Genomic DNA, 56,692 nt, shown 5'->3' on the forward strand with positions numbered 1-56,692 from the left:
CATTGTCAGCGGGCGTCAGCGCCCAGTGGGCGAAGAAATCTCCCTCGCGGTCGTTGACGACGGTGATCATACCAGCTGCGGCCAGAACATCGCGGCCTTGCTCAGCGGTCGTCACCCAGCGCGCCGACTCCTTGTCGGCCAAGGCTCGCTTCTCGTGAGCGATCTTCGCCGTGCGCTTGCGCGTCCACACCTTGCCGCCAGTGAGCCCGAGACAGACCCCGCTGTCGGCATCGACTGCCATCATGGCATGCAGCAGCACGCCACGCGCGTTGCCTTTGCCGACCTTGCCCAAGCCGCGCCGATGTCCCGGACGGGTGTGGAACTTGATCTCGCTGGTATCTTGGATTGCCAGCACATGTCGCCCGCTGACCGCGGCTGACGTCTGCAGGCTCCAGCCTTCAACCAGCTTGTCGGTCGTGACCCGTGGATTGTTCACAAACCGCCAGAACGCCATGTTCGCAGCCCAGTCGCCCTGCGCCATCTGGCGCAAACAGACGTTGCGCGTGCAAAGCACAGCCCGGAGAAGCGCCGCCCCCTTTTATCAAGGCGAACGTCTCCAAACTTGCCAAGGGACAAATCCGGTTCCTGCTGCATCTCTGGCGCTCCTTCGAATCAAAACGCCAGACAGAGAATCATACAAGTCGCTGCGGCGACCGCACATCATGCCGTCCCGAGTCAATCTGTCGCGCCCCAAAGATGTGTAGATGCCCTAGTGCGAAAGCAGGGACCCATAACCACCGCTTCTCGTGATCAAACGCTCCATCGGCCCCAGCGTCGCACAACGATCGCGATTTGGGGTTATGGGTCCCGGCTCGCGCTTCACTTGGCCGGGACGACAGCAATTATTAGGCCCTACGCCTTCTGCTCGGCCAGCACCTTCCGCACCGCCGGGCGCTGCTCCATCCGCTCCTTGTGCGCCTTCACCTTGGGCAAGGTCGCAACGTCGACGCCATCGCCGTCGAGCCAAAGCGTCAGCGTGTAGAGATAGCAATCGCCGACCGTGTAGCTGTCGCCCATCACCCAAGGGCCCTTCAGCATGTCGCGCTCGATCAGATTGAAACAGGCGCCCATGGTCTTCGGCACCATCCCCTTCATGTCGGCGAACGAGCTTTCAGCCGTCGCCCAGCGGGCGCCGCGCATCTTATGGGCGTGGTTCACATGCACGGTGGAGCACAGATAGGAATTGAAGGCCTGGAGCTTAGCAAACTCGAAGGCATCATCGAGCGGCGCGAGCTTGGCCTGCGGGAAGCTCTGCGCGACATAAGCAAGGATCGCCGGCGTCTCGGTCAGCACGCCGCGATCCGTCACCAGCGTCGGCACGCGGCCCTTCGGATTGAGCTTGAGATACTCCGGGCTGTTCTGCTGGTTCGCCCTGAAGTCGAGCTTCTCGGTCGTGTAGGGCGCGCCGGCTTCCGCCAGCGCGATATGGGAGGCGAGCGCGCAGGTCCCGGGGGCGAAATAGAGCTTGAGCATGGTGCTGTCCTCTTCGGGCCTTGTCGGTTCGACAGAACCCGGCCCTCGCTTCTTGTTTTGACGCGGCGGACGTTAACGGCACTGCCGTTTGCCGTCCATCCCCACCCAACGCCACAGCGCTTTCGCGGTTGCCCACAATGCCGCCGCCATGCCATGACCGGCGGGATCAAGAGGGCTCTCATGACTGTACTTATCGCAGGCGGTGGAATTGGCGGACTGACGCTGGCGCTCAGCCTGCACCAGATCGGCGTCCCCTGCCGGGTGTTCGAAAGCGTGCCCGAATTGAGACCGCTTGGGGTCGGCATCAACGTGCTACCGCATGCGGTGCGGGAACTGATCGAGCTCGGCCTGCATGACCGGCTCGATGCGGCGGCGGTGCGGACACGGGAGCTCGCCTATTTCTCCAAGCACGGCAAGCCGATCTGGAGCGAGCCGCGCGGGCTCGAGGCCGGCTACAAGTGGCCGCAATTCTCGATCCACCGCGGCCGACTGCAGCAGCTCCTGCTCGATGCCGCCACCGAGCGGCTGGGGCCGGCGAACATCCTGACCAGCCATCATCTCACTGGCTGGACCGAGACCGCGGATGGCGTCCGCGCCGAGTTCATCGACCGGGCGACCGGCAGGCCGGCCGGCAGCTATGACGGCGCGCTGCTGATCGCCGCCGACGGCATCCATTCCGCGGTGCGTGAAAGACTCTATCCGAACGAGGGAGCGCCGATCTGGAACGGCCGCATCCTGTGGCGTGGCATCACGCGTGCGAAAGCTTTCCTCAGCGGCCGCACCATGATCATGGCCGGCCACGAGATCCTGAAATTCGTCTGCTACCCGATCTCCAAGGAGGCCGGTCCTGACGGCCAATACGACATCAACTGGGTTGCCGAACGGCATATGCCGCCGAGCTATCAGTGGCGCCGCGAGGACTATAACCGCACCGCCAGGCTCGACGAGTTCCTGCCATGGTTCGAGAGCTGGAAGTTCGATTGGCTCGACGTGCCAAGCCTGATCCGGAACTGCCCGCACGCCTATGAATATCCGCTGGTCGATCGCGATCCGATCCCGCAATGGACCTTCGGCCGCGTCACCCTGATGGGCGATGCCGCCCATCCGATGTACCCGATAGGCTCCAACGGCGCCTCGCAAGCGATCCTCGACGCGCGGGTGCTGACCCGCGAGATCCTGGCGCACGGCCCGACTCATGAGGCGCTGATCGCCTACGAGGCCGAGCGACGCCCGGCCACCACCGATCTCGTGATGCTGAATCGCCGCAACGGGCCGGAACAGGTGATGCAGCTCGTCGAGGAGCGCGCGCCTGATGGCTTCGGCGTTGTCACCGAGGTGCTGTCACAGCAGGAGCTCGAAGACATCGCCGCCAACTACAAGCGCGTCGCCGGCTTCCAGGTCGAGGGGCTGAATGCCAAGCCGCCGATCGTGCAGCGGGCGGGCGCAGTCTAGCGAGGCGCACCATCCCCGTCATGCTGAAGAGCGCGGCGTCTCGAAACATGAGCCGCCCGGTCGGTGGCCGTGCATGCTTCGAGGCTCGCTACGCAAGCCCGTCAGCATGACGGATTTAGCTGAAGTGCGGATTTCGGCTACCGAAGCGCCCGCGCCGATTCCACCAGGCGAATACTGTTGGTCGCGGTGGCGAGCAGCGTGCCACCCTTGGCCGTCAGCCGGCCCTCGACGAAGGCGATGGACTTGCCGAGCTGGGTCACGGTCGCCTCGCCCGTGATCGGCCCGGGCCTCGCCGGCGCCAGGAAGTTCACGTTCATTGTGATGGTCGTGGTGTAAAGCCTGCCCTCGGTCATCACGAACACCGCCGGCCCCATGGTGTCGTCGAGCATGGCCGAGAGGATACCGCCCTGAACGAAGCCGGCGGGATTGCAGAAGGACTCCTTGCCGTCGAACAGGATCCGGATCCAGCCGTCCTCCGGACGGGCATCGATCAGGCGCCAGCCGAGCAGCCTGGCGCATGGCGGCGTGGGGATGTGGTCGAGCGCGGTTGCGATCATGGCGGCCTCCGTCTGCCTGATGTCGTAACCGAGTCCTGCTGCCAGCATGGTGTCAGCAGGACGCGCCTCTTATTGGAGCATGATCTTCTCGGAAAACCGCTTCACACTTTTCCGGATCATGCTCTAGAGATCGAGCCCGTGGGCGACGACCTTGCGCATGACGTTCGGAAGCGCCTCCTCAGCAAGCGTCGCGACCGGCACCCAGCGCATGCCGTCGGGCGCGCGCGTTCGCTGCGGAACGCTGGCGGTGTAGACGACCAGCTCCAGCGGGAAATGGGTGAACACATGGGTGACGACGCCGGCCTTGCGGTGCCAGCGGGTAACGCCTTTGAGGTGGGGCGCCTGCGCCAGCGCCGCCTTGTCCTCCTGGCCGGCAAGCCAGTCTGATCCCGGCACTTCGGTCATGCCGCCGAGCAGGCCCTTTGCCGGGCGCGAGCGCACCAGCAAGTCGTCGCCCCGCGTCACCACGAAGGCCGCGCCACGGCGCAAGCTGCCATTCTTCTTCGGCGCCTTGCGCGGGAACGTCTCCTGATCGCCCCGCCTGCGCGCCGCGCAGTCGTCGTTCAGCGGACACAGCGAACAAGCCGGCTTCTTCGGGGTGCAGATCGTGGCACCGAGATCCATCAGCGCCTGTGCGCTGTCGCCGGCGCGAGATTTCTCATCGCCGGCGCGAGTTGGGCCGAGCAATGTCGCTGCCAATTGCTGGATCAGCGGCTTGGCCTGCGGCAGCGGCTCCTCCACTGCGTAGAGCCTGGTCACGACACGCTCGATATTGCCGTCCACCGGCATGGTGCGGCGGTCGTACGCGATCGCGGCGATCGCCGCCGCGGTGTAGGGCCCGATTCCCGGCAGCTTGCGCAGGCCCGCTTCGGTGTCGGGAAATATCCCGCCATGGTCGTTGAGCACTGCGACCGCACAGGCATGCAGATTGCGCGCGCGCGAGTAATAGCCGAGCCCGGCCCACATCCGCAGCACGTCATCGAGCGACGCACGGCCGAGCGCCGTGACATCGGGCCAGCGTGACACGAACTTCTGGAAATACGGCCCGACCGCCTTCACGGTGGTCTGCTGCAGCATGATCTCCGACAGCCACACAAGGTACGGATCCGCGAGTTCCCCCGCCGCCGCCCGCCACGGCAGCCGCCGGCGGTGCCGGTCGTACCAGGCCAATAGCCGCGCCGGGCGGTCGGCTCGATCTTCGATCAGGTTCATTTTGGCAGCGACACGAGAGCTCATTGACGTACTTTAGGACCCGGACGCAAATCTCTCCACGTCATGCCCGGCCCTGTCCCGCGCATCCACGTCTTTCTTTTCAGTCGCCTTCGCCACGCTGCTATAACCCTCCCATGTCCAAGCCCGTCCCGGCCAGCGCCAAGCCCCTGTCGATCCTGCTCAGCGACGTCTTCACCGACGCTTATGCCAAGCAGGGCTTTGCCGCGCGAGAATTGGTGACGCGCTGGGGCGAGATCGCCGGCGAGCGCATCGCCGCCTATTGCGAGCCGCTCAAGATGCAATGGCCGCGGCCGGTGGCGGGCCAGCCGCAGGAGCCGGCGACGCTGGTGCTGCGAGTCGAGGGGCCGATGGCGCTGGAGATCCAGCATTCCTCGGACGTCATCCTGGAACGCGTGAACCGCTTCTTTGGTTGGCACGCGGTTGGCCGGCTGACCATCCGCCAGGCGCCGTTGTCGCGACGCGATCGCCCGGCACGACCCCGCCCGCCGGATGCGAAGGCGGTCGCCGGGGTGGCGGAAGACCTCACGGCCGTGGAGGACGAGGACCTGCGCGCGGCGCTGGCGCGGCTGGGCGCCTCGATCAAGCGAAATTGACGCTTTTCCGCCATTCGGCCGATGGAACCCGCCATTGCCACGATAGTCGTTTCAAGCTAGCGAAAGCTTCTTTCCGGGACTCTTCATTCATTCGGCGTGAATGCGCCAATCCAGGAGCAGACCTTGATCATCACACGCCGTGCCTTCACCGCCGCTCTCTCGCTCACCGGGCTCGCCGCCCTCGCCGGCCTCTCGCCGCTGCGCTTGATCAGCGAGGCCTTTGCGCAAACCGCAGCCGAAGTTGCCAAGCCGCAGTCGCTGCCCGACATGGCACTCGGCCCGCAGGACGCCAAGGTCACCATCACCGAATACGCCTCGATGACCTGCCCACACTGCGCCAACTTCAATGAGACCGTGTTCCCGAAGTTGAAGTCGGCCTACATCGACACCGGCAAGGTGCGCTATGTGTTCCGCGAATTCCCACTCGACATCAAGGCCGCCGCCGGCTCGATGCTGGCGCGCTGCGTCGCCAAGGACGACGCGCCGAAATACTTCGCGGTGATCGACCTGCTGTTCCGCCAGCAGAATGACTGGGTGATGAAGAACACCACCGAGACGCTGACGCGGATCGGCAAGCAGGCCGGCCTCAGCCAGCAGCAGGTCGAGGAGTGTCTGAAAGACCAGAAGCTGCTCGACAAGATCGCCGCCGACCAGAAATACGCCAACGACGTGCTGAAGGTGAATTCGACGCCGACCTTCTTCGTCAACGGCGAGATGCTGAAGGGCGAGACCTCGTTCGAGGAATTCAGCAAGCACATCGATCCGCTCCTGAAGAGCTGATCAGCATCGACCGGATCGGCGTCGCAGAGATCGAGGGGTTCCACGCTGTTTCATCGACGACATGCGTATCGTCGATGAAATCGCGTTCGCGAATTAAGCCAGCGCATCGATTCGCTGTTGAAAACTTAAGTCGCGGAAATCGGATTGTTGCGGCCCGTCGAAGCCGCAAGACTGCTGTAAAACCCCTGCAAATCCCTTGGGAAAAGCCGGGTCAAGCGGTTGCTCTCCAGCGCGGGCCTCGCCATTGTCCCGCTCCATGAGAGCTGCACGCAGCTATTCACCCCACACACCGACATTGCCTTCTATGGTATTGTCACGGCAGGGAGATTCGCGCCCGGCCAAGCGAGATTTGTGTACATGAAGCTCACGCGCCTCCGCCTCCACGGTTTCAAGTCGTTCGTTGATCCCACCGACTTCATGATCGAGCCGGGCCTGACCGGCGTCGTCGGACCGAACGGCTGCGGCAAATCCAATCTGGTCGAAGCGCTGCGCTGGGCGATGGGCGAAACTTCGCACAAGTCGCTGCGCGCCGCCGACATGGACGCGGTGATCTTCGCCGGTTCCGGCAATCGTCCGGCGCGCAACCACGCCGAAGTGGTGATGACGATCGACAATGCCGATCGCACGGCGCCGGCCGCGGTCAACGACAGCCAGATTCTGGAAATCTCCCGCCGCATCGAGCGCGAGGCCGGCTCGGTCTACCGCATCAACGGCCGCGACGTGCGTGCGCGCGACGTGCAGATTCTGTTCGCCGACGCCGCCACCGGCGCGCGTTCGCCGGCTCTCGTCCACCAGGGCAAGATCGGTGAAATCATCCAGGCCAAGCCCGAGCAGCGCCGCCGCGTGCTGGAAGATGCCGCCGGCGTCGCCGGCCTGCATGCCCGCCGCCATGAAGCGGAACTGCGGCTCAAGGCGGCCGAGACCAACCTGACCCGCGTCGAGGACGTGATCGGCCAGCTCACCGGCCAGATGGACGGTTTGAAGAAGCAGGCCCGCCAGGCGATTCGCTACCGCGAGGTGGCGGCGAAGGTGCGCAAATCCGAGGCCACGCTCTTCCACCTGCGCTGGATCCAGGCCAATGCCGACGTCAACGACGCCGCGCACACCCATGATCTCACCGTGCGCGAGATGGCCGAGCGCACCCAGCATCAGGCGGAGGCCGCCCGCATCCAGGCGATCCGCGCCGCCGAGCTACCGGCGCTGCGTGATGCCGAGGCGCGGGCCGCCGCCGGCTTGCAGCGCCTGACCAATGCGCGCGAGATGCTCGACCGCGAGGAACAGCGCGCCAAGGAGCGCGTCGGCGAGCTCGATCGCCGCTTGACGCAGTTCGCCGCAGACATTGCCCGCGAGCAGCAGCAGACCTCGGACGCCGACATCGCGCTGCAACGGCTCGACACCGAAGACGCCGAGCTGAAGGAAGAGATCAAGTCGCGCGTCGAGAAGCGCTCCGGCGTCGACGAGCGCGTCGCGGACGCCGAGGCCATTCTGGCCGCGACCGAGCGCCAGTTCACCGAGCTCACCACCCAGCTCGCCGATCTCACCGCCAAGCGCAACCAGCTCGAGGCGGGCGTGCGCACCCATCGCGACCGGCTGGCGCGTCTCGATCAGGAGATCGCCAACGTTCAGGCCGAGGAAGAAAAGCTCGCGCAGGAAACCGGCAATCTCGGCGACATCGATGCGCTCGCTGCCGCCATGGAGATGGCGCAGCAGACGCTCGCCGAATCAGAGGCCGCCGTGCAGGCCAGCGAGGCCCATCACGCCGCGGCGCGGCAGACGTTGGAGTCCTCGCGCAACCCGCTTGTCGAGGCCGAGAAGCGCGTGCAGCGCCTTGAGACCGAGGCCCGCACCATCTCGAAGCTGGTCACCAGCGAGACCAAGAACTTGTGGCCGCCGATCATCGACGGCATCACGGTCGCCAAGGGTTATGAGAAGGCGATCGGCGCCGTGCTCGGCGACGACCTCGACGCACCGGTCGATCCGTCGGCGCCGATGCGCTGGACCAATGCCGGCGCGACCGGCGACGATCCGGCGCTGCCCGATGGCGTCGAGCGGCTGGCGGACCATGTGCAGGCCCCGCCGGAGCTGGCGCGGCGTCTAGCGCAGATCGGCGTCATCGCCAAGGAACGTGGTGCTGCGCTGGTGTCGCAGCTCAAGACCGGCCAGCGGCTGGTGTCGCTGGAGGGCGACGTCTGGCGCTGGGACGGCTTTGTCGCCGACGCGCATGCGCCGACTGGTGCCGCACGCCGCCTGGCCGAACGCGCTCGGCTCGTCGATATCGAGCAGGAGCTGGAACAGGCTCGCATCGATGCCGCCGCCAAGCGCCAGGCGCTGGAGACGGCCGAAGCCGAACTGCGCTCCGCATCGGCCGCCGAAGCCGCTTCCCGCGAAGCGGTGCGCGCCGCCCGCCGCGAGACCGACGCCGCGCGCGAGCGTCATGCCGCGACCGAACGCGAGATCAACCGCCATGCCGCGCGCAAGTCGGCGCTCACCGAGGCTCATAGCCGCGTCGCCGCCGATCGCGCCGAGGCCGAGGCCGCGCATGAGAGCGCGGTCGCGGCGCTGTCCGAGCTGCCGCCCAGCGTCGAGACCGAAACCCAGCTCGCCGCGGTGCGCGCCGAGATCGACAACCAGCGTCGTGCCGCCGCCCAGGTCCGCGCCGAGGCGCAGGCGCTCGCCCGCGAGGCCGAGCTCGCCGATCGCCGCGTGCAGGCGATCCTCGCCGAGCGCAACGAGTGGCAGAGCCGCAAGACCAGCGCAGCCTCGCAGGTCGAGACCATCGAGGCGCGTATCGCCGAAGTCTCGATCGAGCGCGAAGAACTCGCCAACGCGCCGGAGGTGTTCGCCGAGAAACGCAGCGCGCTGATCTCGGAGATCGAGCATGCCGAGAGCGATCGTCGGATCGCCGCCGACGCGCTTGCGACCGCCGAAGCCGCGATGGCGGAAACCGACCGCGTCGCCAAGGCCACGCTCGAAGCCCTCTCCTCGTCCCGCGAGGCCACCGCCCGCGCGGAGGAGCGCATGGAAGGCACCCGCCGCCGCCTCGCCGATATCGAGCGCGAGATCCACGACATGCTCGAGGTCGAGCCGAATGCGGTGGCCGCCATGGCCGAGATCGAGCCCGGCGCGGAGCTGCCGCCGGTTACCCAGGTCGAGGAAGAGCTCGAAAAGCTGCGTCGCGACCGCGAGCGCCTCGGCGCCGTCAACCTGCGCGCCGAGGAGGAGCTCAAGGAGGTCGAAACCCAGCACACCGCGCTGACCACCGAACGCGACGATCTCGTCGAGGCGATCAAGCGGCTGCGCCAGGGCATCCAGAGCCTCAACCGCGAGGCCCGCGAGCGTCTCTTGACCTCGTTCGAGACCGTCAACAACCACTTCAAGCGGCTGTTCGTCGAGCTGTTCGGCGGCGGCGAAGCGGCGCTGCACCTGATCGAGAGCGACGATCCGCTTGAGGCCGGCCTCGAGATCATCGCCAAGCCCCCGGGCAAGAAGCCGCAGACGCTGTCGCTGCTCTCGGGCGGCGAGCAGGCGCTGACGGCACTGGCGCTGATCTTCGCGGTGTTCCTCACCAACCCGTCGCCGATCTGCGTGCTGGACGAGGTCGACGCGCCGCTCGACGACCACAACGTCGAACGGTTCTGCAACCTGCTGCACGAGATGACCGGCTCGACCGAGACCCGCTTCATCATCATCACGCACAATCCGATCACGATGGCGCGGATGAACCGGCTGTTCGGCGTCACCATGGCCGAACGCGGCGTGTCTCAGTTGGTCTCGGTCGACCTGCAGGGCGCGGTGGATATCCTCGACCAGAACGTGGCGTAGGGTTAGGCCTGCGCATCGACGTCATTTTCGTGATACCTCAGCACCGTCATTGCGAGGAGCTCGCGACAAAATTGCAAAGCAATTTTGCGCTGAAGCGACGAAGCAATCCATGCCTCAGCAAGTAGCGCCATGGATTGCTTCGCGGAGCCTGTCATCGGGCGCGCATTCGCGCGACCCGTTGGCTCGCAATGACGTGTGGATGGCACGTCAGGATATGACGAAGACATGACCTCACCCGATCTCCCCGCCGAACTAAAGGCCGCCCTCAACGCCAGGCTCGAAGGCCTGTCGCGCAGCGATGCGGCGAGCCGGGCGGCGGTAATCTCGCAAACCTATCGCGAAGGCGGTGGCTCCGGGACGATCAGGACCGAGACCGATGCGCTCGCCTACGCGCTGGCGCGGATGCCGGCGACCTACGCCGCGGTGGTCGCAAGCCTCAACGCGCTCGCCGAGGTCAGGCCGGACTTCGCTCCGGCAACCCTGCTCGACGTCGGTGCCGGCCCGGGAACGGCGAGCTGGGCCGCAACGGAAGCCTTTGCGTCGCTGCAACACTGCACCCTGTTCGATGCCAACGCCGCCTTGCGGACGTTGGCGCAGCACCTCGCTCGTGACAGCACGCGCCTGCACGCCGTCACCTATGAGCTCGGACCGGCTCGGACCCTGCTCGCGCAGGCCGAGCCCGCCGACCTCGTGATTGCGAGCTATATGGTCGGCGAGATCGGAGACGTCGAGCGAACGGCATTGGCCGACGCGCTGTGGTCCAAGACCAGGGATACGCTGCTGGTGGTCGAGCCCGGCACGCCCGCCGGCTATGCACGGATCATAACGTTGCGTGCGCAATTGATCGCGGCCGGCGCCCACGTCGCCTCGCCCTGCCCGCATGACCGCGCCTGCCCGCTCATCGCGCCCGACTGGTGCCATTTCTCCCAGCGCCTACAGCGCTCGCGCGCGCACAAGCAGGTGAAAGGCGCCGAGGTGCCGTTCGAGGATGAACGCTTCGCCTACGTCGCGCTGACACGCCTCCCCGCGACCTCGCATCCATCTCGCGTGTTGGCGCAGCCTGACGCCGGCAAGGTCGAGATTGCGGCCAAGCTGTGCACGCCCGACGGCGTCACCGTCACCAGGATTCCCCGTCGCGCCAAGGCCGATTATGCGCGCGCCCGCCGCTGGCGCTGGGGCGACGCGGTTTAGGCAAGCCGGCCTGATAGGGGCCGAGGAACGGCACCGCATCGTTGAACCAATCCTCGGGCTGATCCGACCAAGACAGCGCCCACCTTTTCGCGGCGGGCTGCCGCGTGCCCTGATTTGGGTTACGCTGCCGCCGTGTCGTGCCATCAGGAGCTGCCTCGTCATGTCGACCAGTTGGATCGTTATCGGCGTCATCGTCCTTCTCGTGCTGTTTGCATTCGGCGCCTACAACCGCCTCGTGGCGCTCAGCCAGCGGGTCAACCAGGCCTTTGCCGACATCGACGTGCAGCTCAAGCAGCGCCACGACTTGATCCCGAACCTGGTCGAGACCGTGAAAGGCTATGCGGCGCACGAGCGCGGCACGCTGGACGACGTGATCAAGGCACGCAATTCTGCGATGTCGGCGCAGGGGCCGGCTCAGGTCTCGGCCGCCGAGAACCAGCTCTCCGGCGCACTCGGCCGCCTGATCGCGCTGTCGGAGGCCTATCCCGACCTCAAGGCCAATGCCAACTTCCAACAACTTGCCGCCGAGCTCTCCGATCTCGAGAACAAGATCGCCGCCAGCCGCCGCTTCTTCAACAATGCTGTCCAGGAGTACAACACCGGCATTCAGCAGATGCCGGCCGCGCTATTCGCCGGCATGTTCGGCTTCACCCGCAAGGATTTCTTCGACCTCGGTGCCAGCCGCGCCGACGTCGAGACGGCGCCGAGCGTGAAGTTCTGAGCCGCATGACTCAGCGCATGCTCGGTCATTCCGGGGCGTCGCAAAGCGACGAACCCGGAATCTCGACGTTCACCTCGAGATTCCGGGTTCGCGTCTGTGACGCGCCCCGGAATGACGAGAATTGATGATGGCCGCCTACGGTCTCTACACGCATATTGCATCGAACAAGCTTCGTTCGATGCTGCTGCTTGGCGGCCTGTTCCTGCTGATCTACGTGCTGGTCTATGCCGGTGCACTGGTCGGCGAGGTGGTGATCGATAGCGGCCGCTCGGTCGACGAATACCTGAGACAGGCCGCGCACGACCTGGTGTCCGCATTCCCCTGGGCCACGATTGCGGCCGCTGCCTGGATCGTCATCGCCTACTTCTTCCACCAGGACATGATCGATGCCGTCACCGGCGGCGAAAGCGTGACGCGGCAGCAGCAGCCGCGCCTCTACAATCTGTTGGAGAACCTCTGCATCTCACGCGGCATCCCGATGCCGAAGTTGAAGGTGATGGACAGCCCGGCGCTGAACGCGTTCGCGACCGGATTGAACCCGCGGCAATACGCCATCACGGTCACCACCGGCCTGTTGAAGGCGCTCAACGATCAGGAGATCGAGGCCGTGCTCGGCCACGAGCTCACCCACATCAGGAACGGCGACGTGCAACTGATGGTGGTCGCCGTCATCATCGCCGGCGTGGTCGGCTTCTTCGGCGAGCTGTTCTTCCGCATCTTTACAAATCTGTCGTGGAACTCGACCGGCGGCGGGTGGTCGTCCTCGTCATCCTCCTCGTCTTCGTCGTCTTCGTCCTCAGACCGCGACAGCAAGGGATCGGGCGGTGGCGCGATCGTCGTGATCATCATCGCGATCGCGCTGATCCTGCTGGCCTGGCTGCTTTCGCAGGTCGTGAAGCTGGCGCTGTCGCGGTCGCGCGAATTCCTGGCGGATGCCGGCTCGGTCGAGCTGACGAAGGACCCCGATGCGATGATCTCGGCCCTGCGCAAGATCGAGAACCGCGGCGAACTGCCGGGCGCGACGTCGGCGGTGATGGAACTCTGTGTCGACAATCCGCGCGAGGGCTTCGCCGACCTGTTCGCGACCCACCCGTCGATCCAATCCCGGGTCGATGCGCTGGTGAAATATGCAGGCGGCCGCGATCCCGGGCCGCTGGCTCTGCCCCAGGATAGCGCCGACGATACCGGCGCAGCGGCCGAGCAGGATCGGCCGCCGCACCGCGGTCCCTGGGGCGAGGCCACAACGCTTGATGGTACGCCGCCGCCGCTGCCAGCCCCCGGTCCGGCGGAAGATCCGCCTCGGGGACCTTGGGGACGGCGCGTCTAAAAAGTCCGGCCCAGCCCTCTCATTCCATTAAGGAAATCCCCACCAAACCAAAGGTGGACTCGTTGAGGAATTGAATTCTCCCTCGTTTCTGCCATGTTCGCGCCCAAAGCAGGCGTGGGGACTTGCCGATCGCCCTCGCGATCGGGAGCGCGCTTTTAAGGGACTTCCATGGCAAAGCCGGTTGTGATCGTGGTGGGCGCTGACAAGGGCGGGGTCGGCAAGACCACCGTCTCGCGGACGCTCTTGGACTATTTCAGCGCCAACAATGTGCAGACCCGGGCGTTCGACACCGAATCGCCGCGGGGAACGCTGAAGCGCTTCCATCCTGACATCACCGAGATCGTCGACATGACGACGACCGCGGACCAGATGAAGATCTTCGATACGCTGAGCTCGGGCCCGTCGGTGACCGTGATCGACGTCCGCGCCGGACTGCTCTCGCCCGCTTTGGCCTCGCTGCGCGACATCGGCTTCCTCGATGCGGCGCGGTCCGGCCAGATCACCTTCGCCGTGTTCCATATCCTCGGCCCCTCGATCGCCTCGCTGGACGAGATCGCCGAGACCGCCAACTTCATGACCGGCGCGAAGTACTTCCTGGTGAAGAACTTCATCAACGACACTCAGTTCTTCCAGTGGGACCAGTCGACCTACAATTCCTACTTCCACCGCATCAAGGATGCGACCGACCTCACGATCCCGAAGCTAAACGAAATGGCCTATGAGCAGGTCGAGGTCTCGTCCGTCCCGTTCCTGAAGTTCGTCGCCAACAAGCTCATGAACGACGACGCCGCAAACTATTCCTTCGTGCTGCGCGGCTATGTCAGGCACTGGCTGGCCAATGTCTGGAGCGAGTACGACCGGATCAAGCTGACCGACCTGGTCGGCGCCAAGTCGGCCACGCGCGGCGAAAAATAGTCGCGCCTTCGACTTTGATGGGGCTGGATTAGGCGAAAATTTGGTCTGATATAGCGGGCGATGTCCTCCACGCCCGTCTACATCATCTGCTCGCCCCGCCCGCAGGTCGGCAAGACGCTGATCGCGCGGCTGCTGAGCGAATTTCTGCTGCTGAAGAACGGCGACGTGATCTCCTTCGACATCAACCTGAAGGAACCGTCGCTGGTCGACTATCTGCCGCGGATCACGGAAACCGCCGACGTGATCGACACCTACGGCAAGATGCAGCTTATGGACCGCGTCATCATCAATGACGGCGTCGCCAAGGTGATCGACCTCGGCTACCACGCCTTCGACGAATTCTTCAAAATGTGCGACGAGATCGGGCTGATGAAGGAGGCGCTGCGCCGCCGCGTCGCGCCGGTGATCCTGTTCGTCGCCGACACCGACCGCGTCTCGGCGCGGGGCTACGACATGCTGTCCCGGCTGATCCCGCCCAATGCGCTCGTCGTGATCGACAACGAGTTCGTGGTGCGCGGCGAGTTGCCGCCGGCAATGTCCCGCAGCCGCGTGCTGCGCTGCCGTGCGCTGCCGGTGTTCCTCAAGACCTATATCGACCGGCTGAACTTCTCCTTCACGGGCTATCTGCGCCACGAGAAGGATTCATCGACCGAGCTGCATCAATGGATCCGCCGGAACTACACCACGTTCCGCGATCTCGAATTGAGCATGCTATTGCAACGATCCTAGTGTCCTGAACCGGAAGTTCATGGCATTTTAGGCTTTGGCTGGCGCATTGTAAGCGCAGAAGCGTTCGATGGAGCTGAGAATGTCGTCGGCTGATCTGGTCCATCGGAATGGTGTTGGGTCGGCGTTGTGATGTTCGATGAAGGCCGTGATCTCGGCACGTAGCGCCGCCACACTGCGATAGATGCCGCGCCTGATTTTGCGCTCGGTGATGAGGGCAAAGAAACGTTCGACCTGATTGAGCCAGGATGAACTGGTGGGCGTCAGATGGACGTGCCAGCGCGGCCTCTTGGCCAGCCAGTTGCGGATCAGCGGCGTCTTGTGGGTTGCGTAATTGTCCATGACGAGATGAACGTCCAGATCGTCTGGAACGGCGGCCTCGATCTCATCGAGAAACTTGCGGAACTCTGTGGCGCGATGGCGCCCGTAACACTTGCCGATGACCCGGCCGGTTGCGATGTCGAGGGCGGCAAATAGCGATGTCGTGCCATGGCGCTTGTAATCGTGACTGCGGCGTTCCGCCTGACCAGGTCGCATCGGGAACGTGGGTTGGCTGCGATCCAGTGCCTGGATCTGTGACTTCTCGTCGACACACAGCACGATGGCCCGCTCGGGCGGGGCCACGTAGAGACCGACGACGTCGCGAACCTTGGCGACGAAGTCGGGATCGGTTGAAAGCTTGAAGGTCTCCAACCGATGCGGCTGTAAGCCGAAGGCGCGCCATATCCGCTGGACCGTCGAGACTGACAGTCCACTGGCCCGCGCCATGCTGCGCGAGCTCCAGTGGGTGGCGTTGGGCGGCTTCGTCTCAAGGGTGCGGACGATCACCGCCTCGATCCGGGCATCTTCGATCGTGCGCGGCGTCCCTGATCGCGGCCCATCCCGAAGACCTTCAAGCCGATGCTCGGCGAAGCGCCGGCGCCACTTGCCGACCGTATCGGGATCAATACCCAGGCGAGCCGCCACGATCTTGCTCTGCTCGCCGTCGGCACTGGCCAGGATGATCCGGGCTCGCTGCGCCAAGCCCTGCGCCGTGCTTCGGCGTGAGGCCAGCGACGTCAACTCAGCGCATTCAACCTCAGTCAATTCCAGCGGAGCAAAGCGTCGACCCATAACCATCCTCCTCAAACCATGAGGACAGTCTGCTATCTTCGAGTCGATTTGGAGTCCGCTGAACTTCAGATTCGGGACACTAGAGCATTTTCGGTTCTGATTGAATCAGAACCGAAGCTCTAGATTCTTGTTTTGACGCGTTTTCTTCACGCGAACCGGTATCCACTTCGCTCGAAAACGCTCTCGCCGTCGTCGCGGCGAAAGCCCATAGGCGCTAAGGTAGTTGGATTGCTTGATAGCGACGCTTGTGTCTGGGCGGCTCGCGGAGGTGCCGTCGGAGCGTGGAGCGGAGTCTGCGGAGGCAAGCGATTGCGGGCTGGGGAATGATGGCTTGCCGGAGCGAAGCGACGAGCTGGTGCAGGAGTCGCCACGCCCCTGGGCGGGTCAGGCGGCGTCGGCCAAGCGGGGAGAGTCCTCGAGTTCGTCGACGAGCGGCTCGAGCAGAAGAATGATCAGCAGATGGGCAAGGATATGGGGTCTGGCGGATCGCTCGTCAGTTCCGGGCGGCCCCTTCAGGCCAATCAAGCTTTTCAGCCGCTTGAAGCCGAGCTCGATGCGCCATCGCAGCCGATAGAGGGCGAGAATGTCGGCCGTCGTGAAGTCCTTTGGTTTGAGTGAGGTCACCAGGATCACCCAATCTGCGGCGTCCAGTGTTTGGCTGGAGAGCTGATGGCCTCCTTTTGTGCGGTCCGGCGTGCCTTGCGTCGCGCAGCCGCGGCAGCTTGCGCCGGCTTCCTGATCGCAACCAGACGCACGGCGAGCGGCGCGCCAGACTTGCGTTTTATCCAGATCGGCCGATCGATCATGCCGCCTGCCGTGGCTTTGCGCAGTTCGGCCGTGAGATCAACCAGACCACCTTCGGCATCAAGCCAACGCGCGCTCTTCCAGCCGGACCGGATCACGAAGTCCGCACCGGCATCGCGCAGACGTGCCATCCGCTCGGGCTGCAGATAGGCGCGATCGGCAAGACGGATTTCGCCGGCAACCGCCGGTATCCGATCCAGCGTCTCGCCCCCGCGCTCATCAGTCAATTCGAAGTGACCAAAACGCTCCCGCGGAAGATCGAACGCACTGTGGACGCGCCACACCGCGTTCTTGTTCCTGCCGCTCGTCCCAGCCTTGGGGACCGTCGTGGCGTCAACAATGCGGATCAGGCGACCGCGGCTCGCCTTCGGTGCGCCGCTCACAAGCGCTTGGCCTACCAGGCGCGCCAGCCAATCCCCGCATTGACGCAAGCGATACAACAGAGCCACGTTGGAGATATCGACAAGGCCCACCGAGGTTGCCCAGGCCGTTGTCAACCGCAGACCCCTCTCGCCGAGACAGTACGCAAGGATCAGACGCAGCAAATCGACTGCATTGCTAATCTCTCGCGGCCGGACAAACGCCTTCGTCTCGCGGGCGCTGACCTCCAGAGCATCGGCTCCGCCAAGCCGCGCAACAACACGCGCCCAGTCTTCGTTCACAAGCGATTCGTGTCTCATCCCATCTTGGAATCACAAGCAAACCCAACCCGCAAATCCTATTTTAGCGCCCATGGGCGAAAGCCGGGACCCATAACCACCGCTTTGCGTTTGGCGGCGGCTGGGGCCACAGCGTCTTTCCACAACTGACATTTGTGGTTATGGGTCTCGGCCTTCGCCGGGACGACGTGTGGAGTGTTGGTCGCTAAGCCCTCAATGCCCCTCAAACGCCATCAGCGTGCGCACGGGAACCTCCATCGCCCGCAGCTTGGCGGCGCCGCCGAGATCGGGCAGATCGATGATGAAACAGGCGGCGACCACATCGGCGCCGATCTGGCGCAGCAGCTTCACCGCGCCCTCGGCGGTGCCGCCGGTCGCAATCAGATCGTCGACCAGGATCACGCGCTCACCGGGCTGCACGGCGTCGGCGTGCATCTCCATCTCGTCGAGGCCATATTCCAGGGAGTAAGCGATCCGCACCGTGGTGTGCGGCAGCTTGCCCTTCTTGCGGATCGGCACGAAGCCGGCCGAGAGCTGGTGCGCCACCGCGCCGCCGAGAATGAAGCCGCGCGCCTCGATGCCCGCGACCTTGTCGACCTTCGAGCCGGCCCAGGGATGCACCAGTTGGTCGACCGCCCGCCGGAACGCGCGGGCATCCGCCAGCAACGTCGTGATATCGCGGAACAGGATGCCCTTCTTCGGGTAATCCGGGATGGTGCGAACGGTCGACTTGATGTCCTCGTCAAAGGTCATTGGTGTTTCAACCTCTCCTCTGTCGCTCCGTCATTGCGAGGAGCGAAGCGACGAAGCAATCCACTTTTGTCATCGTGCGGCGAAATGGATTGCTTCGCTTCGCTCGCAATGACGGTTGCCGTCAGTCCGCATCCAGCCGGAATGCATTCTCGACGATGCGGAGCCCCACCTCGCCGCCGAGCGACATCAGCGATTCCGGGTGGAACTGGACGCCGGCGACCGGCAGGGTCTTGTGCTCGATCACCATCGCGACGCCGTCCTCGGTGGTGGCAGTCACCGTCAGCACGTCCGGCACGCTGTCGCGCTCGACGAAGAGCGAGTGATAGCGGCCGATCACGATCTCATTGGGCAGGTTCCGCATCAACCGCCCGCCGCGCACCTGGACGCGCGAGGGACGGCCATGCGCCGGCTGGCCGAGCTGGCCGAGCTGGCCGCCGAAATATTCGCCGATCGCCTGCACGCCGAGGCAGACGCCGAAGATCGGCAGCTTCTTCTCCAGCGCGGTGCCGATGGTCTTCGTGATGCCGAAATCCTCCGGCCGCCCGGGTCCGGGCGACAGCACCAGGAGATCCCATCCCGCCCGCTTCAGCATCTCCTGGGCATGGACATGCCTGACCACGGTGACGTTGGCGCCGACCTGACGGAAGTAATCCGCCAGCATGTGCACGAAGCTGTCGTCGTGGTCGATCAAGAGCACGTTCTTGCCCGAGCCGGTGGCGTCGGGCGCGAAGTCCGACAGCGGCTTCGGCGGATCGCCGCGCAGCGCCTGGAACAGCGCGGCGGCCTTGACCTGGCATTCGCGATCCTCCGCCGCCGGGTCGGAATCGAACAGGCAGGTCGCGCCGACGCGCACCTCGGCGAGACCGTCCTTCATGCGGATGGTGCGGATGGTGAGGCCGGTGTTGATGCTGCCGTCGAAATTCACGCAGCCGATCGCGCCGGCATACCAGCGCCGCGGCGAGCGCTCATGGTCCTCGACGAACTGCATCGCCCACAACTTCGGCGCGCCGGTCACCGTCACCGCCCAGGCGTGGGTCAAGAAGGCATCGAGCGAATCGAAGCCCGGGCGCAGCATGCCCTCGACGTGATCGACGGTATGGAACAGCTTGGAGTAGGTCTCGATCTGTCGCCGCGCCAGCACCTTGATGGTGCCGGGCACGCAGACGCGCGCTTTGTCGTTGCGATCGACGTCGGTGCACATGTTGAGCTCGAACTCGTCTTTTTCCGAGTTCAAGAGCTTGCGGATCTGCTCGGCATCGCCGATCGAGTCCGAGCCGCGCGCGATGGTGCCCGAGATCGGGCAGGTCTCCACCCGCCGCCCGTCGGAGCGCACAAACATCTCCGGCGATGCGGAGACCAGGAATTCGCCGTCACCGAGATTCATCAGCGCGCCATAGGGCGACGGGTTGATGCGGCAGAGCCGCTGGAACACCTCAGCCGGCGAGCGCTCGCAGGGCTCGGCAAACAGTTGCCCCGGCACCGCCTCGAACAGATCGCCACGCGCGAACGACGCGCGTGCGACCTCGACGGTTGCCTGGTATTCGCCCGGGGCGTGATCGGCAAAGCCCTGGCGCGGCGTCCGGGCGTACAGGCTTGCCCCTGTCTCATGCGACCGGCCTGCGGTGGACTTGCCCTTCCAGGCGAAGTCGTAGGTTAGCACCACGCCGCGGCCGGTGGCACGGTCATAGGCGAGCAGACGGTCCGGCACATAGAGCACGATGTCGCGCTGGTCGGCCTCGCGCGGGCGCTTCTGGACGATATCCTCGATCTGGAACACGAGGTCGTAGGCGAAGGCGCCGAACAGGCCGAGCAGCGGATCGGCATTGGAGGCAAACGCCGCCACCATGTCGCGCACCAGCGACATCACGCTGGCGCGGCGGGTGCGCTGATCCTCCTCGACCGGCGCGGCGCCGCGGATGATGTGGCCAGACAGTTTGGTCGCGCTGCGCTCCGAGATCACGACGCAGGGCTCGCGCAACACGTCGGCGAGGAAGGCGATCAGCACTTCGCCACGCGGATTGAGCGCAGACAGCGCGAAGTCGGTGCCCGAGGTCTCCAGCGCCAGCGGCGGATCGGCAAAGCCGAGGTCGAAGCTCTCGTAGCGGCCCGGCACCGTGGTGCCCGAGGACAGCACCACGCCGCGGCAGCGGTCCAAAAGGGCGATCAGATCATCGAGGCGGCTGGCGCCGCCGGTGAACTGCTCGACCACTCGCGCGACCGCGAGGCCGCCATTGGTGAGGTACTCGCTCTTGGCCGGCAGGGAGAAGACTGTCCTGTTCATGTGATCCTCTTACGAGACTTGCCGAGAGAGCGCCACACAGGACAAACGAAGGGCAAACAAACGAACCTCGGTCGCACTGCGATGGCGACCTTCGACGTTTCTGAGAAATGAAATCGCACCGGCCACCTATGAGAAGGTGGGCCACCAATGACGGGATGGGCTGGCAACGGTGCTCATGGACCGCTACTCACCATCCGGCGCGAGCCGTGTCAAGGGATGGTCGACGGCCCCTGCCCCGGCCCAGGGATGCCTTTTCGGGGTTTGAAAGGGCGGAAATCCGCGTAGGATTTGCCGAATGGCGGCCGATCGCCCGCCCAAAAACAGACATTGGCGGAGACGCGCAGATGGCGATTTTGGGTCTCGGATATGCCGGCTTCGGCTCTGACGCACTCGACGACTGGCGGCAGTTCGGCACCGGCCTGGTCGGGCTGCAGGCGATCGAGCGCGGCAATTCGCTGCTCGCTTTCCGGATGGACGATCGCAAACAACGCATCGTGATCGACCGCGCGCTAGCCGAAGGCACAAGGTTCTTCGGCTGGGAAGTGGCGGACGCCATAGCGCTCGATGCGCTGGCGGCCCGGCTGGAGCGGGCGGGCGTTGCGGTGACCGCCGAACCGCAATCGCTGGCCGATGCGCGGCGCGTCCGCGGCCTGATCTCGTTCCGCGACCCCACGGGCAACCGCCTCGAGGCGTTCCATGGTGCCGAGATCGACGACACGCCTTTCAAGCCGGGACGATCGATCTCCGGCTTCCGCACCGGGCCGCTGGGACTCGGCCACGCCGTGCTCACGGTCGAGCACATCGCTCCCGTGACGGCCTTCTATGTCGACGCGCTCGGCTTCGGCCTCAGCGACTACATCGAGAAGCCGTTTCGCGCCTATTTCTTCCACGTCAATCCACGCCACCACTCTCTGGCGCTGATCGAGACCGGCACCAACGGCATGCATCATCTGATGATGGAGCTGTTCTCGCTCGACGATGTCGGCCAAGCCTACGACATCGCGTTGCAGGAAGACCGGGTCAACGTCACGCTCGGCCGTCACACCAACGACCTGATGACGTCGTTCTACGCCAGGTCGCCATCATCCTTCATGGTGGAGTGCGGCTGGGGCGGCCGCGAGATCGATCCGGCGAACTGGACGCCGGTCGAGATGCATGATGGCCCGAGCCTGTGGGGCCACGAGCGCGTCTGGCTGTCGCCGGAGGATCGCGCGGTGGCGCGCGAGATGCGCATGCGCGCCGCCGCCGAGGGCCGCCGTGCGCCGGTTCAGGTGATGGAAGGCAATTTCAAGCTGATGTCGGGGACATGCCCGTGGTGGGATGGGATGAAGGCAGGAAGCTGAATCGTCCCTCGTCCCTGCGAAGGCAGGGACCCATACGCCGTGGCCGCCGAAATGGGCAACCTGGCAGCCATCCCGCCAGATCAACTGCATCCGGTGGTTATGGGTCCCTGCTTTCGCAGGGACGACATCGCGTTTGCGGCTTGCGCGCCTACCCCAGATGCTTCTTGAAGAAATCCGTGGCGCGACCCCAGGCGAGTTCGGCGGCGTGGCGATCGTGCACGGATTGGCGCTGCTCGTTGACGAAGGCGTGCTCGGCGTCATAGCGGAACAGTTCGAGCGACTTGCCTGCAGCCTTCATCGCCTTCTCGAAATTGTTGACGGCCTCCGGCGTGCACCAATCGTCCTTATTGGCGAAATGGGCCTGCAGCGGGATCCTGATATCGGCGGGCTTGGCGGCCTGCTCCGGCGGAATGCCGTAGAACACGACGCCCGCGGTCAGTTCCGGCACATGCACCGCGCCGATGATGGTCACCGCGCCGCCGAGGCAGAAGCCGGTCAGCCCGACCTTGGCGCCGTTCTTGGCGAGATACTGCGCGGCGCCGCGCACCGTCTGCGTGGTGGCATCCATGAAGTCGAGTGAATTCATCTCTTTGCCGGCCGCGTCGGTGTCGTGATAGGGCACCACCTTGCCCTTGTAGAGATCGGGCGCCAGCGCATCGAAGCCGGCCGCCGCGAAGCGGTCGCACAGGCCCTTGATCTGATCCGACAGGCCCCACCATTCCTGGATCACGACCACGCCCGGCGCGTTGCCGCCCGCGGCGTTGGCGAGATAGCCTGACGCGTCCTTGCCGTCCGGGCGCTTGAAGCTGATGCTGGTACCCATGAGTTCCTCCGCAATGGTTGCCGGCCGATTGGCCGGCATTTTGTCCGCAGTCGGTGGCGGACGCAATCGGGTCATGCCGTCATTCCGGGGCACTCGCCAGAGCGAACTATGGTGCGCAATTGCGTACCTGAGAATCGCGAGATTCCGGGTCTGTGCTCACGCACCATCCCGGAATGACAACCAGATTCAGCAAATAAAAAAGCCCCCGCAGGGGCTTTTTCAATTTCATGGCGCAGACCTCGCATCAGTGCGCGTTGGCCCAGACCCGCTTCTTGGTGAAGTACATCAGGAAGGCGAAGATGATCAGGAACACGAACACCTGCATGCCGATCCGCTTGCGCTCCTCCATGTGCGGCTCAGCCGCCCACATCAGGAAGGTCGTGACGTCGTGGGCGTACTGCGCAACGGTCGCCGGCGAGCCATCGTCGAAAGTCACCTGGCCGTCCGAGAGCGGCTTCGGCATCTTGATCGCGTGGCCGGGGAAGTACTTGTTGTAGTACGAGCCCTCCGGGATCGTGACACCCGCCGGCACCTTGTCCTCGAAGCCCTGCAGGATGGCCGAGACATAGTCGGGTCCCTGCTCCTGGTACTGGGTGAAGAAGTCGATCACGAATTGCGGGAAGCCGCGCTCATAGGAGCGTGCCTTCGCAATCAGCGACAGATCCGGGGGAGCCGCGCCGCCATTGGCCGCACGCGCCGCCTGCTCGTTCGGGAACGGCGACGGGAAGTAGTCCGCCGCACGGCCCGGACGCTCGAACATCTCGCCCTGATCGTTCGGACCATCCTTGATCTTGTACTCGGACGCGAGCGCCGCCACCTGCGCCGTCGAGTAGCCGGGGCCACCGGGATCGGCGAGGTTGCGGAACGCGACATAGGACAGCGCGTGACAGGCCGAGCAAACTTCCTTGTAGACCTTCAGGCCGCGCTGCAGCGAACCGCGGTCATACTTGCCGAAGGGGCCGGAGAACGACCACTTCTGGGCCGGAGGCGCCTCGTTGCCCTCGGCCTTGGCGCTGTGCACGCCGCCGACCAGGAGCCCGCCCGCGACCATGAGTGCGATCGCGGTCGAGACCATCGGCTGAGCCTTGCCCCGGCTCCGCGACAGCACGTCGTCGGCGATCGAGTTCGGCACCGGACGCGGCGTCTCGATCCGCGAGAGCAGCGGCAGCACGATCAGGAAGTAGGCGAAATAGCAGACCGTCAGAATGCGGCCGGCGATCACGTAGATGCCTTCGGGCGGCTGCGAGCCGAGATAGCCGAGCCCGATGCACACCACCACGAAGATCCAGAAGAACTGCTTGGCCAGCGGGCGGTACTTCGACGAACGGGTCCGCGCGCTGTCGAGCCAGGGCAGGAAGCACAGGATGATGATCGCCGAGAACATCGCCACGACGCCGGCGAGCTTGTTCGGGATAGACCGCAGGATCGCGTAGAACGGCAGATAATACCATTCAGGCACGATGTGCGCCGGCGTCACGCCCGGATTTGCCGGGATGTAGTTGTCGGCGTCGCCGAGATAGTTCGGCATGTAGAAGATGAACCAGGCGTAGAAGATCAGGAAGCAGGACACGCCGAACAGGTCCTTGATCGTCGCATACGGCGTGAACGGCACGGTGTCCTTCTCGGTCTTCGGCTCGACGCCCGCCGGATTGTTCTGGCCCGCGACATGCAGCGCCCAGACGTGCAGCACGACCACGCCGGCGATCACGAACGGCAACAGGTAATGCAGCGAGAAGAAGCGGTTCAGCGTGGGGTTGCCGACCGAATAGCCGCCCCACAGCAGCGTCACGATGCTCTCGCCGAAATAGGGGATCGCGGAGAACAGGTTGGTGATGACGGTGGCGCCCCAGAAGCTCATCTGGCCCCACGGCAGCACGTAGCCCATGAAGCCGGTCGCCATCATCAAGAGGTAGATGATGACGCCGAGGATCCACAGCACCTCGCGCGGCTCCTTGTACGACCCGTAATAGAGGCCGCGGAACATGTGGACGTAGACCGCAAAGAAGAACATCGACGCGCCGGCGGCGTGCATGTTGCGCAACAGCCAGCCGTAATTGACGTCGCGGACGATCAGCTCAACCGATTTGAAAGCGAGGTCGGCGTTCGGCGCGTAGTGCATTGCCAGAATCACGCCGGTGATGATCTGCACCGCCAGCATCATCGAAAGAATGGCGCCGAAGGTCCACCAATAGTTCAGGTTGCGCGGCGTCGGATAGGCCACGAAGGACGAGTGGACCAGGCCCATAATCGGAAGGCGCCGCTCGATCCACTTCAAGGCGGGGTTGGTCGGTTGATAATCGGATGGTCCGCTCATTGATGCGATCCTGAGGAAGAAAAGCGACGCGATGGGTCCAAGTCGAGGCCGAAGCCCGGAGAGGTCCGGGGCTTAGCCAATCTGGATTTTGGTATCGGAAACGAAGGTATAGGGCGGCACTGCCAGGTTGGCGGGCGCGGGCCCCTGCCGGATGCGGCCGGAGGAATCGTACTGCGAGCCATGGCACGGGCAGAAGAAGCCGTCGTAATTGCCCTCATGGGCGATCGGGATACAACCGAGATGGGTGCAGATGCCGATCACCACCAACCACTGATCGTGGCCCGCTTTGACACGCGCCGAATCGGCCTGCGGATCCTTCAGGCTCGAGAGCGCCACGTTCTGGGCCTCCTCGATCTGCTTCTTGGTGCGATGGCTGATGTAGATCGGCTTGCCGCGCCAGAAGACTTTGATGTCCTGGCCCTCGGCGATCGGCGTCAGATCGACCTCGATCGGCGCGCCGGCCGCGATCGTGGCGGCATCCGGGTTCATCTGGGCCACCAGCGGCCAGACGGTGGCGACTGCGCCGACCGCGGCGGCAGCTCCGGTTGCAACAAAAAGGAAATCACGGCGTGTCGGATGGTCCGCCGAAGACGCTGTCGTCACGTTTCCAAGCCCTTTCATATCCGCAGCCGGTGGAACCGCCCCGGAGACGCAGAACGCGCCCAGGAAAGGCTGCCGGCGCCCGCGGCCCCCGCGGCGGCAGAAAACTGCCCTTCCGCACCCCAAACGGCGGAACAGCAGTCCAGAATCGTTCTATTGGCACCCTTGCCGGACGAGCGCAAGCCCGCTATCGGCTCGCAAGCGTGCAATGCACGAAATCCGCGCCAAGCGATGTTTTATTGAGACAATTTCACCGGACGTCACAGGTCGCCAGCATCATGCAGATCGCGCTGTTCCAGCCCGACATCCCGCAGAATACCGGGACGATTCTGCGCCTCTGCGCCTGCCTGGACGTGGCCGCCCATATCATCGAACCGGCGGGCTTCGACACTTCGGACCGGCATTTCCGCCGGGCGGGCATGGACTATCTCGATCATGTCAGGTTGAAGCGTCACGACTCATGGTCAAAATTCGAGGAATGGCGTACCGAGGCAGGGTGTCGGCTGATCCTGTTCACCACCAAGGCGGCGAAATCCTACCTTGATTTCGAGTATGCCGCTTCCGATGTCCTGCTCTTCGGACGCGAAACGGCAGGGGTCACCGATGCAGTGGTGGCCGCCGCGGATGCGCGGCTGGTGATTCCGATCAAATCGAGTTTGCGCTCGCTCAACGTGGCGGTCACAGCGGCCATGGCGGTCGGAGAAGCGCTGCGCCAGACCGGCGCAGCAACTTAAAGGGTTTGTTTAATGAGCTACGCGGTCAAGGAGATCTTTCTGACCCTGCAGGGCGAAGGCGCCCATGCGGGGCGGGCCTCCGTGTTCTGCCGCTTCGCCGGCTGCAACCTCTGGAGCGGCCGCGAGCAGGACCGCGCCGCCGCCGTGTGCAAGTTCTGCGACACCGATTTTGTCGGCACCGATGGAACTCTGGGGGGCCGCTATGCGACTGCGCAGGAGCTCGCGGACACCGTTGCTGCGCAATGGACCGGCGGGGACGCCGACCGCTACGTGGTGCTGACCGGCGGGGAGCCGCTGCTGCAGGTCGATACGCCCCTGATCGAGGCGCTGCATCGCCGCGGCTTCGCGATTGCCATCGAGACCAACGGCACCATCGCGCCGCCGGATGGACTCGACTGGATCTGCGTCAGCCCCAAGGCCGGCTCCGAGCTCGTGGTGCGCAAGGGACACGAGCTCAAGCTGGTCTATCCGCAGCCGGAGAACAGGCCGGAGGATTTCGCCGGCCTTTCCTTCGAGCGCTTCTCGCTGCAGCCGATGGACGGACCCGACGTGGTCGAGAACACCGCGCGCGCGATCGAGTATTGCCTGAAGCACCCGCAATGGCGGCTCAGCGTGCAGACGCACAAGACGATCGGCATCAGGTGAACTGGAGCGCTTTCGAGCGAAGTGGATACGGTTCGCGTCAAGATAGCGCGACCAGATAAGAGATAACAGCTTGATCCGGTTCAATCGGGTCATGCTCGAACACTGACAGAACTGGATTGTTGAACGAGATGTGGGAATTGACGAAAGCGTTCCGCTTCGAGGCTGCGCACGCGCTGTCCGGAACGACCTTTGGCGTCGCCAGTGAGGAGATTCATGGTCACTCCTTTCGCGCCGAAGTCACCGTGCGTGGCACGCCGGATCCGAAGACCGGGATGGTGGTCGACCTCGGCCTGCTCGAACGCAGCATGGCCGAAGTGCAGAAGACCCTCGACCATAAATTCCTGAACAGGATCGAGGCGATCGGAGTTCCGACGCTGGAGAACCTCTCGCGCTTCATTTGGGAGCGGTTGCAGCATGCTGGAAAGCTGACACGCGTCAGCGTCCACCGCGATAGCTGCGGCGAGAGCTGCACCTATTACGGCCCGCAGGACTAGTCATGCTGCCCACTGACCCCGCCATCATCGAGAGCCGCAAGGCCCGTGCGCGCAACTGGTTCGAGGCGTTGCGCAACGACATCTGCGCTGCCTTCGAGCGGCTCGAAGACGACGCCCCCTCCGCGCTCTATCCTGGCAGTGCGGGCCGCTTCGTGCGCACACCCTGGGATCGGACCGATCACACCGGCAAGCCCGGCGGCGGCGGCGTGATGTCGATCATGAAGGGCCGGCTGTTCGAGAAGGTCGGCGTGCACTGCTCGACGGTGCATGGCGAGTTCGCTCCCGAATTCCGTGCGCAGATTCCCGGCGCCGCGGATGATCCGCGGTTCTGGGCATCGGGCATTTCGCTGATCGCGCACTTGCGCAATCCGAACGTGCCCGCCGTGCACATGAACACCCGCTTCGTCGTCACCACCAAGGCCTGGTTCGGCGGCGGCGCCGACCTGACGCCGGTGCTGAACCGGCGACGCACCCAGCACGACCCCGATACGGTCGCTTTCCACGCCGCGATGAAGGAGGCCTGCTCCGGTCCGAACGGCGTCGCCGACTACGACAAGTACAAGAAGTGGTGTGACGAGTATTTCTATCTGCCGCATCGCAAGGAAGCCCGCGGCATCGGCGGCATCTTCTACGACTGGCACGACAGCGGCGACTGGGAGGCCGATCTCATCTTCACCCAGGACGTCGGGCGCAGCTTCCTGAAAATCTATCCCGAACTGGTGCGGCGCAATTTCGAGACGGCCTGGACCGCGGAGGATCGCGAGGAGCAATTGATCCGCCGCGGACGCTACGTCGAATTCAACCTGCTCTACGACCGCGGCACCATCTTCGGCCTCAAGACCGGCGGCAACGTGGATTCGATCCTGTCGTCGCTGCCGCCGGAGGTGAAATGGCCGTGAAGAGCCTGCCGCGTGCGATGCTGATCGACATGGATGACACCATCCTGTCGGCCTACGGTCGCCCCGAGATCGCCTGGAACAAGATCGCCACCGAATTCGCCGATGAACTGGCTCCCCTGCCCCCGGACCAGGTCGCGACCGTCCTTCTCGCGTCCGCACGGCAATTCTGGTCGAAGGCCGAGCCGATCTGGCGGATCAGGCTCGCCGAAGCGCGCCGGCTGACCGTGAAGGGCGGTTTCGCGGCGCTGGCGGCGGCCGGACACCGCGCGCTGTCGGACGATCTCGCGAACCGCATCGCCGATCGCTTCACCACGCTTCGCGAGGAAGAAATGTTCGTCTTCCCCGGCGCGCACGAAGCGATCGACGCACTGAAGGCGCTCGGCATCAAGCTCGCGCTGGTCACCAATGGCGCTGCCGACATGCAGCGCGCCAAGGTCGAGCGCTTCGCGCTGGGCCATCGCTTCGACCACATTCAGATCGAGGGCGAACATGGTTTCGGCAAGCCGGAGGAGCGCGCCTATCTGCACGCAATGCAGGCGCTCGGCGTCACCGCACCGGACACCTGGATGATCGGCGACAATCTGGAGTGGGAGGTCGTGGCGCCGCAACGGCTCGGCATCTACGCGATCTGGATGGACGTGCATGGCGACGGCCTGCCGCCGGGATCGACGGTCAAGCCCGACCGCATCATCCGCTCGCTGACTGAACTGGTACCAGCGGCCGACAAATAGCGCCTCGCCGGTTGTTTCTCTGCACCAAATCCCCTCCGCCTTGCGTCGGCCGTGATCGGACTGTCATGACCGGTCGATAGCCTGCCATCCGCGTCATCAAGCGCGGAGGGAAATCATGGAACTGAAACCAGGCGACGTCGTCATGCTGAAGTCCGGCGGCCATCCGTTGACGGTGGTGGAGGTCGAGGACGACAAGGTCGAGTGCCTCTGGATGGGGGTGGACGGCGATCTGTTTCGCGAAACGCTACCACTCGTCGCGCTCGAATCGGCTGACCTCGATCCGGACGAAGAGGAGGATGACGAAGAAGAGGAAGACGAGGAAGAGGACGACGAAGACGAGGACGATGACGACGACGGTCGCAAGAAGAAGCGCAAGGCCGCGTAGCAGCTCCGCGCGCGATGCTGTCGCGCCGCCGACAGCATCGGCTCGCTTGCACGTTCCGAGCGCACGCAGCGCCGACCACGCCCGGCGAAGCCGGACAAATTTCACAGCCGATGGTCGCGCGTGAAGCGAGATACGGTCTGGTCGGCGATGTCAGACAATACCTGCGGATCCAGCGGGAAATCCGCGGCCAGCCAGGCATCTTCGGCCAGGGTCAGGACATGTCCCAATGCCGGTCCCTCGGCAATCCCGCGCGCAATGAAATCCGACGCTCTCAGCGGAAAGTGAGGCGCGCGCCAGCGCTGCGGCAGCGTCGCAAGCGCGCGCCACTGGTCGACATTCCGGTCCGCGCCGGTCCGCGCCCAGGCGAGCAGCAGCCGGTCGCGATACGGCTGCTCGTCGAGCCGATAGAGCCGGCGCTTTGCATGCGCCTCGTCCATGCCAGGCAGTCGCCACCAGCGATGTCCCATCGAATCGAGCGCCTTGGCTTCGGCATTGGAGAGCCGCAGCCTGCTCGCGATGCGACGCGCGTCCTCGGTCACGGCAACCGTCAGCGCGGCGAGACGGCGCACCGCGCTTGGCGCCAGGCCCATCAGCTTCTCGATCTCGATCATCGCCGCGAACGGCCCGGTATAGGCGACGCCGCCGACCAGCGGCAGCAGCAGGCCGCCGTCGGCCATCGCGACGACAGCGGCGGCGGCGCCGTCCGCGACCACGAGCTTGAGCATCTCCATGCGGATGCGCTCGGCCGAGAGCCCGGCAAGCCCGGCACGCCCGCCGATGCAGGCGAGATAGCCGGTGCGCTCGACCTCGCCGTGGCCATAGGCGGCGTGGAAGCGGAAGAAGCGCAGGATGCGCAGATAATCCTCCGCGATCCGCTGCGCCGGATCGCCGATGAAGCGCACGCGCCTGGCCTCGAGGTCGGCGAGGCCACCGACGTGATCGTGGACGACGCCGTCCGCATCGACCGACAGGCCATTGATGGTGAAGTCACGCCGCTCGGCATCCCGCACCCAGTCGCGTCCGAACGTCACCTTGGCCCTGCGGCCGTAGGTTTCGGTGTCCTCGCGCAGCGTCGTCACCTCGAACGGATGGCTTTCGATCACCAGAGTGACCGTGCCGTGCTCGATTCCGGTCGGCACGCTCTTGATGCCGGCTTGCTTGGCGCGCCGGACCACCTCGTTGGGCAGGGCAGTGGTGGCGATATCGATGTCGCCGAGCGGAATTCCCATCAACGCGTTACGGACGGCGCCGCCGATCACGCGCGCCTCCTCGCCGTCGGAATTGAGCAGGTCGAGCACGCGCGCGGCCGGACCGGAGGCGAGCCATGGCGCGTCGGACAACAGGCGCACCTCGCTCATCTTTCAACTCCGGGCACCAGCCTGCCGTTCTCGATATGGGCAGGCACGTAAGTCGAGTTCGGCGGCGCGCCGGTGTACTCGGCGAGCAGGACGAAGCTCACGATGACGAGCAGCAGCGCCGCGAGCGTCAGCTTCGCCAGCATATCGAGCGGCCACGAGGCCGGCAGCGCCACGCCGGCGCGCGTCGCGATCAGGAAGCCGGCATAGACCGCGAACGGGATCAGGAAGATTCCGATCTCGGTCAACACCGTGCGTATCATGACAGATAAATCCGCTCATACAGCACGCGCAGGATGCCCGCGGTCGCGCCCCAGATGTAGCGTTCGGCGAACGGCATCGCGTAATAGGAGCGATCCATGCCGCGGAATTCCTTGGTGTGGATCTGATGATTCTCCGGATTCATCAGGAAGGCGAGCGGCACCTCGAAAGCATCGACGACCTCGGCCTCGTTGATCTCGAGCGCAAACCCCGGCCGCACCTTGGCGACCGTCGGCAGGATGCGGAAGCCGAAGGCGGTGCCGTAAAGGTCAAGATAGCCGACCGGATCGATGAAGTCGCGCTTGAGCCCGACCTCCTCGCAGGCCTCGCGCAGCGCCGCATCGAGCGGCGAGGCGTCGGTGGCGTCGATCTTGCCGCCGGGAAACGAAATCTGGCCGGCGTGGCTCGACAGATGGGGCGAGCGCTGCGTCAGCAGCACGGTCGGTTCGGGACGATCGACCACCGGGATCAACACGGCGGCCGGCCGCACCGGCTGCTCCCTCGCGACGATCTCGAGCATGCGATCGTTGCCGGAATCTCCGGTGCGCGGAATGATATGTGGATCGACCAGGCCCGGCGGCACATCGAAAGTGAGCCGCGCACGCGCCCGCGCAAAGAATTCCGTCGAACTGATCGTCGCCGGCCCCGCCTTCAGCAACGGCTCATTCAAAGTGCGTCCCTCACCTGCTTCGCATCCGCCATCGCGAAGAATTCGCCCCCGGACTCGACGCCGAACATTTGGCGACCATCGATCATCCGCTCCTCGCCCATGTCAACAAGATCGTAATAGAGCGCGCGCGTGACCTTGGCCCAGAGATCGGCGCGGACATGCAGATAGGGCGTCAGCCCGCCGTCCGCGGCGACCTCGAAGCGCAGGCCATGGCCCTTCTCGCAATCGACCCAATCGTCGACATTGGTTCGGAACCTGAGCAGTCGGCCGCGGTTGTCTTGCTGCTTTTGCATTTCGACGGCGAGAAACGGTGCATCATCGACGCGGATGCCGACTTTCTCCACAGGTGTCACGAGAAAGTGCTTGCCGTCCTCGCGTTTCAGGATCGTGGAGAACAGCCGCACCAGCGCCGGACGGCCGATCGGCGTTCCCATGTAGAACCAGGTGCCGTCACTGGCGATCCGCATGTCGAGATCGCCGCAAAATGGAGGATTCCACAGATGCACCGGGGGTAGTCCCTTGCGCCCCGGCGGAGCCGATGTCGTAGCTTGATTGACCGCAGCGGTGAGGCCTTCGAGACCCTTGCTGTCGAGGCCCGTGGGTTCACGATCCCGATCGGTCTGCCCTTGCTTCGCCATTGTTTGCCTTAAAAAATCCTACCTTCAATCTGGCACGATTGGTGCACGTGTCTTGAGATGTGGTCGGGATGCCGTTCTCGCCACATCGTGATGCCGTTCATACCCTGAAATGCCGATAAGGTGGGGATAGTTTAATTCAACGAATACATGGCCTTCGTGCAGGTTTAGCATGACGGCCATGTCATGACGACGCGGGAATCGCGCGCATCGTCGAGAAGGAGCGAACGAAATGGCTGGTGCAGACAGCGTCGAGAAACTGGAGGACGTGATCGTCCGTTCGGCCGAACAGGTCGCCGGCCAGATCCGCGCCGCCAAGGAAGCGGTTTCCACCGTCATTTTCGGCCAGGACCAGGTGATCGAACACACGCTGGTGACGATTTTGTCCGGCGGCCACGCGCTGCTGATCGGCGTCCCCGGCCTTGCGAAGACCAAGCTGGTCGAGACGCTCGGTGTCACGCTCGGGCTCGACGCCAAGCGCATCCAGTTCACGCCGGACCTGATGCCGTCGGACATTCTCGGTGCCGAAGTGCTGGATGAGAGCTCGACCGGCAAACGCTCGTTCCGCTTCATCTCAGGTCCGGTGTTCGCGCAGCTATTGATGGCCGACGAGATCAACCGCGCCAGTCCGCGCACCCAGTCTGCACTGCTGCAAGCCATGCAGGAGCAGCACATCACAGTTGCCGGCGCGCGACATGACCTGCCGAAGCCGTTCCATGTGCTGGCGACGCAGAATCCGCTGGAGCAGGAAGGCACCTATCCACTGCCCGAGGCGCAGCTCGATCGTTTCCTGATGGAGATCGACGTCGACTATCCCGATCGCGACGCCGAGCGGCGCATCTTGTTCGAAACCACCGGCGCTGAAGAGACGCTCGCCAAGCCGGCGATGGACGCGGAATCGCTGCTCACCGCGCAGCGGCTGGTGCGCCGCCTGCCGGTCGGCGATTCCGTGGTCGAGGCCATCCTCTCGCTGGTCCGCGCCGCACGTCCTGGCGCCGAAGGCGGCGACGCCGGCAAGCTGATCGCCTGGGGACCGGGTCCCCGCGCCAGCCAGGCGCTGATGCTGGCGGTGCGCGCCCGCGCGCTGCTCGACGGGCGGCTCGCGCCCTCGATCGACGACGTGCTCGATCTCGCGGAGCCCGTGCTCAAGCACCGCATGGCCTTGACCTTCTCGGCGCGCGCCGAGGGTCGCACCATTCCTGATGTGATCAGGCAGTTGAAGACTCGGATTGCTTGATGGCCGTAGAGAACAAGCACCTGAACGAGGAGAAGCTGGCGGTCCGACGTGCAGATGGCGAAAGCCGAACGCTCGCCGCATCGCTGCCGCGCCTGGTGCTTGAGGCCCGCCGCATCGCTGCCAACGTGATCCACGGCCTGCACGGCCGCCGCCGCGCCGGCGCGGGCGAAAGCTTCTGGCAGTACCGCCGCTTCGTTTCGGGCGAGCCGGCGCAGCGCGTCGATTGGCGACGCTCGGGCCGCGACGACCACCTTTATGTCCGCGAACAGGAATGGGAAGCCGCGCATACTGTGTGGATCTGGCCCGATCGCTCGCTCTCGATGGCCTTTGCCTCACGTGGTGCCCGCGACAGCAAGCTCGAGCGCGGCCTGATCGTCGCCTTCGCGCTGGCCGAGCTTCTGGTCGCCGGCGGCGAACGCGTCGGCGTCCCCGGCCTGATGAATCCGACCGCAAGCCGCGCCGTGCTCGACAAGATGGCGGAGGCGATGCTGCACGACGACAAGACGCGCGCGAGCCTGCCGCCTTCCTTCGTGCCGTCGTCGCTCGCCGAGATCGTGGTGCTGTCGGATTTCTGGTCGCCGCTGCAGGAGATCAAGACGATGCTCGCCGGGCTCGCCTCGTCCGGCGCGCACGGCACGCTGATCCAGGTGGTCGATCCCGCGGAGGAGACCTTCCCCTATTCGGGCCGGGTCGAATTCGTCGAGCCCGAAGGCGGCGGCATCATCACCGCGGGTCGCGCCGAAAGCTGGACGACCGACTACGTCACGCGCGTTGCGTTGCATCGCGACCAGATCCGCGCGGAGACCAACCGGCTCGACTGGCTGTTCTCGACCCACACCACCAGTCGCTCCGCGGCCGAACTGCTGCTGTTCCTGCACGCCGGCATGATGGCGAGCAAGAGCGGCGGGCGCCCGACCGTCAAGGCGGGACGAAGCGCATGATCGCCGGCCTCCCTCTCTCCTTCGTCGAACCGATGCTGCTGCTCGGGCTGGTCAGCCTGCCCGTGCTGTGGTGGCTGCTCCGCGTGATGCCGCCGCGGCCGCGGCGCATCGAATTCCCTCCGACGCGGTTGTTGTTCGACATTACGCCGAGGGAAGAGACGCCGGCGCGTACGCCATGGTGGCTGACGTTGCTCAGGCTCGCCGCCGCCGCGCTCGTCATCCTCGCGGCAGCCGGTCCGATCTGGAATCCGCAAACCGGCATCGCCGCGAGCAAGTCACCGCTCGTCATCCTGCTCGACGATGGCTGGAGCGCCGCATCGAGCTGGGATGCCCACATCAAGGCCGCCGACGAGCTGATCGCCAACGCCGAGAGCGACCGCCGCGGCGTCGCGCTGGTGCCGCTGTCGGAGCCCGCCCGCGACATCACGCTGACGCCGGCCGGCACCGCGCGCGTCGCGCTGCGCCAGCTCGCGCCGAAGCCATACTCGATCGACCGGGTCGACACCCTTGCGACGCTCGGACGCTTCCTCAAGACGACCGGCGATTGCGATATCGCCTGGCTGTCCGACGGTGTCGATACCGGACGCGGCATCGAGTTCGCCGAAGGCCTCGGCAAGGTGATCGAGGGCCGCAGTCTGACGATTTTCGAGGGCGGCACGCCGCCTGCGCAGGCGCTGGTCGCGGCCGAAAATGCTGCCGCCAAGATGACCGTGAGGGTGTTACGGACCGACGGCGGGATCGCCAGCGGCACCGTACGCGCCCTCGACGCCAAGAGCTCGCCGATCGGCGAAGCCCACTACAGCTTCACCCCGCAGGAACGCGAGACCGAGGCCTCCTTCGATCTTCCGGTGGAACTGCGCAACGACATCGCGCGGCTGGAAATCGCCGGCGAGCGATCGGCCGGCGCGGTTCAGCTTCTCGACAAGCGCTGGCGCCGCCGCGCGATCGGCGTGGTCTCCGGATCGAGCATGGATACCTCGCAGCCGCTGCTGGCCTCGACGTTCTATCTGTCACGTGCGTTGCAGCCATTCGCCGATGTGCGGTTGGGGGATCGCGGCGCGCCGCAGCAGGTAATCGGGCAATTCCTCGATCAGCGGCTGCCGATGATCGTGATGGCCGACGTCGGCACGCTGTCCCCCGAGGTCCGCGACCGCCTCAACGCCTGGGTCGAGCAAGGCGGCGTGCTGGTCCGCTTCGCAGGTCCCCGCCTCGCACAGGCCGACGACGACCTCGTTCCCGTCAAGCTGCGCCGCGGCGGCCGCACCCTCGGCGGCAGCCTGACCTGGGAGAAGCCGCAGCATATGGCTTCGTTTGCCGCCGATGGCCCATTCACGGGATTGAGCGTGCCCAAGGATGTCACCGTGAGCCGGCAGGTGCTGGCGGAGCCGGACGCCGTGCTGGCGACCAAGAGCTGGGCGTCGCTGGAAGACGGCACGCCGCTCGTCACCGGCGAGCATCGCGGCAAGGGCGTGATCAGCCTGTTCCATGTCGGCGCCGACATGCGCTGGTCGGACTTGCCGATGTCCGGCACCTTCGTCGAGATGCTGCGGCGGCTGGTCGACATGTCCGGCTACACCTCGAAGCCCGGCCCAGGCGTTGCGACCGATCCGAAGGCCGAGACGGTGGCGCCGCTGCGGACGCTCGACGGCTTCGGCGCCTTCGGCCCGCCGCCATCGAGCGCCAAGCCGATCTCGGCGGACTACCACGACCGCGCCACGGCCGATCACCCGCCCGGCCTCTACGGACCGGCCGACGGCCCGGTCGCGATCAACACGCTCGCCTCGTCCGACCGCATCGCGCCGCTCGATACCTCGAGCCTGAACGCGCGGCGCGCGAGCTACACCAACGCCGAGCCCCGCGATCTCCGTGGCATCATGCTGTCGGCGGCGCTCGCGCTGTTCCTGATCGACGCGATCGTGGTGGCGATGCTCGGCGCCGGCCTTGCCGCGGTGCTGCGGCGGCGCGCGGCACCGGTCGTGCTCGCCTTCGCGTTCATGCTCGTGGCCATGGCGCCGTCCGCCACGCGGGCCGAAAGCGGCGACGACTTCGCCATCAAGGCGACGTCGCAGACCAGGCTTGCCTATGTCGTGACCGGCAATGCCGACGTCGATTCGATCGTCAAGGCCGGAATGTCCGGGCTGACGCTGTTCCTGGCCCAGCGCACTGCGCTGGAAGCCGGCGATCCCGTCGGCGTCGACCCGGCACATGACGAGCTTGCGTTCTTTCCGCTGATCTACTGGCCGATCGTGCCGGGCGCGCCGAAGCCGCCGCAGGACGCCATCAACAAGATCGACGCCTACATGAAGCAAGGCGGCACCGTCGTGTTCGACACTCGCGACGCCATTGAGGCGTCGCCGGACGACAATAGCGCATCGCAGACGCCGGGCATGCAGACGCTGCGCGAGTTGCTGTCCACGCTCGATGTCCCCGAGCTCGAACCGGTGCCGCGCGATCACGTGCTGACCAAGACGTTCTATCTGCTGCGCGATTTCCCCGGCCGCTTCAACTCGGGGCAGACCTGGGTCGAGGCGCTGCCGCGCGAGGACGACGAGGAAGCGGCGGCGCAGCGCCCGGCGCGCGGCGGCGACGGCGTCTCGCCGATCATCATCACCTCGAACGATCTCGCCGGCGCCTGGGCGATCCGGACCGACGGACAGCCGATGCTGCCGTTGACGCCCGGTGAGCCGCGGCAGCGCGAGTTCGCCTTCCGCGCCGGTGTCAACATCGTGATGTACACGCTGACCGGCAACTACAAGGCCGATCAGGTGCACGCGCCTGCCCTCATCGAGCGGCTGGGACAGTAGAGATGCAAGTGACGCGTTCAACCGCCCACACCGTCGTTCCGGGGCGATGCGAAAGCATCGAGCCGCAGATGCGCACTGCGCATCGGGGAATCTCGAGGTTCCGGGTCTGGTCCTTCGGACCATCCCGGAATGACGGAGTAACGCCATGAACTACGGCATCGCGTTCACACCGCTGGTGCCTTCGCTCGTGCTGTGGCTCGCGCTCGGCGCGATCGTCGTGATCGCGGCGCTGCTGCTTTTGTCGCGCGCACGTGGCACCGCGGTGCGTGTCGCCGCCCTGGCGCTGATCCTGCTCGCGCTGGCCAATCCATCCTTCACCCGCGAAGATCGCGAACCGCTCTCGTCTGTGGCCGTGGTGGTGGTCGACAAGAGCCCGAGCCAGAACTTCGGCACGCGCAATCAGGAGACCGACAAGGCCAGGGAAGCGCTGGTCGACAGCCTGAAGCAGATCAAGGGGCTCGAAGTCCGCGTCGTCGAGGCGGGTCAGGCCGACGGCGAGACCGACGGCACCAAGCTGTTCGGCGCGCTGTCGTCGGCGCTCTCCGACGTGCCGGTCGAGCGCGTCGCCGGCGCGTTCATGATCACCGACGGCCGCGTGCACGACATTCCCAACGATGCTCAAGCGCTTGGTTTCCAGGCGCCGGTGCATGCCCTGGTCACCGGCCGCAAGGACGAGCGCGACCGCCGCATCGCGATCACGGCGGCGCCACGTTTCGGCATCGTCGGCCAGAGCCAGACCATCACCTTCCGGCTCGACGACCAGGGCGTCACCGGCGAGCGCGCCAAGGTCACGGTCCGCCGCGACGGCGAGACCATCAGCGAGCGCTCGATGAGCAGCGGTCAGACCGCCAGCGTCAACGTCGATATCAAGCACGCCGGTCAAAACATCGTCGAGATCGAGGCCTCGCCGCTCGAGAACGAGCTGACGCCGGTCAACAACCGCGCCGTGGTCTCGATCGACGGTGTACGCGACAAGCTGCGCGTGCTGTTGGTCTCGGGCGAGCCGCATTCCGGCGAACGCACTTGGCGCAACCTCTTGAAATCCGACCCCAGCGTCGATCTTGTGCACTTCACGATTCTGCGCCCGCCGGAGAAGCAGGACGGCACACCAATCAACGAGCTGTCGCTGATCGCGTTTCCGACGCGCGAGCTGTTCCAGCAGAAGATCAACGAATTCCAGCTCATCATCTTCGACCGCTACGCCCGCCAGGGCGTGCTGCCGATCGCCTATTTCGACAACATCGCGCGCTATGTCCGCGCCGGCGGCGCGGTGCTGGTATCGGCCGGGCCAGACTACGCCTCGACCACCAGCATCTGGCGTACACCGCTCGATTCGGTGCTGCCGGCCGAGCCGGTCGGCGTGACCGAGAAGCCGTTCTACGCGCATCTGAGCGATGCCGGGAAACGTCATCCCGTGACTCGCGGGCTGGAAGGCGCGGCCTTCGACCCGCCACACTGGAGCCGGTTCTTCCGCACCGTTGATACCCGCAACGCGGTCAACCCCCCGGTGATGACCGGCGCCGACGGCAAGCCGCTGCTGCTGCTGTCGCATTTCGGCGAGGGCCGGGTCGCGCTGCTGCTGTCCGACCATATCTGGCTGTGGGCGCGCGGCTACGAGGGCGGCGGCCCGCACCTCGATCTGTTGCGGCGCGTCTCGCACTGGCTGATGAAGCAGCCTGATCTCGACGAAGAGTCGCTGCGCATGCAGGTGCACGGCAAGGACCTCACCGTGGTGCGCCAGACCATGGCCGACAGCGTCTCGCCCGTCGCCGTGACGTCGCCGAGCGGCACCACGCATGACCTGAACCTGACGGTCGGCGATCCCGGCGAGTGGCGTGCAACGCTGCCCGCCAATGAGCTCGGCCTGTGGCAGGCGACAGACGGCAAACTGAAGGCGCTGATCAATGTCGGCCCGACCAACCCGAAGGAGTTTTCGGAAGTCACCTCGACCACGGACACACTGAAGCCGCTGGCGCAGGCGACCGGCGGCGACGCGCGGCGCATCGCCGACGGATCGAGCCTCAACATGCCGCGCGTCGTGCCGATCCACGGCTCGTCGATCTTCCGCGGCGATGGCTGGCTCGGCGTCAAGATGCGCGATGCGAGCGTGGTCAAGGGCGTCGGCGTATTGCCGATGTTCGCCGGAGTGATCGGCCTGTTGCTGCTTCTCGGCGCCTTTGCGGCCACCTGGCTGCGCGAGGGGCGTTGATCGGGATCGACGGAACGTTGCACCAATCCCACAGAGCCAGCCGATCGACCGCAGATCGCACCGACGACGGTTGACATCGCGCTGGCCCTCCGATGTTATAATGTAACATCGAACGGCATGGGGTCATGACGCCGTTCCGAAGGTGGGCGTCAGTCGGATGAAGTGGTTCCGGAGACATATCAGGACTGGCTCGCGGCTGGCGCTGTTCGCGCTTGCCGTCCAGTTCGTGCTGTCGTTCGGCCATTTCCATCCCATTGCAGCCGCGCATGCGGCCCCGGCGGTCCAGACCGGTCCATCGGACGTCGACTTCGCCTATATCGGCACCTCTGCGACGCCGGACCTCGCAATTCAGGTCGTCCAGAAGCAGCCGCCGGGCGATCACAACGGGGATCATCAGCGCCCCGCGGACAATTGCGCGATCTGCGCCGTCATCTCGATGGCCGGCAATCTGCTGGTGGCAAGCCCGCCGGTGCTGCTGTTGCCGGAAGCGGTAGAGTTTCTCCGCCGCACCACCGATGCCGAATTCCTCCACCTCAAGTCGGCCCCCACGGCGTTCCATTCCCGCGCACCTCCGCTCTCCTGATCGATTGACCGCAGCGCCCTTGCCGGTTCACGCCCTCACTCCCGGCGTTCCCAAGGGCAATCGACGTCGATCCGTCGCATCTGTCGACGGGATCAGGATCGGGACAAATGACATTCCAAAGAAGACGAGCAATCACCCTCGGTGGAGCGAGCTGGCTCCTGTTGTGCGCGGCAAATCACGGCGCCATGGCCGACGACCCGGCACCAGCATCATCCTCCACACAATTGCCTGAAATCACGGTGACGGCGCCGAGCCCGATCCAGCGGCACCGGACCGTGCCGTCGCGCACACCGACCCGCGTGGTGCGCGCGGCCCCCAGCCGCAACCGTGAACACCCGGCCGAGCCGCCGCCACCTGCGCCGGCCGCGCCGGCGCCGCAGCAGGGCGTACTGCCGGTGGTCACCAACCAGTTCGCCACCGTCACCGTGGTGCCCAACGAAGAGCTGCGGCGCGAGGGCGGCGCGACGCTCGGCGATCTCCTGTTCTCCAAACCCGGCATCACCGGTTCGAGCTTCGCGCCGGGCGCCTCGAGCCGGCCGATCATCCGCGGCCTCGACGTCAACCGCGTCGGCATCGTCGAGAATGGCATCGGCGGAGGCGGCGTCTCCGATCTCGGTGAGGATCACTTCGTGCCGATCGATCCGCTCTCGACCAACCAGATCGAGGTGGTTCGCGGCCCGGCCGCGCTGCGTTACGGCTCGACCTCGATCGGCGGCGTGGTGAGCGCCTCCAACAACCGCATCCCCGACGCGATCCCGACCTGCGCGGCAAAGCCGTTCCAGACCTACGGGCTGCCCGTGAAGGCGCCGCTGGCCGATAACGTCGCGCCGGGTTGCCTCAACGTCGAGACCCGCACGTCCGTGAGTTCGGTCGATCGCGGCGTCGAGGGCGGCATGCTGCTTGATGCCGGCGGCAACAATGTCGCTGTGCATGCCGACGTCTATGGCCGCACCACCAGCGACTACGACATCCCGAGTTATCCGTATCTGTTCGACCGGACGCGACCAGTGAACGGCCGCCAGCCGAATTCGGCGACGCAATCGGACGGCGCCTCGGTCGGCGCCTCCTATTTCTTCCAGGGCGGCTATGTCGGCGCGTCGATCACCCAGAACGATTCGCTCTACCACATACCGGGCATCGACGGCGCCGATCACCAGACCCGGATCGACGCGCATCAAACCAAGATCGCCGTCAAGGGCGAGTACCGGCCCGACGCCGCGGCAATCGACGCCGTCCGATTCTGGGTCGGTGCGACCGACTATCGCCATAACGAGCTCGGTCTTGCCGATCCGTCTGATCTGTTCAGCGACGGCATCCGGCAAACCTTCACCGACAAGGAGCAGGAAGCCCGGGTCGAGGTGCAGATGATGCCGTTCAACGCGCGCTTCGCAACCGTAACCACCGCGTTCGGCCTGCAGGCCGGTCATCAGGAGTTGACCGCGCCAAGTCCCGACAATCCCGGCACGCTGTTCAACGGCCTCTGGGACCCTAATAACAACAACCGCGTGGCGGGCTACGTGTTCAACGAGTTCAAATTCACCGACGCGACCAAGGCGCAAATTGCCGGCCGCGTCGAACACGTCGACCTGCATGGCTCCACGCCCGACTTCCCGGCGGATTATTTGCCGAATGGCGCACCGCAAATCGCCGTCTCGCGTAACCCGTCCTACACGCCGGTCAGCGGCAGCATCGGGCTGATCCAGAACCTTCCGGGAGATCTCGTCGGCAGCATCACGGCTCAGTATGTCGAGCGCGCGCCGAAACCGGCGGAGCTATTCTCGCGCGGCGCGCATGACGCGACTGCCACCTTCGACATCGGTAATCCGAACCTGACGATCGAGACGGCGAAATCGGTCGAGGTCGGCTTGCGCAAGGCGACCGGGCCGTTCCGGTTCGAGGCCACCGCCTACTACACCTACTTCAACAACTTCATTTTTCGCCGCCTCACCGGTGTGATGTGCGGCGATGACTTCGACTCCTGCGGCAATGGCGATCCCAGCAACGAGGCACGCCAGGCGGTCTATTCGCAGCGCAATGCCATCTTCCGCGGCGCCGAGTTCCAGAGCCAGCTCGACATCGGGCCGCTCAACGGCGGCATCTGGGGCATCGAAAACCAATTCGATGTGGTGCGCGCCACCTTCACCGACGGCACCAACGTGCCGCGCATCCCGCCGGTGCGGGTCGGCGGCGGACTGTACTGGCGCGACAGCAACTGGTTCGCCCACATCAACCTGCTGCACGCCTTCGCGCAGAACGACATCGCGCTGATCGGGGAAACGCCGACCGCGGGCTACAACCTGCTGAACGCCGAGATCACGTACAACACCAAGCTCACATCGTCATGGTTCGGTGCGCGCGAGATGACCGTCGGTCTGGCTGGCAAGAACCTGCTCAACCAGAACATCCGCAACTCCGTTTCCTACACCAAGGACGAAGTCCTGCTGCCGGGGATCGGCGTGCGGGCATTCGCCAATCTGAAGTTCTGAGCCATGCACGTCCCCCTGCCGCACGCGGCAGAGGGATCTAATCTCGCGTAGCCCAGATGGAGCGCCGCGCAATCCGGGAAGACTACGCTCGCGGAGAGACCGATGCCGGATTTCGCTTTCGCTCCATCCGAGCTACAGGCGTCTCTGAAGCGGCCGGAGCCGCGAAACTCGCCTGCTGCAGCCGATCAGTGGCCGACGACGACTTCGCTGATCTGAATCACCGGTTGCAGGTCGGTGTAGTTCGGAATGTCGCCCATGATCTCCTTGGCGTGCTTGCCCATGCCGGCCTGGAACGCCTCAATTGAGTCGCAGAAGATATGGCACATCCCAACATAGGTTGCGGGCGCCCCCGGTGCGCCGCCAGCGAGACCCTTGTCGACAGTGTAGTATTTGCAGGCATCGCCCAGCCGCTCCTTCACCAGGGGCATGTGCTTGTCGCGATAATAGTCGTGATCGAACCGCGCGCCGGGATTGTTTGGATACATCACACTGACCTTGATCATCGCGCGCACTCTCCCTGTTGATATGACACGCGCCGGTCTGGTCCCGGCGCTTCATTCAACTGTGCTTCAGATTGTGGGAGGGCGCAACAGTTCCGGCGCTGCTCGCGCAGATGTCAGATCGCCTTGCTCCAATCCGGCTGGATCGGCCCGGACACGCCCTCGAACGCGCCGTCGACCAGTTCCAGGACCAGCAGACGGCTGTAGTCGACCGGGCCGGGCATGCTCATCAGCCCTTTCGGGACCGGCTTGAAGCCGACGCGCGCATAATAGGGCTCGTCGCCGACCAGCACGATCAGCCGGTGGCCTTTCGCGCGGGCGTCGTTGATCGCACGCTCGAGCAGTGCGCGGCCGACACCGCGGCTGCGGAACGGCGGCTCGACCGTCAACGGTCCGAGCATCAGCGCAGGCGTATCGCCGATGCAGATCGGAAGCTGGCGTACCGATCCGACCAAGAGCGTGCCGATCCGCGCCGTGAAGGAGACGTCGAGCAGATGATCGACATGCTCGCGCAGCCGGTAGGCGCTGAGAACGAAGCGGCCGGGGCCGAAGGTGCGCTCATGCAGGCGCTCGATCGCCTGGGCGTCTTTCGGGGTCTCGGGCAGGATGGTCAGGGACAGCTCGGTCATTGTGGAGCGCGGGATAGCATCTGATGCGCGTGCGGTCCATCGCCCAGCCGGCGGGAGCCGCGGCTTTCTGGGCGCGGCAGGGAGCGATATCCGCCTGCTGCCGATCTTCCTGCATTCATCGCCATGTGACGGTCGGCGGCGTGCCGTCGAGCACCTCCGCGATCCGCAAGCGCGTGCCGGGCGTGGTGCCATCGGGCAGCGCGGCCGGATCGAAGAAACCACAGGCCACGATCTCGCGATTCGGCTCCGGCAGCCGGTCCTGACGGTAGTCCCTGATAACATAGACCGCGACGTGATCGCGGCGCGAGACATGGCTGTTGAAGAAGATGCCGTGCAGCACCGGCTCGCCGGCGAGCTCGATCCGCCCCTCCTCGACCAGCTCGCGGCGCAGCGCCTCCAGGAAGCTCTCGCCGACCTCGACCCCGCCGCCCGGCAGATACCAGCCGTGAACGTAACTGTGCTTGACCAGGAACACCTTGTTGTCGGCATCGAGCACGACGGCGCGGACCCCCAGCGTCATGCTGCGGACCAGCCGCCAGTAGAAGTGAAACACCCGCCTGAGCTGCGGCTCGAAGCGCTTGCGTAAGCCCGGCAGGTCCGTCACTGAACCCTCGACATCATGGTGTTTGATCCTTGCGCGGACGCGGTCCGCTTGCCAATACAGAACTGGATTTTCGGGATAGCACGACATGACCGGTTGCCGGCCACCTTTCACAGGCAATCCGAACGGGACTGAATGATGGCGGCGTTCCGGCTCGCGCATCTGTCCGACCCGCATCTGCCGCCGTTGCCGGCCGCACGGCTGCGTGATCTCGCCGGCAAGCGCGCGTTCGGCTATCTCAACTGGACACGTAACCGTCACAAATACCACCGCCGCGAGGTGCTCGACGCGCTGGTATCGGACATGCAGGCACAGCAGCCGGATCATGTTGCGGTCACGGGCGATCTCGTCAATCTGGCGCTGGACGCCGAGTTCAATCCGGCAAGGGAATGGCTCGAGGGCGTCGGCGCTCCCGCCGACGTGACCGTGGTGCCCGGCAACCATGACGCCTATGTGCGCACGACGCGGCACCGCTTCACCCACATCTTCGGCGATTATCTTCGCGGCGATACCGACGGAGGCGCGGTCAGCTTTCCGTTCGTGCGCCGGCGCGGGCCGCTGGCGCTGATCGGCGTCTCCTCGGCGGTGCCGACGCCGCCCCTGATGGCGACCGGCTGGCTCGGCCACCCGCAGCTTGCCGCGCTGGACACGATCCTCACGCAACTCTCGAGGGACGATGCGTTCCGCGTCCTGCTGGTGCATCACCCGCTGCATTCCGACGGACGCGCCAAGCGATTGACCGATTCGCATCAACTGCTGGCGCTGCTCAAGCGGCATGGCGTCGAGTTGGTCCTACACGGCCATGACCACATTCATTCGACGATGTGGTTTGACGGGCCCGACTGGAAGATCCCGGCGATCGGCGTGCCCTCGGCATCGGCGCTGGCGCGCAAACATTATCCGGCCGCGGCCTACAACCTGTTTTCGATCGCGCGCACCGGCAATACCTGGCGCTGCGAGCAGACGGTGCGCGGCCTCGACGGCGCCCGACGTGTCGTCGAGCTCTCGACCGCGCGGCTGATCTAGAAATCGCGCAGGCTCGAAAACAGCGCGAAGGCAAATAGCGTCAGCGCGCCGATGATGAAGCCGAGCACGAACACGCCGAACCTGCCGCGGCGCTTCGGCGCTGGCGCCGGCAGGGGCGGCGGCTGCGCCGGCGGCTCGGCAACTGGAAGCGGTGTTGCGACCATCGCGTGCTCGCGCTCGATCAGCCGCCGCGCCACATAGTCGGTGACGGCATCGACGATCGCAGGCACGTCGTGCGATTCGGCGAGCACGATGCGGCCAAATCGCGTGTCCTGCACGAAGCGGTAGATGCGCTTGTCGCGGCCCATCAGGATGTGCGCGACGACATCGATCCACAGCCGCGGGGTCTCGCCCTGGCTGATGCCGCGATCGAACAGGTCGACCTTCTCGGGCACCTGGGCGAACAGCGGATCGAGCGCGTCGTTGAGAATCTCGAGCCGCGCCACTTCGGCATCGCGCAGTTCGACGACGACACCGGTGCGATCGGCCGCCTCGATCCGCGCCCGCCGCAAGGCCTCACGCAGCGTCGGCCGTAGCTCGCGCGCCTCGTTGCCAGTGTTCTGGAGGTCAGACATGCCTCGCGGCCTCATGGTGACGGGTTTTCGGAGCGGTAACCTATCAGCAACCATGACGTCCGCAAAGGCTGTTTGTTCCCAAGGGGTTACGCAGCGACTTATCCCCAGACCAAGCCTGAGCCGCTGTCCCGAAAGCGGACAACCCCACCCGGATGAACCGGGTGGGGCCGCCGTCCTTGGACGTTTCTTGATTGGATATGCGGGCCGTCAGGCCGAGACGCGCGACGGCTCCTCGACGATCGAGAAGCGCACGCCGGCCTGGTGGCGGTGCTCCTCGGAGACCTCGCGCCAGCAGTCCTCTGCCTCCTTGCGGGTCTTGAACGGGCCTTTGACCTGCGCGGAGCCTTCCACCAGCTTGTGGAAATTCATCGAGCCGAACTCGCCGCCGATCACCCAGAAATTGCTGCCTTTGGTCATTGTCAGTCTCCTCTCAAAAATCCGGCGGTCGTTATTCAGCCGCCTGAACCTTGATGTCCGCACCGCGCGACTGGAACTGCGCGGCCTCGGTTGAATCGTGAAGCGCCGTGGTCGAGGACTGGCCACCGGAGATGGTGGTCGAGACCAGGTCGAAGTAACCGGTGCCGACCTCGCGCTGGTGACGCGTCGCCGAGTAACCGTGCTGCTCCGAGGCGAACTCGGCCTGCTGCAGGCGGGAGTACGCCGCCATGCCTTCGGTCTTGTAGCCACGCGCCAACTCGAACATGCCGTGGTTGAGCGAGTGGAAGCCCGCCAGCGTCACGAACTGGAATTTGTAGCCCATCGCGCCGATCTCGCGCTGGAACCTGGCGATCGTGTCCTTGTCGATGTTGGCCTCCCAGTTGAACGAGGGCGAGCAGTTATAGGCCAGCATCTTGTTCGGATACTGCTTGCGGACCGCTTCCGCGAAGCGCTTGGCGTCGGCAAGATTCGGCGTCGAGGTCTCCCACCACAACAGGTCGGCATATTTGGCGAACGACAGCCCGCGCTTGATGCAATGATCGACGCCGGTGCCGGGCTTCAGGCGATAGAAGCCTTCCGTGGTCCGCTCGCCGGCGATGAACTCGCGATCGCGCTCGTCGACGTCGGAGGTGATCAGCTTCGCGCTCTCGGCGTCGGTGCGCGCCATCACGAAGGTCGGCGTGCCGCAGACGTCGGCGGCAAGACGCGCCGCGATCAGGTTGCGCTCGTGGGCCGCGGTCGGGATCAGCACCTTGCCGCCCATGTGACCGCACTTCTTCTCCGAGGCGAGCTGGTCCTCGAAGTGAACGCCGGCCGCGCCCGCCTCGATATAGGCCTTCATGATCTCGAACGAGTTCAGCGGACCGCCGAAGCCCGCTTCCGCGTCAGCGACGATCGGCAGAAACCAGTCGATCTTGGCCCCGCCTTCGGCGTGCTCGATCTGGTCGGCCCGTTGCAGTGCGCGGTTGATGCGGCGACAGAGTTCGGGGCCGGCATTGGCCGGATAGAGGCTCTGGTCCGGATACATCGCGCCCGCGGTGTTGGCGTCGGCCGCCACCTGCCAGCCCGAGAGATAGATCGCCGGCAGGCCGGCGCGCGCCTGCTGCATCGCCTGGTTGCCGGTCACGGCACCGAGCGAGTGCACATAGGGCATCGTGCGAAGCGAATCCCACAGACGATTGGCGGCGCGCTCCGCGAGCGTATAGGCGATCGGAAAAGAGCCACGCAGCTTCTCCACCTCAGCCGGGGTATAGGGACGCTGGATGCCGTCGAAACGGCCCTTCGGCGCATTCGGGACCAGCTCTTCAAAGGTCTTCGCCATCTGTCTTCTCCACTCGACATTCTTGACAGCGCATTGCGAAACGCGTGTCGAGAGCTAAACGCGAAAAGGAGAAGTTCGTACATCCTCCTTGTTTTTGAATGGTGATGTCATGTAACATATGAACTTGTAATAAATGTCGATTTGTAAATTTTGTCACAATAGGTCAGAATGACTGTCATGACTGCGCTCCTTAGAAGATCTGCTTATTCTCCCTCGCCCCGCGCTTGCGGGGAGAGGGCTGGCGTGAGGGGCTCCTCTCCGCGAGCGATGACCGTCGATAGACCCGTACCCCCTCGCCCGGATCGCATCTGGCGATGCGATCCGACCTCTCCCCGCGAGCCGGGCGAGGTGATCCGAATTCGCCCTCACGGTCCGGGAGCCACTGATGCCCGCTGACTCCGGAAAGAAACTCTTCGTCGGCCCGCGCTTCCGGCGGATCCGCCAGCAGCTCGGGCTGTCGCAGACCCAGATTGCCGAGGGGCTCGGCATTTCCCCCTCCTACGTCAACCTGATCGAACGCAATCAGCGTCCGGTCACGGCGCAGATCCTGCTGCGGCTGGCCGAGACTTACGACCTCGATCTGCGCGACCTCGCCACCGCCGACGAGGATCGCTTCTTCGCCGAGCTGAACGAGATCTTTTCCGATCCGCTGTTCCGCCAGATCGACCTGCCGAAACAGGAGTTGCGCGACCTCGCCGAGCTCTGCCCCGGTGTGACGCATGCGCTGCAGCGGCTCTACGCCGCCTATACCGAGGCGCGCCGCGGCGAGACGCTGGTGGCCGCGCAGATGGCCGACCGCGAGGGCTCGCAGTTCGAGGCCAACCCGATCGAGCGCATCCGTGACCTGATCGAGGCCAACCGCAATTATTTTCCGGAGCTTGAAACCGCGGCCGAAAACTTGCGCGACGAACTCAACGTGCCGGCCGAAGGCCTGTTCGCCGCGCTCACCGCACGCCTGCGCGAAAAGCATTCGATCGTCACCCGCGTCATGCCGGTCGACGTGATGCGCGAGACGCTGCGCCGCTTCGATCGCCATCGCCGGCAGCTCCTGATCTCCGAGCTGGTCGACGGCTCCGGCCGCAGCTTCCAGCTCGCGCTGCAACTCGGCTTTGCCGAATGCGGCGCGAGCATCGATGCCATCGTCGGCCGGGCCGGCCCGCTCGACGACACCGCGCGCAGGCTCTACCGCATCACGCTCGCCAACTATTTCGCGGCCGCCGCGATGATGCCCTATCAGGCGTTTCATTCCGCGGCCGAGGCGCTGAGCTACGACGTCCATGTGCTGGCGCAGCGTTTCAACGCCGGCTTCGAGCAGGTCTGTCATCGCCTCACCACCCTGCAGCGGCCGAACGCGCGCGGTGTGCCGTTCTTCATGCTGCGCGTCGACAATGCCGGCAACGTCTCGAAGCGGTTCTCCTCGGGCACCTTCCCGTTCTCGAAATTCGGCGGCACCTGCCCGCTCTGGAACGTGCATTCGACCTTCGATACGCCCGACCGCCTGCTCAGCCAGGTGATCGAATTGCCCGACGGCACACGCTATTTCTCGATCGCGCAGATGGTGCGGCGGCCGGTCGCGCCCCACCCGCAGCCGCAGCCACGCTTTGCGATCGGGCTCGGGTGCGAAATCCGCCACGCCTCGAAGCTCGTCTACGCCGCCGGCATGGATCTCGAGAAGGTCGAGGGCACGCCGATCGGCGTCAACTGCCGGCTCTGCGAGCGCGAGAACTGCAGCCAGCGCGCCGAGCCGCCGATCACGCGCAGCCTGATCCTGGACGAGACCACGCGGCGGGTATCGTCGTTCGCGTTCTCCAACGCGCGGGAGCTGTGAAAGGAGCGAGGCGTGAGCAACGGCGTGAGCACACCGTGCCCGCCTCAGCGCCGAGATCAATCCACCGCCGCAAAGGCCTTGCACCAGCCGTCCTTGCTGATTTCGCCCTCGACCACCTTGCAGGCATTCGGCGCCACGAACAGCGTGCACAGGCCGCAGGAGTAGATGCCGTTCGGCGTGTCCTGATAAGCGGCCTGCGGCTTGGTCATCTTGTCGGAGGCCACAGCGGCTCGCCATAACATCGTCGCAAGGATCGCGACGATCGCCGCAGCGATCTCGCGTCGGGAGTGGCGCCCTTGTTGTTCGATCATTGGAGTCGCGTCTCCATCTGCTGCCGGTCCCCAAGTGTAGCCGTCATTGCGAGCCAACGGGTCGCGCGAACGCGCACCCGATGACAGGCTCCGCGAAGCAATCCATTTCGCCGCTGTCGCGACAATGGATTGCCGCGGCGCGACGCGCCTCGCAATGACGGGGATAGTTCCGAGCTCACGTCTCAAGCTGCGCGCTGTCATCACCCGCGAAAGTCCGGGATGACCTCGCGACAGTGCCAAGTTCTCCGCTGTCGTCCCTGCGAAAGCCGGGACCCATAACCACAGGATTGCGTTGTTGAAGCGCGCTGGGGCTCCAACCTCGCAAGACAATGCGCAGTCGTGGTTATGGGTCCCGGCTCAAGGCCGGGACGACAGCGAGTATGTGGCGCAGCTTGTGAGTCATGCATCCGCATTCTCGCGACACGATTTGTCCGAGCTTTGCATTTCATTCCGCCCTCTCTTTGTAGAGGGCGCAGGGAAAGCCGGGTGCCGATCGCACCCATGGGCCCCGAGCAATGGTAGAAAGCTCGGGGGGTAGGACCACAGGTGTAACCGGAGCAATCCCGGCTTTCCCTGCGCGATGGGTTACGGCTTATACGTGCTCGCCCCGGCGAGACTAGGCTTGGTTGTCACCGCCCTCGCAAAAGCGCTTTGCGCTTTGCGAGAAGACACCTGCCACGAGGGCGTCAGGCCTGCACGATTTCGCCGTCCGCCTCATGCGCCCTCGTCAGTTGCGCAAGCGGCGTCCACCGCATCTCATCCAACACTCGTGACGATCGCGAAGCGCCCCTCAGGCGGGTGAGATGGGTGATTCATACACTGAGTTGCCATTCCGATAAACGGAAATATTTTTGCGCGGAGGTCTTGCGCCGTCGGGCAACTCAGTGATTGAGCGTCAGGGATGCATCGGCGGTAAGGTTCCCTCCCCCCTCATGTCCGCCGAAGCCTTGGCGAAGGCGGATGCGGGGGAGGGTTAGGGAGAGGGGTGGCCGCACGACCTGAACTCTCCCTGTTCGTTACGACGACAGGCAAACGACGTTGCGAGGACGACGTCCACATCGATCATCTCACCCGGGGCCACCCCTCTCCCCAGCCCTCCCCCGCAAGGGGGGAGGGAGCTTGAACAGCGTGCTCACCTCACTGTCATTCTGGCTCCGCCGCACGCGCAGCAGAGAGACATCGCCCTCAAACCGCCGCCGCATGCCGAATTGCGGACGGCATCCCTCTCCGCTTGACCCGGCCCCTGCGGCCACCTCCATAAGAGCGGCGGTCAGATGATGAGGTGATTCGATGAATGCTGCCGCGAGATTCTTGAGCCCGTCCGAAGCTGCGAGGCAGCTCGGCATATCCGCGAAGGCGCTGCGGCTCTATGAGGAGCGCGGCCTGATCGCGCCTCATCGCACGCCGGCGGGCTGGCGCGCCTATGGTCCGGCCGAGATCGCCCGCTGCACCGAGATCGTCGAGTTGCGCGCGCTCGGTCTCAGCATCGGGGAGGTCGCGCGGATCCTGAAAGGCGACGCCGACATCCTTAGCCGCGTGCTGACCACGCACGAGGCCGCGCTGGAGGAGCGCATTCGGCAATCCGGCAGCAGCATCGCCAGGGTCCGCCGCCTGCGCGCCGAGCTTGGCCGCGGCCGGCTGCCGGCCCTGCACGATGTCATTGGCGCAGTCAGGGCGCGCCCGGCGGTCAGTGTGGCATTCGATCTGCCGTGGCCGTGGGGCGGCGAGCGCTTCGAACTGCGCGAGATCAGGCTGCTGAACTACATCGTCGGGCCGCTCGGCAGCGGCAAGACGCGCTTCGCGCAGCGCCTGGCGGAAGCGCTGCCCGATGCCGCCTTCGTGGGACTGGACCGCGCGGCGAACGACGGCGCCGCGATCGCCGCGCGCCTCGATACCGATCCGGCGCTAAAGGCGAAGGTCGACGAGCGCCTGGCTCTGCTGGCGGGCGACGGCGCCGCGACATCGCCGGCCCTGACCAGCCTGCTCGCTATGCTGCTGGCGGATCGGCCTGGCATTCTCGTCATCGACCTGCTGGAGCAAGGGCTCGATGCAGCCACCCAGGAAGCCCTGATCGCCGATCTGCGCCGCCGCGGGCCGCGCGCGCGGCCGCTGTTCTTCCTCACGCGGTCCAGCGCAATCCTGGATCTCGATGCGGTCGGCGCGGACGAAGCGATCATCCTCTGCCCCGCCAATCACAGCCTGCCGACCTGCGTCACGCCGGTTGCCGGCGCGCCTGGGTACGAGGCGGTCGCGACCTGCCTCGCCTCGCCCGAGGTTCGCGCGCGCACCGAGGGGATGATCGCGTGGCGGCCGGCCTGACCACTCCAGGTTTCGTTTTCAACAATCTGCGACCTTAACGCCCGGTTCCGGTCGGATCTGGCGCCGGAAGTGTGCTATAAGCGGGCGATATGAGCGAACTTCCCCGCACCCAGGCCTTGCGCTGCTTCATCACGGTCGCCCGTGAAGGCACCGTATCGCGCGCGGCGTCGGTGCTGAAGCTGACCCAGCCGGCGGTCAGCCTGCAACTGAAGGCGCTGGAGGAGACCACCGGCTTGCAACTCTTCAACCGCACGCCGGGCGGCTTCACCCTGACGGAAGCCGGCGTCGCACTGCTGCCGCTGGCACACAAGGCTGTGGCGGCGGCGTCCGACTTCAAGGCGACGGCCGATTCGCTGAAGGAGGCCCAGCGCGGAACACTGCGCGTCGGCACCATCCTCGATGCCGAATTCACCAGGCTCGGACCGTTCGTGCGCACCCTCGCCACGTCACCGCGGCGAACCGAGGTGTTCTTGCGCCACGGTGTGAGCGATGACGTGCTGGCGCAGATCGGTCGCGGCGAGCTCGACGTCGGCTACTACGTCGACGCGACGCCGACGGACCAGATCGCACGCCATAGCTTCGCCGAGCGCACCATCGCGGATGGGCGCTACCAGCTTGCGCCGCTGCTTTGCTACGACTACCGCGTCATCGCTCCACTCGGCTGGAGCGACCGGGTGATGGGCAAGGGCTGGGCGGAACTCGCCCACCTGCCCTGGCTCGCGACGCCGACGCATTCCGGCCACCGCCGGCTGCTCGACGACATCTTCCGCCCGCTCGGCGCATTGCCGAAACGTGTCGCCTACACCGATCAGGAAGAGGCGATGATCGACTTCGTCGAGTCAGGCATCTGCCTCAGCCTCGCGCGCGACAGCGTGCTCGCGCCGCGGCTGTCGCGTCCGCACAATTTCGTGGTCGCCGACAAGGTGAAACTCACTTGCGACTTGAGCTTCGCCTGCCTCGCCGCACGCCGTCAGGAGCCGGCGATCGCGCACGCGTTCGCCGTGGTGCGGGCGCTCTGGAACGTCAGGCCTTCGGTCGCGGGCGCCGGCCCCGCGCGCTCGCGGAAAGTGGCGAAGAACGTGTAGCGCCTCAGGCTGCTGCGGAAAGCCGATCACCTCGTCCCGTGGATGAACGCTTGCATCTCCTCCAGCGTAAGCTTGCCGTCCTTATTGGTGTCCATTGCCCTGAAGATCCGCTCGTGAGCGGCCTGAAACTCCTGCAGCGAGATGGTCCCGTCGCCGTCGCCGTCCATCAGGGCAAACATCATGCGCATCATGAAAGGCGGCCCCATCATGCCGCGGCTCATCATATGTCCCATCATGGCATCGCCCATCATGCCACCGTGCCCCATCATACCCCCATGGCCCATCATGCCCCCGGCGTCCTGACCCATGGGATGCGATTGCATCTGTTGATGATCCGGCTGGTGCGGCGTCTGATCCTGCGCCGAGACACCGGCGGTGCCATAGGCCAGTATGAGAGCAGACGTCGTCAGCCCCAAGATATGCCTGTGCATGGAAACCTCCTCAGAAGCGTCGTCGTCGCCCGATCGTTCGCCCCCAACGAGATAACTTTTACCACCCTCCGCCAAGGCGACAGATCACAATGTTTGCAAGAACCGGCCATGGCAGACTGAGCTGAACGACATCCGCGTCGGCGCCGAATTGAGCCAAAGGCCGCGCTTGGCACCGTTGAATTCTGGCTTCCCGCACGCGCGCCTGTCGTCGATCGCGCAATCTTCGCTGTTGCATTTCGTCCAGCATTGAAAATCCCGGGTCAGCGCGCGGTTCCACTTGCCAACAAAAATCGGGCTTCCTAAGTTTTTCAGCACCAGAAGGGAGGTATCGCACATGCACGACATGGCATCTCGACTGGAAAAGCTCCGCAAGGATGCTGCGGAATGTGCACTAACTCGCGACTTGGCGACGGACCCAATAAAGCATGAATTGTACGCGCGGCTGGCCAAGCAATATGAGGTGCTCGCGGCGACCGTGGAGCGGACGATGAAAGTCTTCGGCGAAAGCAGCGGCACGTTTCTGGGACGCAAGATGCGCGAGCCGGAAGATCAGAAATAGTAAGCAGCCCTACCGTAATTCGCCGACCGGGTCGTCGGACCAGAGTAAGATATGTGAGGATGCCATCGGTTGGGCCAAAGGCGGTTCACCTCACTGAGATGGCGGGGCTATCGCATATGTCGCCTTGGGCGGCCGCGCACGTCCTCGGCCTCGTGGTTCGAGACGCGCCGCAAGCGGCGCTCCTCACCATGAGGGTCTACCATTGTGCCGCAAAACAAGACCTCATCCTGAGAGGCTGTGAACTATGTGGCCGTCATTGCGAGGAGCGATAGCGACGAAGCAATCCACGCTTCCGCGTACGCCGTACGATGGATTGCTTCGCGGAGCCTGTCATCGGGCGCGCGTTCGCGCGACCCGTTGGCTCGCAATGACGGGGTGGAGCAGGCGCCACGTCACCCTGAGAGGCTGTGAATCTATGTGGCCGCCATTGCGAGGAGCGATAGCGACGAAGCAATCCACGCTTCCGCGTACGCCGTACGATGGATTGCTTCGCGGAGCCTGTCATCGGGCGCGCGTTCGCGCGACCCGTTGGCTCGCAATGACGGGGGTGGAGCAGTGCGCCCCTTCACCCTGAGAGGCTGTGAATCTAATTGAAGGTTGGCAGCTTTAGCGGAGAGGGACTGCGGCGGGCAGAGGCTAGCGGTGATTGTTTGATTAGGCGGCGGCCTGCAGCAGGCGGTGTCCGGCCAGGATGTTGTTGGTGAGGGCGAACCAGCGCAGCACCGTTTGGACCTTTTCGAGGCCGCGGACCATAAACCGCTGCAGGCCCCAGTTGCGGAAGCGGGCGTTGATGCACTCTGCCTGGACGCGACGCCTGTAGACTGACTTGCCGTGCGGGCTTCTCATGCGGGCGCGCCAGGCGGCGACACCCGGTCCATCCCTGTCGCTCGGCTGATAGGGATCGCGCCGATGCTTGCTGCGTGAAGGTGGCCCGTAGATTTTGATCCCGCGGCCAGCCGCCCACTCGGTATCGTCATTCTTGTTGAAGCCGCCATCGACCAGATGGCGCTTCGGCCATCGGCCATAGCGGCGGTTGATCTTGTCCAGCATCGGCCGGGCCAGGCCGCGGTCGGAACCGACCGTTGTGACGTCGGTGACGAGCACGATCTGACCACCGGCGGCAGTGGAGAGCTGGCAATTGTAGGCGGGACGGAAGCCACCATCGGCCATCTTCATGACGCGAGCATCGGGATCAGTGGTGGAGGCGCGCGGTTCCTTCTGCTTCTCGACCTGCTTCTTGTTGGTCGTGCTGCGCCGTTCGCGCTCGGCCCAGCTTCTTCAGCGCCGAGGCCACACGCGCCTCGCGTTCACGTGCGGCCCGTTCCTCGGCCGCAACGATCCGCCGGTTGCTGGCTTGCGGATCGTCAGTGGCTTCTTCCTTCAACTGGCGGATCAGCCGTTGCGCCTTGCGCAGCTCTTTGTGAAGCTTCTTGCGGCGACGGAACGATTTGGTCCCAGCCGACGCACGCACCCGGACCCCGTCCTGTGCCACCTCATCCAGGTCGATGACCCCGGCCACCGACAGGCTGGCGACAGTGTCGCTCAACAGCCGATCCAGAAGCTCCGGATGCGCCGTGCGGAAGTCGGCCAAGCCGTGATAGTTGACGCTGACCCCGCCGCACAGCCACCGATAGACGTCGTGGCTCTCACATAACCGCGCCAGCGCCCGCGCGCTGCCAACGCCCTCGCTCGTCGCATAAAGCCATAGCGCCAGCAAAAGCCGCGGGCTCGCCGGCGCCTGTCCCGGCGTGTGGGTGCGGGCTCTGATCGCCTCTTCAAGCTCCTGCAGATCAAGTTTCTCAACGTAGGCCCAGATCACCCGCACCGGGTGGTCGGCAGCCACCAATGCCTCTAGATCGACCGCCCGAAGTTCGATCTGATCGCGCACCGGCTCTCGCATCCGCGGCTCGCCCGCATCGTTCGCACGTGCTCGTGTCTGCTGCGGAAGATCCGAAAAGAGTTCATCGCCGGACATCGTTGCACCTCTCCAGTGTCCACAATCAGGAATCACTGCAAGCGTGCAAACTCAATCAAAATCTGCACAAAGATTCACAGGCTCTGAGGAGGCCGCAACGCGGCCGTCTCGAAGGATGGTCACAGGGCTCTCTTCTCCCAAATGCGATAGCCCTGCCCCGATGGGGAGAACGGGGCCTCCGTTGCCGCTCCAGCTCAACCTGATCTCATCGCGCTTTTGATGACCAGGTATCGGCCGCAAATCGCCAGGATAGACAAGGCCACCGCGCCGGTGGCCTTTTCTGTTTATTTCTTGAGGTCAGCGGCAAAGAACTTGGCAGCCTCGGCCTTCGCCTCCTGATCAACCTTGGCATCGTATCTGAGCGGCAGATTGAACTTCTTGCCGAGCTCGGTGGCTTCGGGGTTGGTGAACGCGTGCACGGCGCCGGGATATTCGATGATCCGGTAATCGGCCTTCGCCGCATCGAAATCCTTCTTGAGCGCATCATATTGCTCGCGCTTCACGAAGGGGTCATCCGCGCCGTTGAGAATGAGGATTTTTGCCTT

General features: G+C 65.1%; 52 protein-coding genes and 2 pseudogenes (2 of these 54 cut by a window edge). 27 read left to right on the plus strand and 27 right to left on the minus strand.

What is annotated here, in order from left to right; genetic code table 11:
• Positions 1-454 carry the 5' end (the start) of an IS4 family transposase gene (locus P6U30_RS30375; RefSeq protein WP_407166458.1) on the minus strand. The gene continues 764 nt to the left of window position 1, outside the view, so only the first 454 of its 1,218 coding nucleotides appear in the window; its start codon is at positions 452-454; the stop codon falls past the left edge of the window.
• 398 nt (positions 455-852) lie between these two features.
• On the minus strand, positions 853-1,473 hold the full coding sequence (locus P6U30_RS30380) for a glutathione S-transferase family protein (RefSeq protein WP_407166459.1): 621 nt from the start codon (positions 1,471-1,473) through the stop codon (positions 853-855).
• Positions 1,474-1,653: 180 nt separating this feature from the next.
• Here P6U30_RS30380 and P6U30_RS30385 point away from each other — a divergent pair, with 180 nt between their 5' ends.
• Positions 1,654-2,925, plus strand: coding sequence for a flavin-dependent oxidoreductase (locus P6U30_RS30385; RefSeq protein WP_407166460.1), 1,272 nt, complete (start codon positions 1,654-1,656; stop codon positions 2,923-2,925).
• A 137-nt stretch (positions 2,926-3,062) separates the two neighbouring features.
• Here P6U30_RS30385 and P6U30_RS30390 read toward each other — a convergent pair whose 3' ends face one another.
• Both P6U30_RS30390 and mutY read right to left on the minus strand, forming a co-directional pair.
• Entirely contained in the window at positions 3,063-3,482 is a 420-nt protein-coding gene (locus tag P6U30_RS30390) for a PaaI family thioesterase (RefSeq protein WP_407170576.1), read from the minus strand.
• Between the two features lie 123 nt (positions 3,483-3,605).
• The gene (gene mutY / locus P6U30_RS30395) at positions 3,606-4,718 is read right to left on the minus strand and encodes an A/G-specific adenine glycosylase (RefSeq protein WP_407166461.1); all 1,113 of its coding nucleotides are present in this window, start codon (positions 4,716-4,718) and stop codon (positions 3,606-3,608) included.
• 110 nt (positions 4,719-4,828) lie between these two features.
• Here mutY and P6U30_RS30400 point away from each other — a divergent pair, with 110 nt between their 5' ends.
• From P6U30_RS30400 to P6U30_RS30435, 8 genes are all read left to right on the plus strand, one after another.
• On the plus strand, positions 4,829-5,308 hold the full coding sequence (locus P6U30_RS30400) for a DUF721 domain-containing protein (protein ID WP_407166462.1): 480 nt from the start codon (positions 4,829-4,831) through the stop codon (positions 5,306-5,308).
• Positions 5,309-5,431: 123 nt separating this feature from the next.
• A complete protein-coding gene (locus P6U30_RS30405; RefSeq protein WP_407166463.1) occupies positions 5,432-6,088 on the plus strand; it encodes a DsbA family protein in 657 nt (218 codons plus the stop codon).
• A gap of 357 nt (positions 6,089-6,445) precedes the next feature.
• A complete protein-coding gene (smc, locus tag P6U30_RS30410) occupies positions 6,446-9,910 on the plus strand; it encodes a chromosome segregation protein SMC (protein WP_407166464.1) in 3,465 nt (1,154 codons plus the stop codon).
• Positions 9,911-10,135: 225 nt separating this feature from the next.
• Positions 10,136-11,101 carry a small ribosomal subunit Rsm22 family protein gene (locus tag P6U30_RS30415; RefSeq protein ID WP_407166465.1) on the plus strand — a complete coding sequence of 322 codons (966 nt, stop codon included), beginning with the start codon at positions 10,136-10,138 and terminating at the stop codon, positions 11,099-11,101.
• Between the two features lie 160 nt (positions 11,102-11,261).
• Entirely contained in the window at positions 11,262-11,822 is a 561-nt protein-coding gene (locus P6U30_RS30420; RefSeq protein ID WP_407148221.1) for a LemA family protein, read from the plus strand.
• Positions 11,823-11,949: 127 nt separating this feature from the next.
• Positions 11,950-13,149: a M48 family metallopeptidase gene (locus P6U30_RS30425; protein WP_407166466.1), complete on the plus strand. Its 1,200-nt coding sequence runs from the start codon at positions 11,950-11,952 to the stop codon at positions 13,147-13,149.
• A gap of 168 nt (positions 13,150-13,317) precedes the next feature.
• A complete protein-coding gene (locus P6U30_RS30430; protein WP_407148223.1) occupies positions 13,318-14,064 on the plus strand; it encodes a hypothetical protein in 747 nt (248 codons plus the stop codon).
• 60 nt (positions 14,065-14,124) lie between these two features.
• The gene (locus tag P6U30_RS30435) at positions 14,125-14,793 is read left to right on the plus strand and encodes a hypothetical protein (protein ID WP_407166467.1); all 669 of its coding nucleotides are present in this window, start codon (positions 14,125-14,127) and stop codon (positions 14,791-14,793) included.
• Between the two features lie 27 nt (positions 14,794-14,820).
• Here P6U30_RS30435 and P6U30_RS30440 read toward each other — a convergent pair whose 3' ends face one another.
• From P6U30_RS30440 to P6U30_RS30460, 5 genes and pseudogenes are all read right to left on the minus strand, one after another.
• Positions 14,821-15,909: an IS630 family transposase gene (locus tag P6U30_RS30440; RefSeq protein WP_407166468.1), complete on the minus strand. Its 1,089-nt coding sequence runs from the start codon at positions 15,907-15,909 to the stop codon at positions 14,821-14,823.
• A gap of 378 nt (positions 15,910-16,287) precedes the next feature.
• Complete coding sequence (locus tag P6U30_RS30445; protein ID WP_407170405.1) at positions 16,288-16,692, minus strand: transposase; 405 nt, start codon at positions 16,690-16,692, stop codon at positions 16,288-16,290.
• Positions 16,693-16,805: 113 nt separating this feature from the next.
• A pseudogene (locus P6U30_RS30450) lies at positions 16,806-17,387 on the minus strand (IS4/IS5 family transposase); the annotation flags it as partial.
• A 192-nt stretch (positions 17,388-17,579) separates the two neighbouring features.
• Positions 17,580-18,119, minus strand: a complete 540-nt coding sequence (locus P6U30_RS30455) for an adenine phosphoribosyltransferase (protein WP_407166469.1) — start codon at positions 18,117-18,119, stop codon at positions 17,580-17,582.
• A gap of 121 nt (positions 18,120-18,240) precedes the next feature.
• Positions 18,241-20,400 (minus strand): anthranilate synthase component I, encoded by a 2,160-nt coding sequence (locus P6U30_RS30460; RefSeq protein ID WP_407166470.1) that lies wholly within the window; start codon positions 20,398-20,400, stop codon positions 18,241-18,243.
• Between the two features lie 344 nt (positions 20,401-20,744).
• On the opposite strand from P6U30_RS30460, the gene P6U30_RS30465 reads away from it, so the two are divergent.
• A complete protein-coding gene (locus P6U30_RS30465) occupies positions 20,745-21,743 on the plus strand; it encodes a VOC family protein (protein WP_407166471.1) in 999 nt (332 codons plus the stop codon).
• Positions 21,744-21,891: 148 nt separating this feature from the next.
• On the opposite strand, the gene P6U30_RS30470 is transcribed toward P6U30_RS30465, so the two are convergent.
• The 3 genes from P6U30_RS30470 to petA form a co-directional block, all read right to left on the minus strand.
• On the minus strand, positions 21,892-22,566 hold the full coding sequence (locus P6U30_RS30470) for a dienelactone hydrolase family protein (protein ID WP_407166472.1): 675 nt from the start codon (positions 22,564-22,566) through the stop codon (positions 21,892-21,894).
• Between the two features lie 244 nt (positions 22,567-22,810).
• Positions 22,811-24,880 carry a cytochrome c1 gene (locus P6U30_RS30475; RefSeq protein ID WP_407148229.1) on the minus strand — a complete coding sequence of 690 codons (2,070 nt, stop codon included), beginning with the start codon at positions 24,878-24,880 and terminating at the stop codon, positions 22,811-22,813.
• Between the two features lie 72 nt (positions 24,881-24,952).
• A complete protein-coding gene (gene petA / locus P6U30_RS30480; RefSeq protein ID WP_407148230.1) occupies positions 24,953-25,483 on the minus strand; it encodes a ubiquinol-cytochrome c reductase iron-sulfur subunit in 531 nt (176 codons plus the stop codon).
• Positions 25,484-25,758: 275 nt separating this feature from the next.
• On the opposite strand from petA, the gene P6U30_RS30485 reads away from it, so the two are divergent.
• From P6U30_RS30485 to P6U30_RS30510, 6 genes are all read left to right on the plus strand, one after another.
• Positions 25,759-26,214: a tRNA (cytidine(34)-2'-O)-methyltransferase gene (locus tag P6U30_RS30485; protein ID WP_407148231.1), complete on the plus strand. Its 456-nt coding sequence runs from the start codon at positions 25,759-25,761 to the stop codon at positions 26,212-26,214.
• 12 nt (positions 26,215-26,226) lie between these two features.
• Positions 26,227-26,859 carry a 7-carboxy-7-deazaguanine synthase gene (queE, locus tag P6U30_RS30490; protein ID WP_407166473.1) on the plus strand — a complete coding sequence of 211 codons (633 nt, stop codon included), beginning with the start codon at positions 26,227-26,229 and terminating at the stop codon, positions 26,857-26,859.
• Between the two features lie 128 nt (positions 26,860-26,987).
• On the plus strand, positions 26,988-27,353 hold the full coding sequence (locus P6U30_RS30495; RefSeq protein ID WP_407166474.1) for a 6-pyruvoyl trahydropterin synthase family protein: 366 nt from the start codon (positions 26,988-26,990) through the stop codon (positions 27,351-27,353).
• A 2-nt stretch (positions 27,354-27,355) separates the two neighbouring features.
• A complete protein-coding gene (hemF, locus tag P6U30_RS30500) occupies positions 27,356-28,252 on the plus strand; it encodes an oxygen-dependent coproporphyrinogen oxidase (protein ID WP_407166475.1) in 897 nt (298 codons plus the stop codon).
• The gene (locus P6U30_RS30505) at positions 28,243-28,983 is read left to right on the plus strand and encodes an HAD family hydrolase (protein ID WP_407166476.1); all 741 of its coding nucleotides are present in this window, start codon (positions 28,243-28,245) and stop codon (positions 28,981-28,983) included. The genes hemF and P6U30_RS30505 overlap by 10 nt, the downstream gene beginning before the upstream one ends.
• Positions 28,984-29,098: 115 nt before the next feature.
• The gene (locus P6U30_RS30510; RefSeq protein ID WP_407166477.1) at positions 29,099-29,368 is read left to right on the plus strand and encodes a YodC family protein; all 270 of its coding nucleotides are present in this window, start codon (positions 29,099-29,101) and stop codon (positions 29,366-29,368) included.
• A gap of 101 nt (positions 29,369-29,469) precedes the next feature.
• Here the strand turns inward: P6U30_RS30510 and P6U30_RS30515 are convergent, their stop codons facing one another.
• Genes P6U30_RS30515 through P6U30_RS30530 form a run of 4 tightly spaced genes read right to left on the minus strand, consistent with a single transcriptional unit; the run spans position 29,470 to position 32,292 of the window.
• Positions 29,470-30,726 carry a CCA tRNA nucleotidyltransferase gene (locus tag P6U30_RS30515; protein ID WP_407166478.1) on the minus strand — a complete coding sequence of 419 codons (1,257 nt, stop codon included), beginning with the start codon at positions 30,724-30,726 and terminating at the stop codon, positions 29,470-29,472.
• A complete protein-coding gene (locus tag P6U30_RS30520; RefSeq protein WP_407166479.1) occupies positions 30,723-30,986 on the minus strand; it encodes a DUF6111 family protein in 264 nt (87 codons plus the stop codon). Before P6U30_RS30520 ends, P6U30_RS30515 begins: the two co-directional genes overlap by 4 nt.
• On the minus strand, positions 30,983-31,618 hold the full coding sequence (locus P6U30_RS30525; RefSeq protein WP_407170577.1) for a CoA pyrophosphatase: 636 nt from the start codon (positions 31,616-31,618) through the stop codon (positions 30,983-30,985). The genes P6U30_RS30520 and P6U30_RS30525 overlap by 4 nt, the downstream gene beginning before the upstream one ends.
• Before the next feature lie 32 nt (positions 31,619-31,650).
• Positions 31,651-32,292, minus strand: a complete 642-nt coding sequence (locus P6U30_RS30530; protein WP_407166480.1) for a DUF1285 domain-containing protein — start codon at positions 32,290-32,292, stop codon at positions 31,651-31,653.
• Between the two features lie 229 nt (positions 32,293-32,521).
• Between P6U30_RS30530 and P6U30_RS30535 the strand changes: the two genes are divergently transcribed.
• The 6 genes from P6U30_RS30535 (at position 32,522) to P6U30_RS30560 (ending at position 42,549) form a co-directional block, all read left to right on the plus strand.
• On the plus strand, positions 32,522-33,526 hold the full coding sequence (locus P6U30_RS30535) for an AAA family ATPase (protein WP_407166481.1): 1,005 nt from the start codon (positions 32,522-32,524) through the stop codon (positions 33,524-33,526).
• Entirely contained in the window at positions 33,526-34,467 is a 942-nt protein-coding gene (locus P6U30_RS30540; protein WP_407166482.1) for a DUF58 domain-containing protein, read from the plus strand. Before P6U30_RS30535 ends, P6U30_RS30540 begins: the two co-directional genes overlap by 1 nt.
• Positions 34,467-37,271: a DUF4159 domain-containing protein gene (locus tag P6U30_RS30545; RefSeq protein WP_407170578.1), complete on the plus strand. Its 2,805-nt coding sequence runs from the start codon at positions 34,467-34,469 to the stop codon at positions 37,269-37,271. The genes P6U30_RS30540 and P6U30_RS30545 overlap by 1 nt, the downstream gene beginning before the upstream one ends.
• Positions 37,272-37,416: 145 nt before the next feature.
• On the plus strand, positions 37,417-39,480 hold the full coding sequence (locus tag P6U30_RS30550; RefSeq protein ID WP_407166483.1) for a hypothetical protein: 2,064 nt from the start codon (positions 37,417-37,419) through the stop codon (positions 39,478-39,480).
• Between the two features lie 157 nt (positions 39,481-39,637).
• A complete protein-coding gene (locus P6U30_RS30555) occupies positions 39,638-40,063 on the plus strand; it encodes a DUF2946 family protein (RefSeq protein WP_407166484.1) in 426 nt (141 codons plus the stop codon).
• Between the two features lie 107 nt (positions 40,064-40,170).
• Positions 40,171-42,549 (plus strand): TonB-dependent receptor, encoded by a 2,379-nt coding sequence (locus P6U30_RS30560; RefSeq protein WP_407166485.1) that lies wholly within the window; start codon positions 40,171-40,173, stop codon positions 42,547-42,549.
• 185 nt (positions 42,550-42,734) lie between these two features.
• Here the strand turns inward: P6U30_RS30560 and P6U30_RS30565 are convergent, their stop codons facing one another.
• The 3 genes from P6U30_RS30565 to P6U30_RS30575 all read right to left on the minus strand — a co-directional run bounded on the left by P6U30_RS30565 (position 42,735) and on the right by P6U30_RS30575 (position 44,282).
• A complete protein-coding gene (locus P6U30_RS30565) occupies positions 42,735-43,052 on the minus strand; it encodes an EthD family reductase (protein ID WP_407148243.1) in 318 nt (105 codons plus the stop codon).
• A 113-nt stretch (positions 43,053-43,165) separates the two neighbouring features.
• On the minus strand, positions 43,166-43,678 hold the full coding sequence (locus P6U30_RS30570; RefSeq protein WP_407166486.1) for a GNAT family N-acetyltransferase: 513 nt from the start codon (positions 43,676-43,678) through the stop codon (positions 43,166-43,168).
• A 115-nt stretch (positions 43,679-43,793) separates the two neighbouring features.
• A complete protein-coding gene (locus P6U30_RS30575) occupies positions 43,794-44,282 on the minus strand; it encodes an NUDIX domain-containing protein (RefSeq protein ID WP_407166487.1) in 489 nt (162 codons plus the stop codon).
• Between the two features lie 135 nt (positions 44,283-44,417).
• Between P6U30_RS30575 and P6U30_RS30580 the strand changes: the two genes are divergently transcribed.
• Positions 44,418-45,305, plus strand: a complete 888-nt coding sequence (locus tag P6U30_RS30580; protein WP_407166488.1) for a metallophosphoesterase family protein — start codon at positions 44,418-44,420, stop codon at positions 45,303-45,305.
• On the opposite strand, the gene P6U30_RS30585 is transcribed toward P6U30_RS30580, so the two are convergent.
• From P6U30_RS30585 to aceA, 3 genes are all read right to left on the minus strand, one after another.
• Positions 45,302-45,880 carry a hypothetical protein gene (locus P6U30_RS30585; RefSeq protein ID WP_407148246.1) on the minus strand — a complete coding sequence of 193 codons (579 nt, stop codon included), beginning with the start codon at positions 45,878-45,880 and terminating at the stop codon, positions 45,302-45,304. The genes P6U30_RS30580 and P6U30_RS30585 overlap by 4 nt on opposite strands.
• A 207-nt stretch (positions 45,881-46,087) precedes the next feature.
• Positions 46,088-46,297: a hypothetical protein gene (locus tag P6U30_RS30590; protein ID WP_407148247.1), complete on the minus strand. Its 210-nt coding sequence runs from the start codon at positions 46,295-46,297 to the stop codon at positions 46,088-46,090.
• 31 nt (positions 46,298-46,328) lie between these two features.
• Complete coding sequence (gene aceA, locus P6U30_RS30595; protein ID WP_407166489.1) at positions 46,329-47,639, minus strand: isocitrate lyase; 1,311 nt, start codon at positions 47,637-47,639, stop codon at positions 46,329-46,331.
• Positions 47,640-48,024: 385 nt separating this feature from the next.
• On the opposite strand from aceA, the gene P6U30_RS30600 reads away from it, so the two are divergent.
• Positions 48,025-49,467 carry a short-chain fatty acyl-CoA regulator family protein gene (locus P6U30_RS30600; protein WP_407166490.1) on the plus strand — a complete coding sequence of 481 codons (1,443 nt, stop codon included), beginning with the start codon at positions 48,025-48,027 and terminating at the stop codon, positions 49,465-49,467.
• Between the two features lie 56 nt (positions 49,468-49,523).
• On the opposite strand, the gene P6U30_RS30605 is transcribed toward P6U30_RS30600, so the two are convergent.
• A complete protein-coding gene (locus tag P6U30_RS30605) occupies positions 49,524-49,778 on the minus strand; it encodes a hypothetical protein (RefSeq protein ID WP_407166491.1) in 255 nt (84 codons plus the stop codon).
• A gap of 1,290 nt (positions 49,779-51,068) precedes the next feature.
• On the opposite strand from P6U30_RS30605, the gene P6U30_RS30610 reads away from it, so the two are divergent.
• A complete protein-coding gene (locus P6U30_RS30610) occupies positions 51,069-52,097 on the plus strand; it encodes a MerR family transcriptional regulator (protein WP_407166492.1) in 1,029 nt (342 codons plus the stop codon).
• An 89-nt stretch (positions 52,098-52,186) separates the two neighbouring features.
• Positions 52,187-53,182 (plus strand): LysR family transcriptional regulator, encoded by a 996-nt coding sequence (locus P6U30_RS30615; protein WP_407166493.1) that lies wholly within the window; start codon positions 52,187-52,189, stop codon positions 53,180-53,182.
• 26 nt (positions 53,183-53,208) lie between these two features.
• Here the strand turns inward: P6U30_RS30615 and P6U30_RS30620 are convergent, their stop codons facing one another.
• Positions 53,209-53,613 (minus strand): EF-hand domain-containing protein, encoded by a 405-nt coding sequence (locus P6U30_RS30620; RefSeq protein ID WP_407166494.1) that lies wholly within the window; start codon positions 53,611-53,613, stop codon positions 53,209-53,211.
• 84 nt (positions 53,614-53,697) lie between these two features.
• Entirely contained in the window at positions 53,698-53,949 is a 252-nt protein-coding gene (locus P6U30_RS30625) for a hypothetical protein (protein ID WP_407166495.1), read from the minus strand.
• On the opposite strand from P6U30_RS30625, the gene P6U30_RS30630 reads away from it, so the two are divergent.
• Positions 53,948-54,172 (plus strand): hypothetical protein, encoded by a 225-nt coding sequence (locus P6U30_RS30630; protein ID WP_407166496.1) that lies wholly within the window; start codon positions 53,948-53,950, stop codon positions 54,170-54,172. The genes P6U30_RS30625 and P6U30_RS30630 overlap by 2 nt on opposite strands.
• 654 nt (positions 54,173-54,826) lie before the next feature.
• Here P6U30_RS30630 and P6U30_RS30635 read toward each other — a convergent pair.
• A pseudogene (locus tag P6U30_RS30635) lies at positions 54,827-56,147 on the minus strand (IS1182 family transposase).
• Positions 56,148-56,431: 284 nt separating this feature from the next.
• Positions 56,432-56,692, minus strand: partial view of a dienelactone hydrolase family protein gene (locus P6U30_RS30640; protein WP_407166497.1) — the 3' portion only. Its footprint extends 534 nt past the window's final position; the window shows 261 of its 795 coding nt (coding positions 535-795); the start codon falls outside the window, past its right edge; the stop codon is at positions 56,432-56,434.

Source organism: Bradyrhizobium sp. ORS 111 (genome assembly GCF_045571485.1).
Classification (GTDB): Bacteria; Pseudomonadota; Alphaproteobacteria; order Rhizobiales; family Xanthobacteraceae; genus Bradyrhizobium.

Bases quoted from the DNA above. Each gene is read 5' to 3' on its own strand.
- P6U30_RS30505 (WP_407166476.1), top strand. From the start codon at position 28,243: ATGGCCGTGAAGAGCCTGCCGCGTGCGATGCTGATCGACATGGATGAC.
- P6U30_RS30385 (WP_407166460.1), top strand. From the start codon at position 1,654: ATGACTGTACTTATCGCAGGCGGTGGAATTGGCGGACTGACGCTGGCG.
- smc (WP_407166464.1), top strand. From the start codon at position 6,446: ATGAAGCTCACGCGCCTCCGCCTCCACGGTTTCAAGTCGTTCGTTGAT.
- P6U30_RS30580 (WP_407166488.1), top strand. From the start codon at position 44,418: ATGGCGGCGTTCCGGCTCGCGCATCTGTCCGACCCGCATCTGCCGCCG.
- P6U30_RS30475 (WP_407148229.1), bottom strand. From the start codon at position 24,880: ATGAGCGGACCATCCGATTATCAACCGACCAACCCCGCCTTGAAGTGG.
- P6U30_RS30420 (WP_407148221.1), top strand. From the start codon at position 11,262: ATGTCGACCAGTTGGATCGTTATCGGCGTCATCGTCCTTCTCGTGCTG.
- P6U30_RS30440 (WP_407166468.1), bottom strand. From the start codon at position 15,909: ATGGTTATGGGTCGACGCTTTGCTCCGCTGGAATTGACTGAGGTTGAA.
- P6U30_RS30400 (WP_407166462.1), top strand. From the start codon at position 4,829: ATGTCCAAGCCCGTCCCGGCCAGCGCCAAGCCCCTGTCGATCCTGCTC.
- P6U30_RS30510 (WP_407166477.1), top strand. From the start codon at position 29,099: ATGGAACTGAAACCAGGCGACGTCGTCATGCTGAAGTCCGGCGGCCAT.
- P6U30_RS30605 (WP_407166491.1), bottom strand. From the start codon at position 49,778: ATGATCGAACAACAAGGGCGCCACTCCCGACGCGAGATCGCTGCGGCG.
- P6U30_RS30415 (WP_407166465.1), top strand. From the start codon at position 10,136: ATGACCTCACCCGATCTCCCCGCCGAACTAAAGGCCGCCCTCAACGCC.
- P6U30_RS30430 (WP_407148223.1), top strand. From the start codon at position 13,318: ATGGCAAAGCCGGTTGTGATCGTGGTGGGCGCTGACAAGGGCGGGGTC.
- P6U30_RS30600 (WP_407166490.1), top strand. From the start codon at position 48,025: ATGCCCGCTGACTCCGGAAAGAAACTCTTCGTCGGCCCGCGCTTCCGG.
- P6U30_RS30520 (WP_407166479.1), bottom strand. From the start codon at position 30,986: ATGATACGCACGGTGTTGACCGAGATCGGAATCTTCCTGATCCCGTTC.
- P6U30_RS30590 (WP_407148247.1), bottom strand. From the start codon at position 46,297: ATGACCAAAGGCAGCAATTTCTGGGTGATCGGCGGCGAGTTCGGCTCG.
- P6U30_RS30570 (WP_407166486.1), bottom strand. From the start codon at position 43,678: ATGACCGAGCTGTCCCTGACCATCCTGCCCGAGACCCCGAAAGACGCC.
- P6U30_RS30620 (WP_407166494.1), bottom strand. From the start codon at position 53,613: ATGCACAGGCATATCTTGGGGCTGACGACGTCTGCTCTCATACTGGCC.
- P6U30_RS30540 (WP_407166482.1), top strand. From the start codon at position 33,526: ATGGCCGTAGAGAACAAGCACCTGAACGAGGAGAAGCTGGCGGTCCGA.
- P6U30_RS30495 (WP_407166474.1), top strand. From the start codon at position 26,988: ATGTGGGAATTGACGAAAGCGTTCCGCTTCGAGGCTGCGCACGCGCTG.
- P6U30_RS30550 (WP_407166483.1), top strand. From the start codon at position 37,417: ATGAACTACGGCATCGCGTTCACACCGCTGGTGCCTTCGCTCGTGCTG.
- P6U30_RS30615 (WP_407166493.1), top strand. From the start codon at position 52,187: ATGAGCGAACTTCCCCGCACCCAGGCCTTGCGCTGCTTCATCACGGTC.
- P6U30_RS30460 (WP_407166470.1), bottom strand. From the start codon at position 20,400: ATGAACAGGACAGTCTTCTCCCTGCCGGCCAAGAGCGAGTACCTCACC.
- P6U30_RS30390 (WP_407170576.1), bottom strand. From the start codon at position 3,482: ATGATCGCAACCGCGCTCGACCACATCCCCACGCCGCCATGCGCCAGG.
- P6U30_RS30630 (WP_407166496.1), top strand. From the start codon at position 53,948: ATGCACGACATGGCATCTCGACTGGAAAAGCTCCGCAAGGATGCTGCG.
- P6U30_RS30470 (WP_407166472.1), bottom strand. From the start codon at position 22,566: ATGGGTACCAGCATCAGCTTCAAGCGCCCGGACGGCAAGGACGCGTCA.
- P6U30_RS30560 (WP_407166485.1), top strand. From the start codon at position 40,171: ATGACATTCCAAAGAAGACGAGCAATCACCCTCGGTGGAGCGAGCTGG.
- hemF (WP_407166475.1), top strand. From the start codon at position 27,356: ATGCTGCCCACTGACCCCGCCATCATCGAGAGCCGCAAGGCCCGTGCG.
- P6U30_RS30585 (WP_407148246.1), bottom strand. From the start codon at position 45,880: ATGTCTGACCTCCAGAACACTGGCAACGAGGCGCGCGAGCTACGGCCG.
- P6U30_RS30530 (WP_407166480.1), bottom strand. From the start codon at position 32,292: ATGGCGAAGCAAGGGCAGACCGATCGGGATCGTGAACCCACGGGCCTC.
- P6U30_RS30465 (WP_407166471.1), top strand. From the start codon at position 20,745: ATGGCGATTTTGGGTCTCGGATATGCCGGCTTCGGCTCTGACGCACTC.
- P6U30_RS30485 (WP_407148231.1), top strand. From the start codon at position 25,759: ATGCAGATCGCGCTGTTCCAGCCCGACATCCCGCAGAATACCGGGACG.
- P6U30_RS30610 (WP_407166492.1), top strand. From the start codon at position 51,069: ATGAATGCTGCCGCGAGATTCTTGAGCCCGTCCGAAGCTGCGAGGCAG.
- P6U30_RS30565 (WP_407148243.1), bottom strand. From the start codon at position 43,052: ATGATCAAGGTCAGTGTGATGTATCCAAACAATCCCGGCGCGCGGTTC.
- P6U30_RS30535 (WP_407166481.1), top strand. From the start codon at position 32,522: ATGGCTGGTGCAGACAGCGTCGAGAAACTGGAGGACGTGATCGTCCGT.
- P6U30_RS30380 (WP_407166459.1), bottom strand. From the start codon at position 1,473: ATGCTCAAGCTCTATTTCGCCCCCGGGACCTGCGCGCTCGCCTCCCAT.
- P6U30_RS30455 (WP_407166469.1), bottom strand. From the start codon at position 18,119: ATGACCTTTGACGAGGACATCAAGTCGACCGTTCGCACCATCCCGGAT.
- P6U30_RS30555 (WP_407166484.1), top strand. From the start codon at position 39,638: ATGAAGTGGTTCCGGAGACATATCAGGACTGGCTCGCGGCTGGCGCTG.
- P6U30_RS30515 (WP_407166478.1), bottom strand. From the start codon at position 30,726: ATGAGCGAGGTGCGCCTGTTGTCCGACGCGCCATGGCTCGCCTCCGGT.
- mutY (WP_407166461.1), bottom strand. From the start codon at position 4,718: ATGAGCTCTCGTGTCGCTGCCAAAATGAACCTGATCGAAGATCGAGCC.
- P6U30_RS30425 (WP_407166466.1), top strand. From the start codon at position 11,950: ATGGCCGCCTACGGTCTCTACACGCATATTGCATCGAACAAGCTTCGT.
- P6U30_RS30435 (WP_407166467.1), top strand. From the start codon at position 14,125: ATGTCCTCCACGCCCGTCTACATCATCTGCTCGCCCCGCCCGCAGGTC.
- aceA (WP_407166489.1), bottom strand. From the start codon at position 47,639: ATGGCGAAGACCTTTGAAGAGCTGGTCCCGAATGCGCCGAAGGGCCGT.
- P6U30_RS30625 (WP_407166495.1), bottom strand. From the start codon at position 53,949: ATGTGCGATACCTCCCTTCTGGTGCTGAAAAACTTAGGAAGCCCGATT.
- queE (WP_407166473.1), top strand. From the start codon at position 26,227: ATGAGCTACGCGGTCAAGGAGATCTTTCTGACCCTGCAGGGCGAAGGC.